Origin of the sequence: Chryseobacterium sp. 22458, assembly GCF_052044975.1 — a bacterium.
In the GTDB taxonomy this organism is placed as follows: domain Bacteria; phylum Bacteroidota; class Bacteroidia; order Flavobacteriales; family Weeksellaceae; genus Chryseobacterium.
Genome location: NZ_JBQEOA010000004.1, coordinates 85,201 through 142,871 on the forward strand (window position 1 = coordinate 85,201; position 57,671 = coordinate 142,871).

The window sequence follows — 57,671 nt, forward strand, 5'->3', positions numbered from 1 at the left end:
TGATCCGGTAGTTCAGCTGGTTAGAATGCCGCCCTGTCACGGCGGAGGTCGCGGGTTCGAGTCCCGTCCGGATCGCAAAAAGTCTTCTAGAAATAGAAGACTTTTTTTGTTTATAGCTCTTTGGAAATAAAAGCATCCAATTCCGGATCAAGCGCAAAAAGTTGTGGATGTAGTCTTAAGTTTCTAAATTTATTTGCAAGTTAACATAGAACGTTAAATTTAAAATTAAATAGAGCTGAATATTGTAAGCTCCCAACTTTTGCGTTTGATTCAAACTTGGGACTAAGCAAAAAGCTCAGTTAATAATAAAAAGGGAAAATGGCGATCGCAGATTGCACATCTTTTTACCAATGTCTGTGACTAAGAAATCTGTCATTTCCAAAAACTTAGGTACACTTCTTATGCAAATCCTTAAACTGTATCAGAAAAGAAAAAGTAAACATTTCAATTCTTGTTGGGTACCATATAATTTTTTTATATATTTGGAAAAGATAGATCCTTGCTTTTCTTTTTAAGAAATGATGATGTTTCGTCATCGATGTGAAATTGCTTAGCATACTGCACTACATACTATCTTTAATGGTGAAATTGGTACTAGTATGTACCTTTTCAGTTCATTTTCCGGGAAAATAAAGATACACACTAGTACCATTTCTGGAGTTGATAGATATAGTTCTCAGAAGATACGAAGGTATATCCAAAAACAAAGCCCTATTCAATTGTAGGGCTTTTTATTTATAAAAACACACATAACCAATGTCACAAAATCTCAGCAGACAACAGATTTACGACCGCATAAAAGCATCCTCCAAAGACAGTTATATTTTGGAGGAAATGAAAAGGCTTGGTTTTTGGCAGGAAACATCTACGCCTTCCTTACCGGAACAACTGATACAGAAAGAAGTCGTTTTACAGCAGGAGCTGCAGGAATTACTGGCGAAAGACAGAAAGTACGGTAATCAGGAAGCAATGCTTCGTGAAATGCGTAAAAAACGGATGCAGGAAGCAAAAGCCAAAAGAGAAACCACTAAACAAAAAAATGAACAGAAGCGGCAGGATAAAGCTGATCACTGGAAGAAATTGCAGGAGCAGCAAATCATTTATCTTGGAGAACACGTTTCGAAAGGACTTCATAAAACCGATTCTGACAGGGAAAAGTTACAACAGTATTCACTCCCTGCTTTTGAAAACATATCGGATTTCAGCCGAAAATCAGGCTTCAGTCTTTCGCTCATCAGATATCTTGCTTTCCACAGGAGCGTTTCAAAAAAATCTCACTATCATACTTTTGAAATTTCAAAAAAATCTGGGGGAAAAAGAAAAATTTCTGCTCCGAAGTCTCAATTGAAAAGTTTCCAGCAATGGATTCTGGAGAATATATTAAATAAAATTCCGGTAGGAGAGCCCGTTCATGGGTTCACAGCACAAAAATCAATTGTTACCAATGCAGAGCCACATCTTGGTAAAGATATCATCATCAATATAGATCTGCAGGATTTTTTCCCGTCAATCAGCTATAAAAGAGTAAAAGGGCTGTTTGTTAAGCTGGGGTATTCGGAACAGCTGGCTACTATTTTTGCGTTAGCCTGTACCCAGGCCCACACAGAAGAAGTTTTACTGGACGGGGTTAAATATTTCGTTCATAAAGGAGAACGGTTCCTGCCTCAGGGATCTCCTGCAAGCCCTGCAATAAGCAATCTTATTGTTTATAAACTGGATAAAAGATTACAGGGGCTGGCCCGGAAATTAGGATTTGTATATACACGCTATGCGGATGATCTTACTTTTTCTACCCATCAGGCCAACGATCATAACGTTAATAAGCTTTTATACTTCGTAAAACAGGTGATCAACGATGAAAACTTTACAGTACATCCTGATAAGCTTCATATCATGAGGAAAAAGCATCAGCAGAAAGTAACGGGCATTGTGGTGAATGAAAAACTGAATGTTGAGAGACAAAAGCTGAGAAAGTTCAGAGCACTTCTACATAATATTGAAGTCAATGGATGGCAGAACCAGACCTGGGGAAAAGCATTTCATCTGATCAATGCCATTGAAGGTTATATCAATTTTGTGAATATGGTAAACCCTTCCAAAGCTTTAGCCTTTAACCAAAAATTAAAAGCAATTATTGTAAAACACGGTAAACCGGTTGCAGAGACTGTAAAAATAATTCCGGTAACTGCAGAAGCAATTGAAATTCCCGAACGTAAAGAAGAAATAGCTGCACCAAAAGAAGACAAAACAGATTGGTGGAATATTTTTTAGCCTGATCCCAATACCTAATAACAACATCTTAAGCAATAAGATAGATGAAAATCATCAAACAGACCAAACTCTTTTTCCATGAGGGAAAATCGGATAAAGTTTACGAAATTGATCTTTGTGAAATTAATCCCGATGCTTTTATTGTCAATTTCCGTTACGGAAGACGGGGAGCTGCATTGAAAGAAGGCAGCAAAACCCCGGAATTTGTTTCAAGAGAAAAAGCTGAAAGCATTTTTGACCAGCTCGAAAAAGAAAAACGAAATAAAGGATATCAGTCTGAATTAGAAGTATTTGTAGAACTTCCTTCATTGGAAACTGTTAATATGAACTCCAGTGAAGGTGTTATATTGAAACGTCTGGAAGATGCCACACAGGGAATCAATTCTTTCAAAACAGAATGGAAGACTTCCCGTGTGATCTGGAAAGCGGCTCAGATGGAGCTTAAAGAATCTGTTCCTTACATTCTGAAACTGGCGACAAAAGGAGATGAAATGCAGCTGTATGCTTCCATTTTTGCTATCAGAACATTAAAAATCACTCAGGCTTCCGGACTTCTCCACAGTATTGCACACAGTACAAGACACAAACAATATATCAGGAACGTTGCTTTTGATGCACTTCTGACAATTAATGAAGCTTCGGAACAGGAAAAGACCGTTTCAGAATTACTGGAAAACTTACCTGCCGAAATAAGATATGCTATTGATAAAGGTGATTATCAAAGCTTAAAAAAGCATTACACTGAAAAATTCGATAAAAAAGAAAAAGCAGATGAGCTTGTGTACCTTTATCTTCTGTCGAAAGCTTATCCTTCCCTGGCTGAGATTATTGAAACCCTTCTCAGGCAGGTTCCGTTTGAATCGCCTTATTTCAGAAATATCCGGGCAATATATAAGCTCGCCCGCTTCAGAGATGATGCGCAGATTCTTGGATTACTTTCATTTTTATTCGAAAAGAAAAAACCGATGTTCAACAGAACTGCCAGTCTTGATAAAGAATCATGGAATCAGGAGCAGTACTTTTATCATTTCGGTGGCTATGTGAATGTAAGAAAAGAGCTCTCCAATAATGAAAGCCGACTGGCATTTTCGAATTTTACCAAACTTTATTTTCAGAAAAACGGGTTTTATTATTTAAAAGATCTTGGAAAACAGAATAAAGCAAAAGAATATTTAAGATTTGCTGTCAACGCTCTGATTCAGTATTCTGATGCAGATTATACCCCTGCAGTCAGGAGACCTTTAAGTGTATACGGAGCTTACGACTGGCAGAGCAGCAGATACCATTATACAGTCGTAGACCTTCCTGAGTGTTATCAGTCTTTACTTCTTACTACCATACTTTTCGGGAATGATAAGACCCGTAAAATGGATCCCAAACTTCAGTTTTATATTAAAAAAGAAGCATTCTGGAGTTCAGAGTATTATTATCAGGAAAGCAGAGTCACAAAAATAGAATCTGGTACTAATACTGCCCCGGATTCTTCAGCAAACACTTCTGTTAAAAAACAGCAGGAAGGAGCTTTAGATAATATCATCAGTACATTTAAAAATATTTTTGGTTCCAATAAAGAGAAACAGGTTGATTCTCAATTTAAACAGGAATCTCCATCAATTGAATTTGAATCCATTCCTTCCAGACCTGAATTGTATCCAGAATTCTGGGATGCAATGCCTGAAGCTTATGTCCAGCTTTTGATGCAGGCGAAAATGGATCGGGTTATGAAATTCGCTTACGAAAATCTTTCCGTTCATCCTGATTATAAAGTTCTGCTGCAAAAAATTGAACCGGAAATGATGATCCGTCTGCTTAACAAATCTTCGGAATACCCTCAAAGATTAGGTTTTGATACTTTGGTGAAAAGAGAAACGGAACTGAGGCAAAAGGAAAGTTTTGTAGCCCATATTTTAGTTTCCGGCAACGAAAAAGCAAGAAACTGGGCGAAAGTGAATATTGAAAATAATACCCAATATTTTCTCTCTTCTACAGATTTTATGACGATTCTGGTGATGAACTCTCGTAAAGAATCTAATGAATTTATCAATAGTTTACTGCAAAAAGCATCTTTATCGGAAGACAGGCAAAAAGCATTGCTTGGAAAGGTAATCATCCAATTGATTGCGTTGGAAAATAATGAGGAAAATAACAGAATTGCCGAAGCTGCTACAAAAAAACTCAAAATAACGGCTTCGTCTAATTTCTCTGAGATCAGTTGGGATATTATTGCCCAATTATTGACTTCCCCACTGAATAATAACAGGTTTTTAGCCAGCGAAATCCTTCTTTCAAAATCCCAAAAATATCCAGTGACGGAAATTCCCGTTTTCATCATTGAACTGCTGTTAAACAATGAAAACAAATCCATCAGAGAAAACGGGCTTAGTCTTTTAAAGCAGTATCCGAAAGAAGAAACCGCCAACAGCTGGCAGCAGATTCTTCAGTTGCTTTCTTCCGTTTATCAGGAAGTTGCAGAAGGAATCCTTTCATTGAACGATCAGTTTGAATCACAGCCTGAAATTCAAATGCAAACTACTGAAAGGCTTTTTGACGTATTAATGATCGAGCAGAAATTTGAAAATTCCCATCAGCTATTCAGAGATTATCTTGAGAAAATGGCTGCGAAATACAGTGATGCTATTCCTGTAAAATGGCTGATCAGACTGGTATTTGCCAACAGTGTAAAAAACCAGCTTTTCGGATTTGAATTGCTGAAAAAAGTAAAGGATGACAGCAGATTCAGTTTAAAACAGGTCATTGCTCTGGCCAATCATGAGTTTCTGGCAGTAAGACAATGGTCATGGAACTTTTATAAAAATAATATGGGTAGAATCAGATCTGACCGTAATCATGCCTTGGGAATTCTGGATTCAAAATGGGACGATAGCAGAGCATTTGCATTTCACTTTTTCGAAAACGAATTCACAGATGAAGACTGGGATACAGACTGTCTGGTTGGAATTGTAGATTCCGTACGTTCTGATGTGGAAAGTTTCGGAAAAAATCTTATTATGAAATTTTTCAAAAAAGAGCAGGGGCTGGAATACCTTACCAAACTGAGCCAGCATCCGAGCCAGAACATACAGCTGTTTGTGACCTCCTACCTTGAAGAATATGCAACAGACAATCCTGAAAAACTGAAAGAACTAAATTTTTATTTCCGTTCTGTACTTTCAAGGGTCAACAGGGCAAGAACTGCCAAAAACAGAATTTTTACTTTTCTTGAAAATGAAGGAAGAAAAAATACGGAATCAGCTGAGATTGTCAGCAGTATTTTAGACGATTTATCGGCAACTACAGCCATTCAGGATAAAGCAAAATGTATTAATATTATCTCTGAACTGAAAATGATCTATCCTCAACTGAATGTTCACCTTCAATTAATCTCTTAAGTCATGTTATTCGATTATAAATTTCATAAAGATACAGCCATTACAAACTCTGCCACGAGTACCCAAATGAGCTTTTCACCTGATCTGCAAAGAGATCCTACATTTTTTGTAGGTAAACTCAATAGAAAAATACCGTTCAGGGAAGCCATTTCAGCGCTGCACGATGTGGTGGTTTCCGATCTTCGGTTTAAACCTAAGGACAGAGCGGAGTACAGAGAATGGGTTGCTGAGCAGGAAAAGCTTTGGCTAAGCGATTATATGGCCGAATTCCAGATTGAAGAAGTACGGAACAGAATGGCTGAAGTAAGAGGGGAACTGGATCAGGTCTATAAAGAAAAAAACAGGGTACTGGGGCCTTTCAATACTGCAAAAAAGGCGTATTTCGATTATCTGTATCAAAAAGACAAAGACGCCTGGTTTGTTCTCGATCCTGTTATTACAGTGCATCCCGATGAGGTTTTTTTTGAGTGCTTCAGTCAGGATGAATCCACCTACGGTAAACTGAGCAGCAGTTACAATGTTTTCACAGAGATCAACGAATTCAAATGCGGAACGACAAATATTGATTACTCGGCTGCACTTTACAATGAATTCCAGAAAATAAGAGATTATAAGGACACCGAATTTAAAATTGATCCTTCAGGATTTGAAGCAAGTACTACAAACGAAGAAGTTTATAAAGAAGAAAAGATAGATTTGCCGGATTCCTGGGTCCGTGGATTTTTACAGGTAAGTTCCGCTATGACTCTACCTGCAACCACATTCGATCTTCATCCTATGGATATTTTTAGTATTTGTCAGTATCTGAGAAGATTTAAAGAAAAAAAAGGACCACGTGCACTACGTTTTATTCTTGAGCCCGGGAAACCGGTTCAGGCTGTTTTTGAGCCATGGTATGAAGTCTTAACTTTTCACCGTTCCATTTATAAAGGGGCGGAAAGTAAAACGATCAGAATATGGGGAAGAAGAAGGCTATTGATTCTGGAAAGATTAATTCCAATTGCTAAAAATTTCAGAGTGGTTTTATTAGGAAACGGACTGCCTTCATTTTATATTGCAGATCTGGGTGATATGTTCTTTACCTTAGGACTTTCAGGATGGACCACCAATGACTGGAGCAGAGCAGGGAATTTTGATCTGATGGCCCCGAGAAGTCATGTAGATCTCCTGACTCAGGAAAACGTTTTCAATGCATTAAAGGAAACGTGGTTTGGCACCACTACAGAGCTATCAAGAAAACTGAATCTGGATACAGCTACCATTTCAGCTTCGCTTACCTCATATACACAGGCGGGAAGAGTCATTTATGATCTCAATTCGGGATTGTACAGAGTGCGTGAACTGACACAGGAACCTCTGGACATGAAGCAATTGCGTTTTTCAAGCCCTTTAGAGGAAAAAGCAGATCAGCTCATTTCTGAAGGTAAGGTGAAAACAGATTACAGCATAAAAAATGATGTTCTCAATATCCGGGGAACGGTGAAGGAAAATAATTCTACGCTCAAAACTCAGGCTTTCATTGATAAAGACCAACGTCTTACTGACGGAAACTGCCAGTGCGGTTTTTATAAAGCAAACGGATTGAGGCAAGGGCCCTGTGAACATATTCTGGCAACGAGAATGATGATGAACAGAAAGAGTTCAAATGTTTTGAATCAATAAAAAAACAATCCGGCAGATAACTTCCGGAAATAAGAATTAAAAAAATCATAATGATCAACCCGATTCTAAAACAGAATCGGGCTTTTATTTATTTACATGGCATATTGACCGGGTTATTGAGGTGCGTAACCGTTTTAGCGGTATTTTACAGTTTCTGCATCCGGATCATCATAAGTCTTTTTATCAAATGATAAAATCTTGGTACTGTTTTCAAGAATTTTGCCTTGATGATTATAATTTCGTTCTTGTTTTGCAGATTAAACGGATAGTAGTACTTTAGCTATCAAACATAGATGCGATGTCTAAAAGAAAATTCATTTTACTTTCTATACTGAAAACCTGGCTTATATCCACACTGGTTACTGTTGTTCTTTTGATTGTGTTCTTAAGTGCTACAAGAGAGGTGAGGGAGCATCCCCGGAATTGTGATATGAGCGGCTTGGCCTATGCTTTTGCCATATTCTGGATATTATTTCTCAGTGTACTTTCGTTAAGCAGCCTGTTGTCTGTTTTAAGGCCGTTTCAGGGAAAAATTAAAACAGTCTTGTGCTGGTTCCTGTTGCCGGGGGTCGCTATTGGTTCTCTTTTTGCAATTCCGGACGGAAAAGTAAGTAAAGATGATATCCTCCTTTTTCTGATCATGAATATGCCCTGGCTGGTGATCTGGACTTTTTATTATTTCCGGATGAATAGCCGGTTCAATAGAATTGACCAATAATACGATTATTGATCCCCTATGAAATAAAATTAACCATAAAATACAGTTCTCCATATTGGGGAATTTGTTGTTTTTATGGGTTCTCGTTGGTTTATATTAAATAATCTCATACTGAATTTTTGATGAATAAATTAAAGCCTGAATCACAAACTGAAACAGATATGATAGGGAATTAAAACTGGTGTCAGGGTACTATCGCTTTAATAGAATTGGTTTTTGTGTTTTTTAAATGGTTTTATGTAATTTGATAGTGTATTTTACAACGAAGGGTGATTTATTTTGAATTTTATTTAAGTAAAATGAGGTCTTTTGCTATTTTTTAATAATTTTAATTTATTTTATTTTAAAATTAAATTATTGTATATCAGTGTTTTATGATTTTTTAAGTAATTTTTTTTATTATATATTTTGTCATGTCATTTTTTTTTATGTCATTTATGAGTGAAAAAATTGAACCATGGAACTTTGTCAAAATTTTATTTTGAGAATTTTAATTATTTTTTTGAGCGTATCCCTTCCTGCTCAAAAAATTTCTGTTCATGGTAAAATTGTAAACGAGCAAAATGAACCGGTTAAATATATCAATATTTCACTATTACAAAATGGCAATACCAAGATAGAACAAGCTCTTACCGATGATTCAGGAAGCTTTTCACTTTCGGTTAATAAAGGAAGTTATATACTATCAGTAGAACAGCTAGGGAAACAATTTTTCAAAAAAAATATCAACTTACAGGCTGTTACTAATGATATAGGAGTTATCCGGATTAATGAGTATACGACTATTGACGGGGTTACAATTACTGTAGAGAAGAAAATCATTGAAAGAAAGGTTGACCGTTTAGTGTACAATGTAGAAAACGCCGTATCAGCATTGGGAGGAACTGCTACAGATGTATTGAAATCAACTCCGGGTGTGAATGTTTCTGAGAGTGCTATTTCCATTATTGGAAGAAGTACGGTTAATATATTGATTGATGACAGATTGATTCAGCTATCAGGAGAAAGTCTTATTAGTTATCTAAAATCAATTCCATCAGAAAGGATACAAAAAATTGAAGTCATTACAAATCCGCCTGCAAAATATGATGCAGCAGGGAACAGTGGTTTGATCAACATACAATTAAAACCCCTTCCTAAAGAAAATTCATGGAATGCCGTATTAAATTCTGCCGGTGAGTTTGCTACATTTCCAACTTTATCACATGGAGGCAATATCTCATATAAGAAAAATAAATTCTCCTTGCTTGCAGGAATCAATTACAGATACGGTAATAAAATATATACTAACGATATTGATTATCTGTACCCGGGAAATGAGCAGTGGACTAATGATATATATAATAAGAAAAACACAAAGAATCTTGGAACTTTGCTGAATTTGAAATATGACATTTCAGAGAAAAAGACTCTGGGACTGCAGTACTCCGGAAGCTTTATCAACGCCAATACATTTGAAGATAATATTTCTAAAAACTATATTGGAGGCATGCTGGCAAAAGATTATGCTACAAACGGAAATACTGTTTCAAAAGCCAGAACAAATGCAGTTAACATGAATTATAATCAGAAACTGGATACATTGGGGAAAAAGTTCTCTGTAGATCTTGATTATTTTAATTCCGTTTCTCCAAAGGATAATGAATTTATTACCAGTCAGAAAGATATTGCAGGGAATACTTCTCAGGATATTTTTGCAAACAATAGAGGCAGACAACAGGTGCAGAATTATTCCGGAAAAATAGATTTTGATATGCCGTATTCATGGGCTTCATTATCATTCGGAGCTAAGGTAGGGTTTACAAAAACTAAAAATGAGGTAGATGCACAGTTTTTTCATAACCTTAATGGAGATCCCCCATACGATTGGCAGCGTGACAATTTTGAATATACAGAAAATATACAGGCTTTATATATATCGGCCGATAAGAATCTGGGCGATAAATGGAGTATAAAGTTAGGACTAAGAGGAGAATATACACAAGCTACATCCAATTCTATCATAACAGGTCAGGTGAATAAAAACAGGTATTTCAAACTATTTCCAACTGCTTATTTATTGTATAAAGTGAATAAAGACAATTCATTGAGTTTAGATTTCGGAAGAAGGATTGGAAGACCTGCTTTTTGGGAATTAAATCCTGCACGATGGTATATGAATACACAGTCTTATACAGAAGGAAATCCTTTTCTGCAACCGGCTTTCTCATATGATATAGAATTGAATTATACCTATAAAAGTTTACTCAATGCAGGAATATATTACAGTAAAACAGAAGATGGTTTCGGACAGGTCACTTTTCATGATACTAGTGATGGAACACAGATATTTAAAAGACTGAATTATTATAATGCTACAGATATCGGATTCTGGACTGTTTTAACTTTTAAACCTTTTAAATGGTGGGAAGCTACAATTACTGCATCAGCCTTTTATAAGGAATCTGATAATTATATTCCATTATTTAACCGGGATTTTTCGGGGTGGGGAGGATATACAAAATCTACGAATCTCATCACTCTTAATAAAAACAAAACCCTGTTTCTGAATGTAGATTATCATTACAATTACGCCGGCAAAAACAGAGAAACTTCGTATACCGGGTATTCTTATCTGGATATAGGATTTAAAGGATTATTATTTAAAAAGAAGCTGGTATTGGGCGTGAACTTTGAGGATGTGCTTAAGGAGAATATTTCAACATTTAGTTCAGTCTCCGGAGCAGTACAGCAATCATTCACCCAATATTATGATACCCGTCTGGTAAGATTTTCTTTGACTTATAATTTTGGAAACAATAAGATTTCTGTAGGGAAAAGAAATGTGGGTAACCAGGATGAAAGAAACAGAAGCAATCAATAGAAAAAAATAAAAACAACTTGCAAGTGAGACCGAGGAAGGGTTAATGTCTATAAAAGTCACCCAATACTAACACCTAATATCAAAAATCATGAAAAACAAGAAGTTATCTCAGATGCTTATTAAAATGAATGTAAGCAACTATGGTTCTCCTGAAGCAGAGTTTGAAAACCTGAATGAGTCTCTGGCTCTAAAAATCAAAGGAGGTTTAAATAACTCAGCAAGCTTAGGAGTTAATGCCTCTAAGTGTAATGAGTCAGGATGTAACAATTCCGGTTGTGGAAAACAAACCACACAGGTTCCGGTTTTAGTTTAACCTTTCAGATTTTATTGGAAGATGTTGCTTCTTTCTATTCAACAAGAAGAAGCAACTCTTCCTTAAAATAATAAGCTGTAGTTATAATTCGGCATTATCTGAAAATTTGGGTAATTGTTTAAACCTCAAGTATACCTTATGAAATATAAATTATCTTATTATACAATCAGTACTCCAGATGTTACCGAGAATCAATGCATTTTATATGCCACCCGTACCGGAACACCTGTTATTATAAGTACTGATTTACTGGAAGAAATCAAAAATGGATTATTTGAAAATATTCCGGTCCGTTTGATGGAACTTCTTATCCAATCGGAAGCGATTGTTCCATCAGAAGAAAATGAATTGGCTGAACTTGTTTTTAAAGCCAAAATTTCAATGCAGGAAGATAAATCATATCTGAACTTTACGGTGCAGACAACAGCAAATTGCCAGTTGGGATGTTTTTATTGCGGTCAACAGCATACAAAACATAATATGAAGACGGATGTTATAGAAAATACCATCAAAAGATTTGAATATAAAATTTCACGTAAAGATTATAAAGAAGTAGATATTTCCTGGTTTGGAGGTGAACCTCTGATGTCTTGGAATACTATGAAATATATGTCAAAAAAGCTGAAAAAAATTACTGAAGATCATAACTGTAGATATTCTTCTCATCTAGTTACCAATGGACTTTCATTAAAAGAACATATCTATGAAGAGCTTGCTACTGATATGAACTGTTCGTTTATTGACATTACACTGGATGGAGTGGCAGAGTATCACGATAAAAGAAGAATGACAAAATCCAATAATAATTCGTTTGACATTATTTTTGGAAATATCCTGACTATCCTTAACAGACCAGACTACCCGATAAATGGATGTAAAATCTCCATTCGCTGTAATATTGATGATACTAATGTGGAAAGTGTGTCACCGCTTATACAATTATTGGTTCAGCATAACCTTCAGGATAAAGTAGATTTTTATCTTGCTCCTGTATACAGCTGGGGGAATGATGCTCATTTGAAAACGAATAAAACAGATATAGCAGACAGAGAAATAGACTGGTTTATTGAAATGTATAAAGCAGGCTTTAAAATGACGGTTTTACCAAGACCGAAAGAACTCGTATGTTCTGCCGTAAATCCTGATTATGAACTGGTAGATCCTTGGGGAAAAGTATATAACTGTACAGAAACTCCATTGGTGCCGGTATATGGGCCAGAGCATGTTATTGGTAACGTAAATAAAAGCATTACAGAAACCGCTTCATTTGAAGACAGACCTTTTACCAACTGGTATGACAAGATACTTGATGCCAGCAATGGATATTACTGTACAACCTGCAAAATATTGCCTTTATGCGGAGGACGCTGCCCTAAATCCTGGACAGATGGTGCGCCGGCATGCCCAAGCATGAAATTTAATATGGAAGACCGCCTTGTATTATCCTATTTATATGCAAAATCAAACCTTCAAGAACTGGCGTAAATATTTAATTATGAATACAATACCTATCTCATCTATACAGGAAATTATCCTGAAAACTACTTCTGATCCCGGCCCTGCAGGTAGAGATCATGACTTTGATTCCCTGTTTATTGAAGCAGTATACAGCAAATTTGAAAGGAGTGTTATTCTGGATATGCAATATGCATGGGACCTATTCCGAAAAGGTTTTGAAGCGGCCAAAAAATCCAATTTTGATATTGCAGATTACTATTATAAAAAAGGAGAAGATGTTATAAAAAATAGTGGATTTGATGATAATGTTCTGAAGTATCTGAATATCTATGTAACGCCTAAGCTATCATATTACCATTATAAGAAAGGTAATTATGAAACTGCCAATGAACTCACATGGAAGTCTTTATTCGAAACAGAAGAAATAGAAACAGAATTTCCTAATATGCATATGGCAAAAATTCAACAGCTGCATAATATAGCACGTGTAGCTGTCAAGCAAAAAAAATATGATGAAGCTCATAAATATGAAAAGGCTATTCTTGATTATCATATGCTTCACAAAATACCGGATTTACCGGGTAAATGGAGTACTTCGCTGCTTAAAAACTGCGATGAAGAACTGGTTTCCTTAATGACTTTTCAGGTGTTTTCTGAAAAAATGGTTAATCTTATGCTGTTTCCTGATGTAGATGAAAAGCTTGCCCTGGATTATTTTGTTACACTGGATCAGTTTGTTCCGGGTTTTCCCGGAGATGAAACCTATATAGCATTCTCAAAAGCTATAAACAGTTTAAAAACATCTGATTATCAGGCATTGTTGAAGTATTCAGGAGAAGTTCTTTCTAAAGGCTATACCAGATTTAATGCTTTTAAACATTATCTTATTCTTCAGCTTTTATCAAAACTGGATACAGGAACATTACATAACGATTCTGAAAGCCTTTTTACTGAAGCTCTCCAGAATCATATCAGAGTAACACCTTTAATGCTCACCAAATATCAGACAGTTTTCCAATCAATGACAGAGAATATATCATAATGAAACTTATCCCACAACATGATCAGATGGATTGCGGCCCAGCATGTCTTGCCATGATAGCTTCACACTATGGCAAGGATATCGGGCTGCAGCATCTTCGGGATAAAAGCTTTATAACCAGAGAAGGAGTATCATTACAGGGAATAAAAGAGGCTGCTGAAAAGATAGGTTTTAAAACAATTGCCGGTAAATTGAAACCGGAAGGTTTACATAAAGACGTAGTACCTTGTATTCTGCATTGGAATCAAAATCATTTTGTAGTCCTTTATAAAATTCATAAAAGCCGGATTACAGGTAAGATAACTTACAAAATTGCTGATCCCGGGCATGGATTTATTTCTTTAACAGCGGAAAAGTTTAAAAAGGCATGGCTTTCAGATAATGAAAAAGGAATAGCACTTTTTTTAGCCCCCGAAGAAAAGTTTTATGAACAACAATTTCCGGGAGAAGAAAAGCTTTCATTACGGTATATGCTGAAATATTTGAAACCACATCGGCGACAGATGTTTTGGTTATTTATATTATTGTTTTTAGGGACATTGACTACCCTCGTATTTCCTATTTTAACACAAAAGCTTATTGATGATGGAGTCAGTAAAAAAAATCTGGGGATTATCAGCTATATTTTACTGGCACAGCTCGCTTTTTTCTTAGGGAATATTATATTCAGTGTTTTCCGTAACTGGATCTCACTTACAGTAGGTACTAAGGTCAATATTCAGATTATATCAGATTTTTTACAAAAAATGCTGAAGCTTCCAATACGGTTTTTTGACACAAAACTTATGGGAGATTTTAATCAGCGGATCAATGATCATGAACGTATTGAGACCTTTCTTACTTCTCAAAGTCTGTTAACTTTATTTTCGGTAATTAGTTTTTCCGTTTTTTTTGGCGTACTGTGGTATTATGATTTCAGAATCCTTAGTGTATATGTAATATTAACAGTGATATCTGTTATCTGGTCAGTTTACTGGATGGAAAGAAGAAAAATACTTGATTATTTTAAGTTTCAGCAGAGGAGCGAAAATCAACAGTCTATTTATGAGATCATCAACGGAGTTTCGGAGATAAAACTTAATCAGTTTGAAGATTATAAACGCAAAGAATGGGAACAGATACAGGAAAAACTTCTAAATGTTAACATCCGCATTTTAAAACTTGATCAGGTACAGCTTTTAGGATTTGATTTTATCAATCAGCTAAAAAATATTATCGTAACTTTTCTTGCAGCTTCTTTTGTAGTGAAAGGACATATGACTTTAGGAGGACTGTTAAGCGTTTCTTATATAATTGGCCAAATGAATGCGCCTATAAGCCAGTTAATTTCTTTTTTCCGTTCATTGCAGGATGCCAGGTTAAGTTTGGCCAGACTTAATGAAGTACAGACTCATCCGGATGAAGAGAATCATTCTCAGCTATTACTTTTCAGTGAAAAATATCATCAAAATGGGATAGAAAAGGGAATTTATTTCAAAAATGTATCTTTTCAATATGAGGGCCCCCGTTCTCCGTTCGTATTACAGGATATCAACCTTTTAATTCCGGAGGGAAAGGTCACTGCCATTGTGGGAGCAAGCGGAAGCGGAAAAACAACACTGATCAAAATGCTGCTGAAATTTTACGAGCCTGTATCAGGACATATTCTTTTCAATCATCTTGATCTGGCTACTATTTCTCCTTTAGATCTTCGGAAGAATTGTGGAGTAGTGATGCAGGATGGATTTATTTTTGGAGATACCATAGAACGTAACATTGCGTGTGGAGATGATCCTGTCAATTATGAAAAGTTAGAGTATGCACTGCATACCGCCAATATGGAAGATTTTATTGAATCTTTACCATTAGGACTGAATACGAAGATAGGAGCTTCCGGTAATGGTATTTCCGGTGGTCAAAAGCAAAGGATTCTTATTGCAAGAGCAGTATACAAAAATCCGCAATTTCTGTTTCTTGACGAGGCTACCTCTGCATTGGATTCAGAAAATGAAAAGATAATTCATGATAGATTGCAAAATTTTTTTAAAGGCAAAACGGTTGTAATTATTGCCCATCGGTTATCAACAGTAAAAAATGCCGATCAGATTATTGTTTTAAAAAAAGGCTGTGTGGTTGAAAGTGGTAATCATCAGGATCTTGTAGCTTTCAGAAAAGAATATTACGGCTTGGTTAGTAATCAGTTAGAACTTGGAGAGTAATTTTTTTGTTGAGCTTAATTTTGACTCTTCTTTCACAGGCAGATACTAAAAGAGTATTTCAACAAAGCTTTTGTTATCCAACAGACACCGTTTTTTTACGGTATTTTGAATAATGTCTTTTAGGATTCAATTTTAGGTCTGATATTTGTACTGGGTAGCCAAACTAAATGGCCGATTTTATTTATGAAGAACATATCTGTGAAAAAATCATTTTTATATGCATGTTTATGCGCTTTGTTCCTTGTTTCCTGCAAAAAAGAAATAGAAAAAATAAGCGATACTTTTAAAGATACCGTTTCTGCTTCTGATATGCCGGAAGCAGAAAAAGATTCTGTAAAAAAAGATTCCGTACCTGTGGTTAAAAAAGAATCCATGCCGCCTGCTATGCAAGAGAATGGTTTCTATAATGCATTCGTGCTTCCGAAAGATAAAAAAATGAGGGATTCCGTATATGCGGAATTCAGCAAGAAATATAATGTGGAGGAACGTACTGCTATTTTAGCACTGAACAGGCTGGATTCCAAGAGTAAATGGAATGCAGATACATTGGTAGTTCCTGCAAAGATAGATACTACACTGATGGCTTATTCGCCGTTCCCGATGCAGCTGGATATACTAAGCGGAGTGAAGAAATTTGTGATATTTTCATATCCTATTCAGGCCTATGGCGTATATTCAAACGGAAGCCTTGTAAAATGGGGACCGACAAGTATGGGGAAAAAATCTGCCCAGACGACAAGAGGACTTACTTTTGCCAACTGGAAAAAGAAATTATCGATCTCCACCGTCAGCAGCGAATGGAAACTTCCCTATAACTTTAACATTCATAATATAGGCGGAATAGGATGGCATGAGTATACCCTTCCCGGATATCCTGCTTCACACTCTTGTTTAAGATTGCTGAGAAAAGATGCACAGTGGCTGTATTCTTATGCTGATACCTGGATTTTAGCTCCGGGTGGTGCCACTACAAAAGCGAGAGGAACAGCCGTAATGGTATTTGGAGATTACAACTGGGGTGGTAGAAAACCGTGGAGGAAACTTCTTAATGATCCTAACGCCAATAATATATCCGTTGAAGAGCTTACCAAACTTCTGGAACCGGATGTACCGAAAATGCTGAAGGAACAAAGCAACAGGGAAAGAGTAGCTGATTCTATAAAAACAGCAAAAGCCATGGCTGCTCCCGTTCAGGAAAGGTCAGGAGATTCTCTATCTAATTGATTTTCTTTTCAAACTGTAAGGTAGACTCTTCTGCAAAACGTCTCAGCTTAAGCATTTCATCTTTTCCTTTATGTTGTCCGAATCTTGCAGCTATATAAGTAAGAAGAATAAAAAATAACATAACAAAAGAAGCGCTCAGTGCCCACGGGTATTCGGCGCTTTTTATTTGTTTTTCCACATAATACATAGTGAAGAATGTCATCCAAAGAATAGAAAAAGAAAAATACAGAAACATGAAAAAGGTCCAGACGGCAGAACTGGGACCAAATACACCCCGTATAACGGTATCTTCATCTTCTATTTCCACACGTAAGGCAAGACGGGGCTTCCAGTAATTATCATATTCTGTTTCTACCCAGATGGTGGCGACTTCTTTATTGATATTGCCGGCAAATTCGTTTTTGTGTTCGGTGAGGTATTTCTTCAGGTTCTCAGCGTACTCTTCTTTGGTAAGATGTGTAAACATTTTGAACCTGGGCCTGGTTCGTATTCTGTCTAGAGTGGTTTCTTCGGTTTTCATATACTATTCTTGATAAGGAATGGGATCTTCCAGGGTAAAACGTAAAGTGAGCTGCTCATTTTTTCTCTGAACAACCATAGTGATATTTCTTCCTTCATAGGATTTCATGAGCTCTACAATTTTTTCCAGCGTCATATCTGCAGTTCGGTCTCCGTTGATGCTGATCACTTTGTCATCTTTCTGTACTCCGGCTTCATAGGCAGGAGAATCTTTTCTTACGCCTGAAATGGAAAACATAGGTTTTAAGCTGAATTTATACTGGAAAGAGTCTTTATACACTTCATGGGTTACCCCTGTGCTTTTTTGGGTTTCAATTTTGACCCGGTCCTGTTCCCACTCCAGGCCGTCCTGTCTGAAATCCAGCCCGCTCATATTAAAGTTGAAAGGATCATTGAAATTTCTGTTCTTCTTCAGGTATAGCTTCTGATTCTGATAGTCGAAAACAACGGAAAAACGACGCATAATTTCTGCACCTATAGACCCTTTCCTGTTTTCTACCAGATTGACATGCTGTATGGAAAATTCATCCGGCATCGCTGTAAGCGGTTTTTCAAATTTAAAATCTCCCAGATAAAAATTATGAATTCTGCTCCTTTTACCATAAATATCCCCGTTGAATCCCCGTCCAAGGAAATCATCTATATTAGGTCTATTATAAACGAAATTTTTTATAAGGGTAGGAAACAGCCATATAGCATCACTATTTCCAAGGTCAATGAGCAGTTTTGAACTTTTTCTTTCATTGGTCATCTCTACATCGGCCAGAAGGTAAGGCTTACTTTGCTCAATACTGATTGGAAATTCATCAAACCTTTTGATTTTATTTTTCAGAAGATCCGAATTTTCATAGACTGTTATTTTTTTTGTCATATAATCGATGACGATAGGGTGGTCTTTGAAAAAATGATACCCTATCACACCATTTACAGGAATTCCTATATGGGATGAAATATTGAACTCTTCGTCAAGGATCACGTACAAAGACATAGAAGTGTTTACCATAGTTTCACCTATGCGGCCGGTATTACGGTCAGACTTTAAACCGTCAATGCTCAAACTTCCGCCAAGTCCTGAAAATTTTATCTTCTCCACATTTCCAAGTTTGAGCTCTTTATTCTCAAGACTGAAAAGGATAGTTTCTGAAACTCCGGTATCAACCAGAAAAGTAAGTTCAGCCCCGTTGATGTTGATCGGAATAAAGATGAGGTTGTTGATAAACTTAAAAGGGATGACTGCTTTTTTAGTATTAATCAGCTCAAAAGCATTCTGGGCACTCATAAAAATGCTTATCAATAATCCCAGTAAAAGAAACTTAAATTTCATTTACTGAATTTAGTGAATTTATTAATATTATAATAAAAAAACATTCCAAATGCAGGAATGTTTATATAAACTACAATGAAGTAGTATGAAACGTTGAATTTATTAAAAAAAACGGATCAGTCTATTTGGAGAAAAATTCCATCAGATCCATATAGTTTTTCTGATTCACGCCATGACCGCTCATATATTCCCTGAAAGTGAAATAGCAGCTCAGGTCATAAAGAAGGTCTGCAGCTTTCCTTCCCCATTCAAGAGGAATAACAGCATCATCAGTACCGTGTGAAATAAAGAATCTGAGCTTTTCAAGTTTCTTTTTGTCTTTTACAATGCCATCCAGAATTTTTTCTTCAGGATAGGCGCTCAGACAGGCAACGTAATTAAAAAGGTCAGGATATTTTAAGGCCAGAGCATAACACAATATTCCTCCCTGGCTGAAACCGCACAAATGAGTTTTGCCTTCTGTAATGCCATAATGATTGATGATCTTCAGTATACTTTCCAGAACCGCATTTAAAGATTCTTTAGCCTGAGACACATCAATGAAGTTTTCAGGATCATTGAAATTGATATCATACCATGAATATCCTTCAAACTGCGTGTCTCTTGGTGCTCTGAAGCTAACGATAAGCCAGTCGGAGGGAAGGGTTTCCCTGAAACTGAAAAGATCCTGCTCATTGCTGCCATAACCGTGAAGCATAAAAAGAACAGGCGTGCTCGGGGTAATATGTTCCGGCTCTCTTACTAGGTAATCTAAATTCATACAGCAAATATAATTAATAAATCAGATTGTTCCCCATTTTTGCCATTCGTACAAAGAACTTTCGTGTGAACATATTTTATATTCAAAAAATGATTATTTGTGCTGTATTATTGTATTTTACGAGATCTTTTTGCTTTTTGCCGATTTGATATTGTTTGCAAATCTTTATTGGAAAATTTTCATAAAAGTTATTTTTATATTAATAAAAAACCTATATTTGAAACATTAAAAAATCTATTTGGAGAAATGAAGCAATTTTACAATTCAAAAAGTTTACTAAGACTTTCTTTTTTATTCGTTTTATTATTTTCAGCGATCACCGTATTCAATTCTTGTAAAAAAGATGACGATGATGAATTTCAGGATCATGTGGTTCAGTTTGAAGCAAAAACTACTACAGGAGGAGAGCTTATCGCTGTTGTTACTCAGGTAGGTACTGTTCAGAATACTATTTTAAGTAATCCGGTAACCCCTCTGAAATCAGCATGGAATAGTGGAGAGTTTTTTGTAAACTCCAGCCAGGCACAGTTGAACCTTGATGCAAGAGCAAAATTGCCTGAAGATACTTCAGAATTGACGATCAATCTTTATGTAGATGGAGAAGTGGTCAGAACAGCAAAAGTAGTAGGAAAGGGAGAAAAGTCTGTATCTTTGGATTTCAGCTTCTTAGAGCCATAAAATATGTAAATATTAATATCAATATAAACCGCTTTTACAGCGGTTTTTTTTATTCTTCAATCATATGCTGCTGTACGGCACGGTTGATCAGCTCTGTTGAATTTTTCGCCTGAAATTTCTGCAATAAATTCTTCCGGTGTGTATCTACAGTAAGGGGACTTAAAAACAGTTCTTCAGCAATCATATTACTCGTTTTCCCCTGGGCTACCATTTGTAAGATCTGTTTTTCCCTTTTGGTAAGCCTTGGAATGGGAAGATCATTTTGTGAAGGGCGGCTGATGATCTGTTTTGTTTCATTACAGAATACGATATCTCCGGAAAGTGCCCCTTTGATGCATACTGCCAGTTCACTGATGGAGGTATTCTTTAAAAGGTATCCGCTTGCTCCGTTTTGTATAGACTGCATGATGATGCTTCTTTCCGAACGGTTACTGAACATAATTACTGAAATATCCGGTGAGATTTTTTTAATTTCCCGGCAGAGGTCCGTACCATTGGCATCCGGAAGGGTAATGTCCAGAAGGATAATATCAACCTGATGAGACTTTATGAAACGGATGATTTCCGAACCGGAAGTAAAAGTTTCTGTTACATTGAAAAAAGGCTGGCTGTTCAGCATCATTTTCAAACCTTCGATGACGATAGGGTGATCATCTACGATGACAATGTTTATTTTTTTATTCTCCATCTATATTGAGTTCTATATTAATCGTTGTGCCCTGGCTGTCTGAGCTGACTTCCATTTTCCCTTTCAGATAGTTGACCCGGTTTTTAAGATTGCGGAGGCCCATATTTTTAGTGGTATTTTCTATATCCTTATCAAATCCTTTTCCATTGTCTTCAATGGTGATCAGGAAGCTTTCTCCGGATTGGGAGCACTGAAGGAGAATATTGGTGGCTTCTGCGTGTTTTACAGCATTAGCTAAGAGTTCCTGTACGATTCTGTAAATATTTAGCTGTACAGCCAGGGCCAGATTTTTCTCAATATTCAGGGGCTCAAAGTAAATTTCAAGATCTTTTCTTCCATAAAATTCACAGAGATCGCTTAATGCCGTTTCCAGTCCGAATTTTAGCAGAGACTCGGGCATCAGGTTTCTGGCCACATGCCTGAGTTCTGTTACAGAGTTGTCAAGCTGATTCAGTATTTTATAAAAATCCTGATGCTGCTCAGGATCCAGCTGATTGGAAGACCAGGTGGAAAGATTGATTTTAACTCCTGCCAGCATACCGCCAAGACCGTCATGAAGATCTTTTGCTACACGTTCTCTTTCCCTTTCTTCCCCTTCAAGGATTGCTTTGGTAAGCGCTAGTTCCTCTTTCTGTTTGATGTCTTCTATTTTCTGCTGAAGGTTGATCTCTTTCTGTTCAGAAAGCTTTTTGTTTTTTCTGTAAATGATAAAAAGGAAAATCAGAAGACTTAAAAATAATAAAAGGATCAGGCTCAAAACCCATAAATAAGAGTTTTTTTGATTGACCTCCATTTCTTTCTGATTCTTTTCAGCATTCAGATAAGCTATTTTTTTCTCCTTTTCAGAAGCGTTGAATCGTGTTTCCAGTTTATTGATCTCCAGTTTTATATTCTCAGCATTCAGGCTGTCATTGAGTTTTGAATATTTTTTCTCCCAGATTAAAGCTTCACCGGGGTTTCCCATAATTTCATTGATGCTGGACAGATGGCTGTAGATGGTTTTCCTGTTGTTGAGATCACGGGCAAGTGTTTTTTCTGCCAGAATCTCTTCCAGCAGGCTTTTGGCTTCCTTATATCTTTTGATCTTTTTGTAGGTATCATACTTATGAAAATAGAACATCTGCATCAGCAGTCTCTGATTGTATTTCCGGGCATAAGACAATCCTTTTTCTATAGTTTGGAGAACCTGGATATGCTCTTGCTGCCCTATGAAATATAATGCCAGATTGTAGTAATAGAACGTATTGGAAGATGATTCAGGATAAGGGCGCACCATTTTTCCTGCCTTATCCAGAAACTGTTTTCCCATACTGCACTTTGCCTGGTAGCAATAGTTGCTGTTGGTATTAAGATAGGCATAAAAAAGCTCTGTAGAATGAGGTGCTTTTTTTTCGAGGATATGAATTGCTTTCTCATTATAATAACCTGCCTTTTCAAATTCCGCATTATAGGTGAGCATGAGGGCCAGTTGGGTGTACAGAAATCCCAGGATCTTGGTATCTCCGTATTTTTCAACGGTGGGAATGCTTTTTTCAAGCATGGTTTTGATCAGGAAAGGATAGCCTTCTTTATTTTTCTGCAGAATACCGTAATTGTACCAGCATAAAGAGAGGTAGGAATCAGCTTTTTGGCTTTTGAATTCAGAAAGCTTTGCAATAGCTTTACGGAATGATACCGTTGCTTTATCCTTATTCAGATCCTGATAATACAATCCTTCATAATAATAATAGACAGCCGCTGTAAAACGATCCTGTGTTCCCAGTTGTTTTCCGCTTTGCAGATATTTTTTACTTAAAATGCTATCCGTGTTTTTATAATAATCGGAAAGATGAAAATAGGCATCAGCTTTAGAAATGACATCTACATGGCTGCCGGTTCTGAATTGAAGGCTGTCAACATATTTTATTTCGTTAATGGGAAATAGCCCCTGAGCCTTTACGGTAAAGTGGATTAGAATATATAAAATACACCATAATCGCTTCATCAGTTTAATTTTCAACGTTGTCGTTCAGTTTTTTTATGAATATGTGAATATAATTAAAAAAATACGGATGAAAAATACCGGAAAATAGGTAGAAAAAAATACATTTTTTTTAGGGTTGCGCCTTACAATATTCTCTGATAGTTTTGCGGAAACAGATAATAAGCATAACTAAATTATTAAAATGAAACAGAGAATTTTTATACTGGGGATGATATCCTTGTTTGGTATTGTGAATGCACAGAGAATACAGAAAGGAGAAGCTCAGATCAATGTAGGTATAGGTATTGCTAACGGATGGGGATTGCCAGTATCGGTAGGTGTAGACTATGCCATACACAATGATATCACAGTGGGAATTCAAGGCAGCTATGCCACTGAAAAATATACCGGAGACATCAAAGGAAGCTGGCTGGGCATAGGAGCCAACGGGAATTATCATTTCAATACACTCTTGAAAATTCCTAATAAATGGGATTTTTATGCAGGTGCCACGCTGGCCTATAACTCATTTTCCTATAAGTATAACGGATTAGACTATGATTATTTTGACGGGAAATCTTCGGGAATAGGTTTTGCAGGTCAGGTAGGAGGAAGATACTTTTTTACCAATAACCTTGCCTTCCATGTAGAGCTGGGTGGTGGAACTGTAGCTTCAGGCGGAAAAGCCGGGCTTACTTATAAGTTCTAGATATGTGAACAGATTTTTAATGCTAAAAATTGATACTTTTCTCAATGAAACCGTGGAACTTATCTGCGGTTTTTTGTTTTTTAACAGATAATAAATAAACCTGTTTAAACTCTTTCTCTAAAAAGTTTAAACAGGTTTTATGTTTTAATTTGTATTGTATTTAGATTACCTTTACAATAAAATAGCTTTTCTTTCCTTTTTGAAGCAATAAGAATTTGCCGTCAATAAGATCACTTTCATTAGCTGTAAAAGTATCATTCACCTTTTGTTTGTTTACAGAAATTGAATTTCCTTTGATCTCTCTCTGGGCTTCACTTTTAGACTTTAAAAATCCTGATTTTTCAGAAAGAAGATCAATGATATTTACGCCCAGCACATCTGCTTTAGCAACCTCTTTTTGAGGAACCCCGTCAAAAACTTCAAGGAACGTTTCTTCATCAAGGCTTACCAGATCTTCGGCAGTAGAACGTCCGAAAAGAATTTCAGAAGCTTTAAGTGCCTTTTCATACTCTTCTTTACCATGTACCCAAACGGTTACCTCTTCAGCAAGTTTCTTTTGCAGCTTTCTTTCGTGAGCAGCAGTTTTATGCTCTTCTATTAATGCTTCAATCTCTTCTTTTCCTAAGAAAGTATAGAATTTGATGAATCTTTCAGCATCTTCATCCGTTGCATTCAGCCAGAACTGGTAGAATTTATAAGGTGAAGTTTTCTTTTTATCAAGCCAGTAGTTTTCTCCGCTTTCAGACTTTCCGAATTTAGATCCGTCAGCTTTTGTAATCAAAGGAACTGTAAGGGCGAATGCTTCTCCTTGGGCCTTTCTTCGGATCAGCTCAGTTCCGGTAGTGATATTTCCCCACTGGTCTGAACCTCCCATCTGTAGTTTTACATTATTGTTTTGGTACAGGTGAAGGAAATCATATCCCTGAATCAGCTGATAGGTAAATTCTGTAAAGCTCATTCCATCTGCCCCGCTTTCTCCGGAGAATCTTTTCTTTACAGAATCTTTAGCCATCATATAGTTGACCGTAATATTCTTCCCCACATTTTTAGCAAAATCAAGGAAAGAAATATTCTTCATCCAGTCGTAGTTGTTGACTAGTTCAGCCTTGTTAGGCTCATTCCCTGCAAAATCCAGAAACCTTGAAAGCTGGTTTTTCAGACAATCTACATAATGTAAAAGAGTTTCTTCATCCAGAAGATTTCTTTCTGCAGATTTACCGGATGGATCTCCGATCATTCCTGTAGCACCTCCTACTAAAGCAATTGGCTTGTGGCCATGCTGCTGGAAGTGAGCGAGAATTTTTATCTGGATAAGACTTCCGATATGTAAAGAATCGGCAGTAGGATCAAAACCAATATATGCAGTAGTTACCTCTTTATTCAGTTGTTCATCGGTTCCTGGCATCATATCGGCAAACAGACCACGCCATTTCAGTTCTTCTATAAAGGAATTCATTTGATTTTTTACTTTAAAATTTTAAAACGCAAAGATAATAAATTCAGAAGTATTGAAGAGAGCTGAGAATTATTTAAGATAAATAAATTAAGGTAAGGAAGTTGGAGGCTGGAAGAGGGGGAGTTATAGAAGTTTGAAAAATAAGTAGGATTTAATACAGTATTAATTTTGAGCCCGGCTAAAAAACTTCATTCAACAGGAACTTCCAGCTTCCTTCTTCCGGCTTCCCACCTCTCTGTTTTTGCCATTTCACAATTTGCCTTTTTGCCTCAAATACTCTATATTTGTTATTAATGAACGACGAACAGCTATTCCTGCTCATCCAGAAGGCCAAAGACAAGGATCAGAAGGCCCAGACTAAACTCATCAATGTTTTTTGGGTGGACGTTTTCTCTTTTGTCATGAAAAAAGTAAGGGACGAAAATGATGCCGATGAGATCACCGTAAATGTTTTCTCCAAAGTATTGTCGAAGCTGGATATGTTCGATCCTCATTTTCAGTTTAAAACATGGATTCTTACCATTGCCCAGAATACCGTGATTGATTTCTGGCGGAAAAAAAGCCGTGAAAATGAAGATTCCATTGAAAATCTGGATGAAGTTAAAAATCAATATGCAAAATCCCCCGAAGAACTTCTTATTTCTGAAGAAGAGCAAAAGAAGATTATCAAAACCATAGAATCTCTGGATGCCAACTATCAGGATATTATCAAACTGAGATTTTTTGAAGAAAAAAGCATCAAAGAAATTGCTGAAGAGCTGGGAATTTCTGTAGCCAATACCAAAGTTCGTGTGATGCGTGCCAAAAAAGTATTAGCCGAATTATTGAAAAATAACGAGTTTGATGACAATTGATTTTGTCGGAAAGCATAATGATTCCATCTTTCACTGATTCTGCAGACACAGATTTCTGTAAAAACTCAGCAAAACTGCCTTTTCTCTGTCTATTCTGATGCCTGTTTGAAGATTGATTTTTATTCCTTTAACGGGTTAATTATTATTGAACCTTTTGAGTTGATGCTCTTTTAGTCAAAACAAAGCGTACTGAAAATCAGAGACAGAAGACGGAATATGGGTTTCATAAAATATTTTGAGTTTTAAAATACAAAATTATCTGTTTCATCAATGCCTGTGTTTGATTGTTTCGATAAAAAAATCACTAACTTTGAACCTCAATTTGAGAAATAAATGGAAAATTTAGTTCAAGATACTACCGTTCAGAAACCAAAGTGGATTCGTGTAAAACTTCCTACAGGAAAGAACTACAGAGAACTGAGAACCTTGGTTGATAAATATAAATTAAATACAATTTGCCAGAGCGGAAGCTGCCCGAATATGGGGGAGTGCTGGGGAGAAGGTACTGCAACATTCATGATCCTTGGAAATATCTGTACAAGAAGCTGTGGATTTTGTGGTGTAAAAACAGGAAAACCACTGGATGTAAACTGGGATGAACCTGAAAAAGTAGCCCGTTCCATTAAATTAATGAAGATCAAACACGCTGTACTTACTTCCGTAGACCGTGATGATCTGAAAGATATGGGATCTATCCTTTGGGGCGAAACAGTAAATGCTGTAAGAAGGATATCTCCGGGAACCACGATGGAAACATTGATTCCGGACTTCCAGGGAATTACCAAACACCTTGATCGATTGGTAGAAGTAGCACCTGAAGTAATCTCTCACAATATGGAAACGGTAAAACGCCTTACCAGAGAAGTAAGAATTCAGGCTAAATATGAAAGAAGCCTTGAAGTATTGAGATACTTAAAAGAAGCCGGACAGAGAAGAACAAAAACAGGAGTAATGCTTGGGCTTGGAGAAACCAAAGATGAGGTTTTCCAGACTATTGAAGACATCAGAAATGCCAATGTAGATGTGATCACTCTGGGGCAATATCTTCAGCCGACTAAAAAACACCTTCCTGTAAAGAAATTCATTACTCCGGAAGAATTTGATGAGTTTGGAGATTTTGCAAGAAGCTTAGGATTCAGACACGTTGAAAGTTCACCTCTTGTAAGAAGTTCTTACCACGCAGAGAAACATATTCACTAAAATACAGACCGTTCAGTAATGAGCGGTTTTTGTTTTTTCAGGTAGCAGGGTTAGGTATCAGATTGCAGGTGGCAGGCAGTAAAAATTAGACTTATTATTGGCAAAATTGATAATGATGTACTCAAACTCCCTTCCTCCGGAGAGGTGTCAAAAATTCAAAGAACTTTTGATGGGGCGGTTTATTGCCCGACAATAAAAATGTCCCTTACTTACAATAGGAGCGGGATTTAGCCCGCTTTCTCTATAAAAAAACATTCATCCGGCTTTAGCCAAAACTTAAAACGTCAGATCCGTAGAACCTATGTGTTAACATATCATTCCATTTACTTATCACACGCAGTCTCCCTCGTAATTCCCGCAATCCGTCCGTTGACTTCAATAGGTCTGAAATGTTTCTTTTTAAATTCAGATGGCGTTTCGCCCGTATGCTGCTTGAATAACTTATTAAAGTAAGAAAGACTTTCAAAACCTACCTGAAAACAGACTTCCGTGACTGAATAATCTTTTAACAGAAATATTTTCGCCTGGTTGATTCTGTAATTGTTAACAAAATCAGTAAAGGTCATATTCGTCTGCTTCTTAAAGTAACGGCAGAATGCAGGCGTACTTAAGCCTACTGTTTGGGCTATATCATTAACATTAGGTTTTTTATCATAATTTTCATGAATATAGTCGTAGATTGTTCCCATTCTGATTTTGTCATTCAAAAACCATTTGATTCTGGTATCTTCCCTGTTGAGCTCCTTTACCTCAGTGGAATCAGCCAGGATTTTCAAAATTTCTATAAGTCCGATGAAAGATTCAAAAGTATTTTTGTCTCTGATGATCTGAAGCTTTTCAACCACTGTTTTTTTAGTTTCCCCGTAAAAAGACAGACCCAGATAAGAGCGTTCCAAAAGGTTTTTTATATTTTCAAATTCAGGAACAGGCAGAATAATGTCCTGAAGAAAATTTTCCCGCATCTGAAGTACAAGTTGTCTGCATTCCGTCTGAATACCATAATCGAAATTGAGATGAGGAACATTGGCGCCAATTAATAAAAGATCACTGTCTGTAAAGCCGGAGATATCCTTGCCTACATGCCGGATTCCATTGTTAGCCTCTACGTAAACCAGTTCTGTTTCAGGATGATAGTGCCAGAAAAAACAGTTTTTCAGAGAAGGAGAGAAAAGCTTGAACGACTTCCCCTTTTCAAACGTAATATTTTCTTTCTGAATTTTCATTGTGTTCTCTTTTGATTGTTTCTGAATATAAAATTAAATAAAAAGGTTAATACGGAGCAAATTTTTATCATTCAGAGAGAAGTGAAATTCAATCTTTCTGTCGAATTTTGCACTTTCATAATTTTGAATATGGGTAAGGCCATTTTTAAAATATAAAATTAATGTAATAAAAGAATCAGCAATAATGAAGATTGATAAACGAATAATACCGCTGGCAATAGGCGGTTTGGGAATAGGAACCACAGAATTTACCGTTATGGGACTGCTTCCGGATATTGCCAAAACATTACAGATCTCAATTCCGCAGGCAGGGCACCTTATTTCTGCCTATGCAATGGGAGTTGTGATCGGAGCTCCGATTCTGATCGGCTATTCCGTAAAGTTTCCGCCGAAAAAAGTACTGATTGCTTTTATGTTGCTGTTTACTTTATTCAACGGGCTTTCCGCCATTGCTCCTAATTACGGGACAATGCTGATCATCAGATTTATGTCAGGACTTCCTCACGGAGCATTCTTTGGAGTAGGCACTGTGGTAGCGGCTAAAATGGCAGGAAAAGGAAAAGAAGCCTTTTATATATCGATGATGTTTACAGGGCTCACCGTGGCCAATCTGGTGATGGTTCCCCTGGTAACGTATATCGGACATACCTTCCACTGGAGACTGTATTTTGCCATTGTAGCTTTGATTGGTGTCTTTGCATTATTGTTTTTAAAATTATGGCTTCCTGCTATAGAGGCCAATCAAAATACCCACTTCCTGGAAGAACTGAAATTCCTGAAAAAGAAACAATCATGGCTGGTGCTGGCGATTACGGCAATCGGGTTTGGAGGTCTTTTTACATGGTTAAGTTACATTACACCTTTAATGACTGTTATTTCGGGAGTTGCATCCAGTCAGATGGCCTATGTAATGGTGCTGGCAGGAGCCGGAATGGTTGTAGGAAACCTGGGAGGAGGCGTTATTTCAGATAAATTGGGACCGGAGAAAACCTGTGCACTTCTGATCTTTCTGATGATGATTTCCCTGATGGGAGTATTCTTACTTTCCGAACACCAGAATATTGCCTTTGTGCTTACCTTTATGTGCGGAGCTTTATCCATGTCGATTGCGGCACCTATTAATATTATGATGATGAAAGCGGCACCGGGAAGTGAAATGATGGCAGCTGCCTTTATGCAGGCAGGGTTTAATATTGCAAATGCTATGGGAGCTTTTTTTGGAGGGATACCTTTAGAATACGGATTACCTTTCAATTATCCGTCACTGGTCGGAGTGGGAATGACCTTTATTGGATTTGTGATCAGCGTAAGATATATGTACCTCTACGGTTCGGCAACTGCTGAAGAGGAAGACGTTGCAGAATGCGTTTCATGTGACAAATAAATAACACAGTTTCTTACAGAGCAGAGCTTAAAAAATGTGGAAACAAAAAAAATTAAAAGCTGTTTCAAAGTCTATTTTTGACTTGAAACAGCTTTTTAAATTGAATTATCCTTTCAGATTAAAATTTAAATACACAGCCGCAAACGCTCATTTTGCCTTCTACAACTGTAGTCCATTGTCCGTTCCATGTACCTCCATAAGACGCACAGATGGCCGGACAAATTTCTTTAGCGTCATCGTTGCTCCAGATCGGACCTGCCAAAACATCTAAAGTATATTCCGTACTGCCGGTGGGCTCAGTGTTGAGTTCTACTTCTATAACGCTCATTTGCCCTTCTACAATGGTTGTCCATTGCCCGGTAAACTTTCCTAAGTGTGCTGCGGCAATACGTCCGCCTAATTTTTGTGCTTCGTCATTGCTCCAAAGTGGTCCCGCAATGATGTTGATTTTGAATGTTGACATGGTGAAATTTTTTATGGTTTAACATGACAAATGTACTCACCATTATGGGAAATGTTTACAGTAGAATATACCAAATTTATAACTAGGTATTTTTACGTATAGTGCTGATATTGATTTCGATATAATAAAAAAGACTGCCTTTAAGACAGCCTTTCATTTTTGTAGAAGATTGATTAAGCTTCAACTTCATTACCGTTTTTACACCAGTAAAGTGCATTGTATAAATTTTCCTTTGGAAAGGATTTAAATTCTCCGGGCATCAGAACACTGAAAACATCTGTAAAGTTCTGTACCCCTTCTTTGTCTGTAACGATAGCGGTGCGATTCCATTTGGCAAGGTTTTTTAATCCCAGCAATAGATCTTCAAGCCAGGCTCCCATGGTAAAATTATCCAGATCGGTATCCAAATACAATAAGTAATTCAGCTCACCGAATTGGTCCACTTTCTCTTTTACCCGCGGAATTACCAGTTTCTCAAAATCCTCTTTCGTTACAACTCCGGTTGCATTGAAAGCTGCAACATTCTCCGGAGCTTCTGGAATAATTGTTATCATAATAAATATTTTATGGTGGTTTGATTTTTAAGACACAACAATAACTACACCGTAAATTGATAATAAATTGTTAAAATAGATTTAAATATTACTATTTTTAAGGTAAAATAGTAATATGGATCTGAAATCAAATGAACCTTTCTGGCTTTTAAAAAACGGATTAATCGCTTCCTATCCTTCTCTCAAATCTGATCAGGAATGTGATGTTCTCATCATAGGCGGTGGTATTACAGGAAGTCTCATTGCCCACCAGATGGTAGAAGACGGATATCAAACGATGCTGATTGATAAGCGGGAACTCTGTAACGGAAGCACTTCTGCTACCACTTCAATGCTGCAGTATGAAATAGATGTTCCTCTTTATGAATTGGCCGAAAAAATTGGAGTGAAAGGGGCTGTTAGCAGTTATAAAGCTTGTAGTGATGCTATTGATATCATTGAAAAACTCTCGAAAAAGATCAGATCCGATGCAGGATTCAAGCGTAAAAAATCACTGTATTTTGCTTCTAAAAAGAAAGATGTTGAACGGCTTAAAAAAGAATATGAAGCCAGGAAACGTTTTGGATTTGAAGTGAAATGGCTTTCAGGTAAGCAGGTCTTAGAACAATTCGGATTCGAAAATACCTATGGAGGAATCCTGTCAAAACAGGGAGCCAGTATTGATGCCTTCCAATTTGCACACGAGTTATGCAAACATAACATAAAGAACGGGCTGAAGATATTTGATAAAACTGAATTGGAAAAGGTGGAATATCATAAAGGTTTCAACACAGCCATCACAACCTCAGGTTTCCGGATTAGGGCTAAAAAAATAATCTACTGCATCGGTTATGAAAGCAAAAATCTATTGAAAGAAAACTTTGTTAACCTGAAAAGTACTTATGCTGTGGTATCTGAAATAGATAAGGATAAATTTAAAAATATAACAAGTACTCTGGTCTGGAATACCGACGATCCTTACCTGTATATGCGGACTACTGATGATGGCAGGCTCCTGATCGGAGGTGGGGATGAAGACTTCTATAATGCCGAAAAGCGTGATGCTCTGCTGAATAAAAAAGAAAAAGAAATTTTAAAAGGTTTAAAGAAAATCAAACCTGATTATCACTTTTATCCGGATTTTGTATGGGCAGGTACGTTTGGAGAAACAAAGGACGGCCTTCCTTATATCGGAGAACATAAAAAGTTCAGAAACTCTTATTTTGTTCTGGGATTTGGCGGCAACGGAATAACATTTTCTGTAACGGGAATGGAAATGGCTTCTTTATTTATGAAAAATAAAAAACACCTGTTGTCCCGGTATTTTAAATTCGGAAGATAGGTTTTCTAGTATAAAGTTTTCTACATCAATTAAAATTGTAGAGCGGGCCAAAGCCCGCTCTACAACTATCACAAACTGTATCCGTTTTTCTTAGCCAGTTCCTGTATAGAATTTTCAATGGCTTTTCCCAGGTCATCAGCATCAGTTCCTCTTTTTTTCATTTCACCATCAATGTAGGTCTGACGTTTTTTAGACAGTTCCTCTATTTCTTTCTGTATTTTTTCACGTTCTGCTGATTTTACAGCTACAGCTTTTTTTATTTCTTCTTTGCTTTTTCCTTTCAGCTCGGCAGGAAGCTCACTTTCTTGTACGGAAGCAATAAATCCGGCATCTTTTTCAGCCCTGTCAACAAGATCCCAGTGCTCATTTTTGTAGGCATTCTTTTTTGATTTGGAAACTGTTCTTTCCACAAGGTTGGAAACAGATTGTACCTCAGCATTTTTGTCCTGCGTAATCTGCTTCATTTTGTACTCAGAACCACGGTTTCCGTAGTAAATGTAAGTATCATTCAGCTTGGCATTGCATTCGGAAATCCTTATATCGTAAGGCGTTTCAATATAGATCACTTTTCTATCACTGTCGATATTGAAGTATTTGCCACCTCCTGTTACCGCACCGTTTTGCCAGTAATCCCTGATACCTTCCTCACGGCTTCCGCAGAAAATAGTATTGGTATAGATATTTTTATTCTTTGCTTTGGAGATAACATCTTTATAATTAATTCTTCCCTGATCGAAAGGTTCATTCCCTGCGATATAAATCAGCTTCATACTTTTCTCATTACCGTCCCAGTTCAGATTATTTGATGCATCACGAATCACGGCACCGCAATATTCACTTCCGCCATTGGTTCTTAAAGCAAATAATTTTTCAGAAACCAGATCGAGATCCTGAGTGAGAGGAGTGACCTGACGGATGTAATTCTCATCACGGATGCCATCGTTTCCATATTCATATAAGGCAATCTCAACTTGTGGCGTCTGGCCGTTATATTTTAAAGTGGTCAGAGTGTTGACAATATTCCAGAGTCTTGATTTTGCCTGGTCAATCAGCCCATCCATACTGTTGGAAGTATCAAGCAAAAGAGCTACCTGGATTTTATTATCCTTTGATATTGTATGGGCCGGAATTGCGGAAGCATTTTGTACAGATAGGCTTCTGTTTTCCGTATTACTTTTCGAGCAGCCTGTGCCGGGAACTGTTCCGGAGCTTAAAAAAGCTGCTGCAACGGCTAAAATTTTTAAAGTTGTCATATTATTATTTTTTTATAGGTTATCTGCTGTAGTATTGAAATACTGTTTCGGGTATTACTCTCTGTAATCCTTTCATCAATGATGAAGTAAAATTATCCGTATTTAAGACTGAAATTTGGGAGACTTGGTGGAATAAGGTTTTCACTTGGTGGATAATAAGATTAAAAGTAGTCTGTTCAGATGATCAGTGGTTTGAAGAGGTAAAAAACAAAAAAGCTGCCTTTGGAGCAGCCTTCTTAAATCTGTTAAAGGATTTCGTATCTTGTTTTGATACTGTATTTCAGTTTGATATTTTCAATATTGTCAAAAGAATAATCTACCGAAGCGTCTGCCGCTTCAATCTGTACATTAGCCATTCTGCCTTTGTAAGCTACAGGAAGCACCATATCGCTGGTGTAATCTTCTATTTCTACAATTTCAATAGCATTTCCGGTCTTTTTCCCCATGCTCTCTAACAGATAATCTGCTTTTTCCTTAGCTGCTTTTAAAGCATTTATTTTTACCGTTTTTCTGAAATCTGCAATTTTGGTGTTCCTTACCTCAGCAATGTTCAGGCTGCTTACCCATTTCTGATTCAGATCTTCAAAGATCTTACCGATATTGGCTTTTGCACTGGCTTTAAACTGATAATTCTTAGTGAATTTTGTCGTTTTGGAATAGATGTTCTGGTACATGGATTTGAATTTGATGTCCTCATTTTTCACTCCGGCATTCTTCAGTGTTTCAAATAATTTCTTTTCATTGTCAGCCAGATCATTTTTGTTATCTGCTTTTATTCCGATGCTGAATATGATTTCATCCGGTTCAATTTCCATTTCTGCCACTCCTGTTACTTCAATGGCATTTTTCTTTACTTCCTGAGCATTTATAAAGCTCCCTAATGTTAAAATTCCGATTAATAAAAAATGTTTCAATTTCATAATTTCCTGTTTTTAAATTTTAAATTCTGATGTAAAATTACCAGGATCTGAAGCTGGAAACGGGGAGACTTGGTGAAACAGAGCTTTCACTTGGTGAGTTGTAGAACTTATCTTTGAAATGAAGACAGATAGTCTTGCTATTTGTAATATTGATTAAAAATTGGAAAATTTTATAACGCTAAGACCGCAAAGAATAAGGAAAAAGATGATGGATATTTCCGTTCGCAAGGGCATTCTATTCAGCTAAGTAATTTAATACCTCTGATTATCGGGATTCATTGCTGAGTGTAACGCCTTTGCGAACATATATTATTCATATTTATAAAAAATCTTTGTGAGCGTTGCGTTATAATGATTGGGAAGCTCCTTACCTGAAAAATTGGAAAATTTTATAACGCTAAGACCGCAAAGAAATAGGAAAAAGATGATGGATATTTCCGTTCGCAAGGGCATTCTATTCAGCTAAGTAATTTAATACCTCTGATTAGTATCGGGATTCATTGCTGAGTGTAACGCCTTTGCGAACATATATTATTCATATTTATAAAAAATCTTTGTGAACGTTGCGTTATAATGATTGAGAAGCTCCTTACCTGAAAAATTGAAAATTTTATAACGCTAAGACCGTAAAGAATAAGGAAAAAGATGATGGATATTTCCGTTCTCAAGGGCATTCTATTCAGCTAAGTATTTAATACTGCTGATTAGTATCGGGACTTATTGCTGAGTGTTAACGCCTTTACGAACATATATTATTCATATTTATAAAAAATCTTTGTGAGCGTTGCGTTAAAATCATTTACAAGCATATTCAGCTAAATACTTTTATACAGCTTATTAGTATCAGACTCGTTGCTGAGTGTAACGCCTTTGCGAACATATATTATTCATATTTATAAAAAATCTTTGTGAGCGTTGCGTTAAAATCATTTACAAGCAAGCATATATAAATCCACACATTTAAAAAGCTTTTGTATTTAAACAATAATTTTAATAAGCACTTCAAAATCTAATTTTTCCAACTTGGTGAAATATGGCTTTCACTTGGTAAAGAATAGAAGACGATCAATAAAGTTTTACTTACTTTGCATTAAACATCTGAAATCTGTGAAATCAGTTTTTAAAATATTACTTATTATGATATTGGCATCAGGGAATTCCCTCGTTGCACAGGATACTACACGGGTTTCTAAAGTTCTGAATTCCGCTGCAAAACTGAAAAAAGCAGTTGATAAAAATGATAATAAAGGCGTTGCAGATACCTATGTGGGGATGGCCAATGATTATTACAACCAGGGAAACTATGCCAAAAGCGAAGAATATCTCATCAAAGCAAAAAATATCTATCAGAACCTGAATGATAAAAAAAATCTTGAAATTACGATCAGAAAACTGGCACAATCTCAGGAGAAACAAAATAAAATAACCCCAGCAATCAGCAATTACAGCATGGCTGCTCAGATGGGATACAGTGAAAAAAGTAAGGCTGTGAATGCCAATGATGTTGCAAGACTTTCTTCTCCTTCGCCCGAACTGCGGGCCGAAGCTATTCAGAATAATATCAGCCTGAGCAAGAAAGAGAATGAGCAGGCAGATCTGGCAGAAAGCTATAGTCAGCTTGCAGAAGTCAATATACAGCAAAAGGATGTTTCCAGAGCGGAAGAAAACCTTAATAATGCTTATAAAATCTCAAAAAGAGAAGCGCCACAGCAGGCATTGGCCATCAATCAGAAGTTGGCTGATCTTTATGTGGAAAATAAAAACTTTGATAAAGCAATTGAAGCCAAAAAGAAAGTGCTGAAAGAAGATTTTGTGAAAGAAAATTCACAGGAAAAGGTGAATCAGATCCAGGAACTGGCAGATATCTATATCAAAAAAAATGATCCTGAAGAAGCAGTCAGCCTTTTAAAAAATGCTTATGGAATTGCTTTGACTAAAGGGCATACCATGGAAGCACAGAAAAGTGTGAAAAAGCTGGACAGTCTCTATGCGATCTCCGGGAATACGGATGCTTCAGTAGCGCTGTACAGAGACTTTCTGGGAAAACTTCCGGATCTCGTATCTAAAGACAGAAGCTTGGTAGACAATAAAATACTGGAAGATACCGAACAGCGGATTTCCCAGCTTGAAAAAGAAAAAGAGCTCAAAGATGAGCTAATCCGTAAAAAAAATGTCTTTAATTACAGTTTGATTGCAGCTTTAATCCTTCTGACGGGACTGATCTTTATAATTTTCAGAACCCTGAAAAAAGTTCAGACCAAAAACAAAAAAATTGCTCTTCAGTCACTTCGGAGAGAAATGAACCCGCATTTTATCTTTAACAGCTTAAATAGTGTCAACCATTTTATTTCCACAAATAATGAACTGGAAGCCAATCAGTATCTGACAAAATTCTCCAAGCTGATGCGTGGAGTCATGGAAAACTCAACCGAAGATTTTATCCCTTTCCAACAAGAGCTTGATCTGCTTCAGAATTATCTTGCCCTGGAAAAAACTCGTTTTGCTGATAAGTTTGATTATGAAATTGAGGTTGATGAAAATCTGAATCTGCAAAGCCAGCAGGTTCCCGGCATGCTTATACAGCCTTTTCTGGAGAATGCGATCTGGCATGGCCTCCGCTACAGAACTGAAAAAGGGTTTTTAAAGCTGGGCTTTGAAAAAAATGACCAATACCTTACGATCACCATTGAAGACAACGGGATAGGAATTGAAGAAAGCAAAAAGCAGAAAACCCAACATCAAAAAACAAGAGAGGGACGGGGAATGAAAAATACGCTTGAAAGAGTTCAGTTATTGAATGACCTGTATAAAAAGGATATTACCTGCTCCGTAAAGGATAAGGAAAATAATGGAGGCGTTTTGGTGACCATCAGGATCAATCTTGCTTAAAATAAAGTCAAATGAAAAGAAATATATTACTGCTGACACTGATTATCTCTTTATGCTCAGGAATTCTGTACGCACAGGAATTTGACAGTATAAGACTGAATGAAATCCTGAAAACTTTAAACCTGGACAAGACAAAGATCAAAGAAGAGCTTTGCATAGAGAAAAAAATGCCTAATGCAGAAGATTCCTATATTGCTGTTATTCCGGTTGTCATAATGCAGGATGAAGAGAATTATATGTTTACCGTCCGGAATTATATTGTAATTACAGACCATAAAGGAACCGTAAAGAATCAGTATTTTGATCCCGCAGAACTGACCTCCGATGCGGTAATGCTAAGAAGCATGAGTATTGATACAGGATTATACAATATCAGTAACAATATCCGTGCATTTGGGGTAAAAACAGACTTTGTTGGCAGCAGCAGACCCAATCCTTATGCCTCAGGAACAATTTCGTTGTATTATCCCGAAGGAAAATCCCTTAAAAAAGTCCTTGACCAGTATGAACTGGACTCAACACACGGAGAATGGGATACCCGTTGTAATGGTGAGTTTAAGGACGATCACTCCTACATCATGATAGATCGTTCCAAAACCAATAATTTCACAGATCTTAAAATTAAAACCATTTCGGTAAAAACTATCAATAAAGAAGTTAAAGGCGAATGTAACAATACAGAAACCTCAAAAACATTCTATAGAACATTAAAATTCAAAAACGGGAAGTACCGGTAATTCTGTTGGGTTTCAATTTTTATTCTCAATGTTATTTCGGAATATCTTTTGCTTAAAGCATAGAGCTGTTCCATGAATAGGTTTTAGATTGTATGAATGGGTAAATATTCCTAATTTGCATCGTGCAGTCTATTATCTGCAACCTAACACCTGACCGAATGAAAATAAAAGCCGTAATTGTAGACGATGAAATCATAGCAAGAGAAGTTCTGAGAAGCTATCTCACCAAATATTGCCCACAGGTGGAAATTCTTGGCGAAGCTGAAAATATCAGAGAAGCAGTTCCTTTAATTACTGAAAAGCAGCCGCAACTGGTATTTCTGGATGTAGAAATGCCCTTTGGAAATGCTTTTGATGTGTTGGAGGCCACTAAAGATCAGGCATACGAAACCATTTTCATTACGGCATTTTCCCAGTATTCACTACAGGCGTTAAACAAATCGGCAAGCTATTATATCTTAAAACCTATTGATATTCAGGAACTGATTCTGGCTGTCAATAAAGTAGCTGAAAGTCTGGAGAAAAAAGAAGAGCTCAACCGGAATAAAATTTTACTGGAAAACCTGAAGCTGAAACCGGAAAAACAGCAATTGATATTACCTACTTTACAAGGCTTTGATGTGGTAAAAACAGAAGATATTGTCAGGCTGCAGGCAGACGGAAATTTCACCCAGGTTTACCTTACCGACGGCTCAAAGAAGATGGTGTGCAGATTTTTAAAACATTTTGACGATCTTTTGGAAAGTCCCTTTGTAAGAGTACACCGTTCCCATATCATCAATACAGGTTTTGTGAAATCCTATCATAAAAGCGGAACTGTAATGCTGTCTGATGATACGGAAATTGAGGTCTCAGGAAGCTTTAAAGATAATTTTCTGAAAGTTTTTTCATAGAATTTATTGTTCTTTAACAGCCTGTAGGCATTATTTTTGACGTTTTCATGAGAACCACACAAAAAAATATCTCTATGAAAACCCTTCATAAAATCATACTTCCCATATCGTTGGGTGCATTAGGACTGATTATTTTTAACTCGTGCTCCGTAAGAATTCCCAAAGGTGCTACGGCAGTAAAGAATTTTGATGCTAAAAAATATCTCGGAAGATGGTACGAAATTGCCCGTTTTGATTATCGTTTTGAGAAAAATATGGATAATGTCACCGCAGAATATACAGAAAATCCGGATGGAACCATCCAAGTGAAGAACAAAGGCTATGATTACATAAAAAAAGTCTGGAATGAATCTATAGGAGAAGCCCAATTTGTAAAAGACCCTACCGAAGCCCGGCTGAAAGTATCATTTTTCAAGCCCATCTGGGCAGGCTATAACGTGATTGATATTGATGAAGACTATCAGTATGCCCTGGTTGCAGGAAGCAGTTTAAAATATCTGTGGATCCTGTCACGTACTACCGGCATCCCGGAGAGCATCCGACAGCGTTTCCTGGCAAAAGCAAAAAATATCGGTTATGATACCAATGAGCTGATCTGGGTAAAACATAATCAATAAATAAAAAAGAAGTTAAGAAGAATGGCTGTTAATAAATAATTGACACATTGTTCTTAACTTCTTTGTATTTTACGCTTTATCCTGCAATATATTCCTTCCACTCCTCAAAACGATAATCAATGACCTGTTTCATGAGATCGTAGTTCTCGTAAGTATCTTCAATGTGGTAAAAGGTTTCATACTCATAATCATTTTCTTCTGCCTTGGTATCAAAAAGATTAACGTAGTCGTCTGCAAATGAGCTGTATCTGTTCCCGAATTCAGTATCGTCAGCATAATAGTCTTTCGCAAAACTATTTCCAAGATCATTCAGATCATATTCGGAAAACTTTCCGTCACAGCAGTCCATCACAAATTCTGCTCCGGTTATTTCTCTTCTTTTCAGCCGTTCAATTTCCTCTGCACCATCTTCTTTCAGTTCATCAGAGATCAGATCATGGTTTACACACCAGTTCAGGAACATTCCGGTATGGGTTGCTCCGTTCTTCTGAGGAAGCCCTTCCGGGAAATCACCGCCATAATGCCATGAAGCATCATCATATTTAGACATAATTTTTCTAGTAGTTTTAAATAAATTCTGTCAAAAATAGAAAAAATCAATTTATATTGCCGGGCACGGGGAATTTTCCGTCATTTGTATCAGAATTTTTTTTCGAAAACAAAACATGGATAAAGCTGTTCTGATTACCATTGGTGATGAAATCCTTTCAGGAAACACGGTAGATACCAATTCTAACTTTATTGCCTCCGAGCTTAAAAATATCGGGATAAAAGTTGTACAGATTTTCACAATCTCAGACGAAATTGAAACCATTAAAAATACATTGAATACCGCTTTTGAGCTGGGAGATCTTGTCCTCACTACCGGTGGGCTGGGACCTACCCGTGACGATAAGACCAAAAAAGCACTGGCAGAATTCTTCAATGATGAAATTGCCCTGGATGAGGTTACCTTCAATCATCTCAAAGGATATATGGAAAGAAGAGGGCGTGCAGATATTCTGGAAAGAAATAAAGAACAGGCTTTCGTTCCTACAAAATCCATTGTTTTCCAAAATCATTACGGAACAGCACCCTGCATGATGATGGAACTGAACGGAAAGCTGAGTTACAGCCTCCCTGGAGTTCCGTATGAAGTGAAACCGCTGATCAAAGATCAGATCATTCCTTATTTACAGGAAAAATTTAACCTGAATTATATTCATACAAGAATCGTTTCCGTAGTCGGAATTCCTGAAAGTATTCTTGCTGATATTATCGAAGACTGGGAGCTGGCACTTCCTGAAAATATAGCATTGTCCTATCTTCCGGTGGGTACCCGGGTAAAGCTTAGGCTGACAGCATCAGGAGATAACGAAAATGAACTGAAACAACAGACCGAAGAAGAAATTCAGAAGCTGCTTCCGGTACTTGGAGATCACGTGATTGCCGTTTCTGAAGATAAGATTGAGACCATTCTGGCTGAAATACTTACCGAAAGAAAACTGACCATTTCCACCGCAGAAAGCTGCACCGGAGGTGAACTGGCAAAAATGATCACATCAGTTTCCGGAAGTTCGAAGTATTTTCTGGGCGGGATGGTAGCTTATGCCACAGAAAAGAAAATTAATATTCTGAATGTTTCCAAAGAAACCGTAGATCAGTTCACCGTAGTCAGTGAGCAGGTTGCTCAGGAAATGGCAAAAGGATGTCAGCAATTGTTTGATACCGATATTTCTCTTTCTACTACCGGAGTTGCCGGCCCCGGAAAGGGAGAGGACGGAAAAGAAGTAGGAACCGTTTTCTACACTATAAGAATCGGTGACCAGGAAGTAACGTCCAGATTATATATGCCGCATCTGGAACGAATTGATTTTATGAATTTTGTTTCTCAGAAGGTGATTCAGGATCTGGTAGGAGTTCTTGTAAATGGCTAGAAATCCGATATTATTTTCATCCTTGCCATTTTCATACCTGCAGTTATTCTCAGGTTTGAACCTTGCTGAACTATAAATTCTTATCATACTCTGAGGTATTTGTTTAAATTTATTTTACAAAAAAGTAACAAATAATAAATAAATCATACATATTGTATAAATTGTTATCATAATGAAAAAATTAACGCTTTCTTTGTTTCTAATAGCAGGGATCTGCACTCAAAATACAATGAGCGCACAGGCTAAAGCTGTTAAAACAGCAGTAAACAACACAGACAAAGGTCTGGACATTAGCTTGATGGACACTTCTGTACGTCCACAGGATGATTTTTATAACTATGTGAGTGGAACATGGATGAAAACAGCTAAAATTCCATCCGATAAGCCTACCTGGGGAAGTTTCAACAAGCTTGGAGAAGACACGGATAACAATTCCATGACGATTCTGAACTCTCTTTTGAAAGATAAATTTGCAGAAGGCAGCGAAGGAAAAAAAATCCAGGATCTGTATGCTTCGTATATGAATATGCAGAAGAGAAATGCTGACGGAATCAAGCCGATCCAGGAGAATCTTAATAAAATTGATGCCATCAAAAATATGGCAGATCTTCAGACTTACCTTGCTTCCGTAACAAAAGAAGGTGAAAATAGCTTCTACGGATGGGGAGTATATGCTGACCTGAAAGATTCCAATATGAATGCGGTTTACTTAGGAGAAGCAGCCCTTGGTTTAGGAAGAGATTACTATCAGAAAGTAAATGATAAAAATACGGAAGCTATTGCTGAATATCAGAAATATGTAGCTTCTATGCTAAAAGAATTAGGATACCAAAATGCAGATGCAGCAGCAAAAGGTATTGTTGACTACGAAAAAAGCATTGCAAAAACCTATCTTACAAACGAGCAAAGCCGTGATAACACGCTTCAGTATAACCCTCAGACAATGGCTGAGCTTTCAACTTTGGTAAAAGGAGTAGATCTTCCTTCTTACCTTAAAAAAGTGGGAGTAAATACAGACCGTGTAATCATTGGAGAATTAGGTTATTATAAAAACTTTGATCAGCTGGTGAATGCCAAGAACCTTCCGGTAATCAAAGATTATCTGAAATTCCATATGATCAACGGAAGTGCTTCTTACCTGAGTGAAAAACTGGGTGATATGAAGTTTAACTTCTTCGCTAAATACCTGAGAGGTCAGCAGGAGCAGAGAGCATTGAACAAGAGAGGTTTTGAGCTGATCAACAGAAACCTGGGAGAAGCTTTCGGTAAATTATATGTTGAAAAATACTTCCCTGCAGAAGCGAAAGCTCAGATGGTAGAGCTGATCGATTACCTAAAGAAAAGTTTCGCCGTTCATATCAATAACCTGACATGGATGTCTTCTACAACAAAGGAGAAAGCAATGAAGAAACTGAATAAGTTTACAGTAAAAGTAGCGTATCCTGACAAATGGAAAGATTACTCTAAATTGGTCATTACTCCTGAAGCAAAAGGAGGAACATTATATTCCAACCTTCAGAGCATTGGTGAATGGCAGTACAATAAAGATTTAGCGAAAATCGGTAAACCGGTAGATAAAACAGAATGGGGAATGACTCCGCAGACTGTAAACGCTTACTACAATCCTGTATATAACGAAATCGTATTCCCTGCAGCAATTCTTCAGCCGCCGTTCTTCAACCCACAGGCTGATGCTGCCGTAAACTTTGGTGGAATCGGTGCAGTAATCGGTCACGAAATGAGCCACGGATTTGATGATTCCGGAGCTCAGTTTGACGCAGAAGGTAACCTTGTTGACTGGTGGACTCCGGAAGATAAAGCCAACTTCGAAAAAGCAACAAAAGCTCTTGCCGCTCAATATGACAAATATGAGCCTGTAAAAGGAACTTTCGTAAACGGAACCTTTACAAACGGTGAAAATATTGCAGACTTAGGAGGAGTAAACATTGCATACGATGCGCTTCAGATGTATTTAAAAGATAAAGGAAACCCTGGAAAGATCAGCGGATTCACTCAGGATCAGAGATTCTTCTTAAGCTGGGCAACCGTTTGGAGAACTTTATCCAGTGAAAAATACATGATCAATCAGGTGAAAACAGATCCGCACTCTCCTGGATATTTCAGAAGTTTCGGTCCGTTGATCAATGTTGATGCCTTCTACAAAGCATTCGATGTGAAAAAAGGAGACAAATTATACAAAGCTCCGGAAGACAGAATCAAAATCTGGTAATAATACAGCCGCTCAGAAATGGGCGGTTTTTGTTTTTTAGGTAGCAGATATCAGGGATTGTGGGATAATGATAATAGATAGCAGATATAAGATAACAGATGACAGCCGGTTTGCTCACGACCGGTAAGGAAGTACGATTATTCCCTCTGGAGGGGTGTCAAATCTCAGATTTGATGGGGTGGTCAACAGTGAAGTAATATCAATAGAAGCGGGCTTTAGCCCGCTTACTCTATAGACCAATCTCCATCTGGCTTTAGCCAAAACCTAAAATCATTTTTTTCCCACATCAATTATCACTAAAGTTCGTATATTTGATAAGTTTGTGTAAAATCAAAAATTATCTTTAATGAAAAAGCTAAATATTGGAATACTTGCCCTTGCGGGGATTGTATTTCTCAATTCGTGTGGTGCGGCAAAGACTGCAGGGACAGAGAAAAAAACTGAGGCTACGGCAGCTGTTGCAGAGCCGGTGAAAGAAGACGTGAAAGAGGAGGGAATCAATTTATCTTATATGGATACAAGTGTCCGTCCACAGGATGACTTTTTTAGCTATGTGAACGGAAATTGGGTAAAAACTACCCAGATTCCTTCTGATAAAGCCAATTGGGGATCTTTCAATGCATTGAGAGAAAATGTAGATGATGCTTCATTGGATATTTTGAATAAAATTCTTACCGAAAACTACCCGGCGGGATCAGAAGGGCAGAAGATCCAGAATCTTTATGCCTCTTTTATGGATACTGCTAAAAGAAATGCAGAAGGTTTGGCGCCTATCAAGGCTGATCTCGCAAAAGTAGATGCCATTAAAAGTCTTAATGATCTGCAGAAATATCTTCTGGAAGCAACAAGAATGGGAGATAACTCTTTCTATGGCTGGAGAGTGGGCGCAGATATGAAGAATTCTAAAATGAATGCTGTTTATCTGGGCGGTCCTGATCTTGGGTTGGGAAGAGACTATTATCAGAAGGTAAATGAGGCCAATACAAAAACTTTGGCAGAATATCAGACCTATGTAGGGAAGCTGTTCGGAGTTTTGGGCTATAAAAACACAGCTCAGGCTGCACAGAACGTTGTGGATTTTGAAAAACAGATGGCCAATTATCTGTTGACCCTTGAGCAAAACAGAGATGCCAATCTTAGATATAATCCTAAAAATGTATCCGAGTTATCCGGAATCGTTAAAAATGTTGACCTTGTAAAGTATTTAAAAGATGCAGGGGTAAATACAGATAGAGTGATCATTGGGGAAATGAAATATTACCAGAATATGGATCAGTTTATCACGCAGAAAAACCTCCCTTTATTAAAAGATTATCTGAAGTACCATATCATTAATGGTAATGCCAGTAACCTGGATGATAATCTTGAGCAGATCAGATTTGATTTCTATGCTAAATATTTACAGGGCCAGAAAGAACAGCGTCCTATGAACAAAAGAGGGCTTACTCTTGTGAATGGTGTTCTGGGAGAGGCTTTCGGGAAGCTGTATGTAGATAAATATTTTACTCCTGAAGCCAAACAGCAGATGGAAACCTATATCGATTACCTTCTAAGATCTTTCAAAACCCATATTGCCAATATAGACTGGATGTCTCCTGATACCAAAGTGAAAGCTCAGGAAAAATTATCCAAATTTACAGTGAAAATTGCTTATCCTGATAAGTGGAAAGACTATACCCAATTGAAAGTAGAATCTCCGAAACAGGGAGCTACATTATATTCAAACCTTCAGAATGTGGCAGCTTGGCAGTATCAGAGAAGTTTAGATAAAGTAGGAAAACCTGTTGACAAAACAGAATGGGGAATGTCTCCACAAACTGTTAATGCGTACTACAGCGGATCAAATAACGAAATCGTATTCCCGGCCGCAATTCTTCAGCCGCCTTTCTACAATCCTAAAGCAGATGCAGCAGTGAACTTCGGAGGAATCGGTGCCGTTATCGGTCACGAAATTTCTCACGGATTTGATGACAGCGGTTCCCGTTTTGATGGGGACGGAAACCTTAATAACTGGTGGACAGACGCTGACCGTAAGAACTTTGATGCAAAAGTAGGACAGCTTGCTGCTCAGTACAGTGCTTATGAACCGGTAAAAGGAAGTTTCGTAAACGGTAAATTTACAAGTGGTGAAAATATCGGTGACCTAGGTGGGGTAGCAGTGGCTTACGATGCCCTTCAGATATATCTTAAAGATAAAGGAAATCCGGGTAAGATCAGCGGATTTACTCAGGATCAGAGATTCTTTATGAGCTGGGCAACCGTTTGGAGAACAAAAGCTACGGATCAGTATATGATTAATCAGGTGAAAACAGATCCGCACTCTCCGGGAATGTTCAGAGCATTTGGCCCATTGGTGAATCAGGACTCATTCATCAAAGCATTTGATATCAAACCTGGAGACAAATTGTATAAAGCGCCTCAGGACAGAATAAAAATTTGGTAGTTTTACCAAAAGATTGTTAGAAAAAAGGATCCGCCTCATATTGATTTGAGACGGATTCTTTTTTTAATAGGCTTTCTTATAATTACGGATGACAAACTTGATTCCGGTTTCTAAAATATCACCCATGGTCTTACAGTATTTGAAGTTGACATCATAGGTGAGTTTCTGCAGAGCAGTCTTCAGTTCTGTAACATTGGTTTCCGGAGCTATATCTTCCTTTTTCATAATAGAAATAAGTTCGTCAAATCTGTTTTTGCTGCTGGTCACTCTTTTTACAATCTGTGACCGTACCTCTTTCCGGTATTGTTCTATAGAATTGGGCTTCAGCTTTTCCAGTACCATATTCACCATCAGGTTGTTTTCTTTAAAATACTGAGGAAGATAGACCTTCAGATTACCTTCATAACTCTGCTGGTCAAAATCTATCGGCCGGATCCTGTAGATAACCTGGTCAAAATCGTGTATAGGAATCACCACATAATTATAAGACCTCATATCCCCAAGAAGCCCGATGAGACAACGCTCATTGAATTTTACAAACTCCTTGGAAATCTGTGCTTTTTCCAGCTCTGTGCAGTTGTGCAAATGTTTCTTTATAAAAACATCTCCGGGAATTCCCAGAATATGTTCTTCTATTAAAGTGTTTTTGTATATGAGAAAATTAATACGGTTGGGAGAAAGCAGGTCTTCAAGTTCCAGCCCGTATATGCGGGAAGCGTCTGCCTGTTTTATATAAAAATTAGTATAGTTGTCGTTCAAAATATTTCTCACCCGGATCCGGAAAGGTTTAGAGTTTCCGAAAGTACAGAAATCGATTGTATCTACTTTCAGGTAAGGCAAAGTTGCTTCATCACCGTCAGAATGAAGCAACGTATAGATTTTATTTAAATTAGCCTCTATTTCTTTAAACTCATATTCAGGATATAACACCCCTAACCATAAAGTATCCTTGCCATCCTTATCCAGAATATTCACACTGTCACTGAATCTCAACAAATCTTCATACAGAAATTTAATCTTGGTCGTTCTGTTATGCTTTTCCAGATACTGTCCTAATGCTTCCGAAACGGGAAATATAGGCTTTCTAAACGCTATTTTTACATCTTTCATGACACGGTTCGCTTTGCTTAAATATAAAGAATATTTTTTGTAACATCTGAAGAATTGTAGCTTCAGCATTCGTCAGCACTTTCTATAATTCCGGGGCAGATAAAAAATAATTTAATTTTTTTGATTGATTTTATTTATTTTTCATAGCTTAGTGAGATCGTAAGATTTTGATTTTATGTTAAATAAGTATGGGTGAATTTAAATAAGTCAAGAAAAATCTTGTCAAAATTTTGTATGTTACAGTTTTTTTTTAAATTTAAACATTGGATTGGTAGTTTATTGGATTAGTCTGTAAATTACTCAAAAAACAGATCCAAAATAAAATAGTAAATCTCAAAATAATAATAATATGGCAATGTTTAATTATGGTGTTGGCGGAAACGAGGTAAAAGTAGACGCTAATGAAGCTATTCAGGAAATCCAGGAAAATAAATCACTGATAGTAAGCCAGCTTACAACAGAAGAATCTTATACCCCTGAAATTGTAACAGGATTAAAAACTGTGGAAGATGTTTTCAAACATTTCCAGCCTTCTGTATCGGTACAGCATGAAACAGAAGATGGTGGAATGGTAGAAGAAGAATTCCGTTTTCAAAATCTTGGTGACTTTACTCCTAAAAGCCTTACTCAGAAATCAGATTATCTGCAGCAGCTGAGCATGGAGCAGGAGCAGTACAATAAAATTGTACGTCAGCTGAAAACTAATAAAATTCTACGCAATATGCTGGAGAACGATCAGACAAGAGCTGCGTTCATAGAAGTATTGAAAGAAGTGGCACAAGAACTTGAAAAATAATTAAAGACTTACATTAAATCATGGATAGCAAATTACAGGCGCAGGAAAGCCAGCAGCAGGGACAACAGCAACACTCAGGGCAGCCGAAAGGCAACCCGCTTGCGGAGCTCAATAAAATGGGAGGTTTTGGCTTTGTTGAATCCGTTGTAGACGGTATCGCCAATATGAACCCTACAAGAAAAGCAAGAAAGGAAATTTTCCTTAATGACGGCAATAAATCAGAAGAAAGAAAAGAGCTTCTTCAGAAGATCAACCTTTGGGTAAGCCTTTTGGAAGGTAATGAATCTGCTGATAAAATGGCTGATACGTGCAAAAATAAAGCACAACAGGCTGATCAGAATCTAAAAACAAACTTAAAAAATACACTGGACGCCGTTCGTATGTTGGAAACCAACTACAGAACCGTAGCCCAATTCTACAAAAATACAGAACTGGATAAAGTGGATAACGTAAGCATCGTAAATGCAAGCCTTGATCAGGTTTCTGATCTTGATAATCCTTTATTCATTGATGCTATTTCCGAAGAATTTAAAAACTACTATGACCGTCTTGACCTTAGAGACAACTACTCAATTCTGGCCATTCCAGGATATTTAGGATCCAATAAGGTAATCGAGAAATGGGCAAAAATCTGTAACGAGAATAAAGTAATGATGGTTACAGACTTCGCCAACCTGGATAAACCGGATGACGTAGTAGACCTATTCCACTCTGCAAACCTTACCGGAGGTGAGCTTCACAGAAGTAACGTGATTATGACGTGTAACTGGCTCGTAGGCCGTGGAAAAGCTGAAGAAGTAGGTGAAGAAGAGAATGTAGAGCTTCCGCCTTCCACTTCATTGGCAGGAAAAATTCATAAAACACTGATGTCGCAGGTGGCAGCAGGTAAAAAACACGGTAACATCAACGAGGTAGACGCTGTAAAATTCGAATTGAAGAAAAGTGAAATCTCTCAGTTGGAAAAAATGGGTCTTGTACCAATGGTGAACGAATATGGTAAAATTATGGCTTTCTCTGCGAAAACATTATTTACAGGAGACAACATCGGTCTGCAGACGTATTCGGTAGTTCGTGTATTCGACTATGTTACTAAAGTATTACTTGATTTCCTTAACAGAAGAGCCTTCGAAAACTGGAATGCTAAAAACGAAGACGATTTGAGAAGACAGATTGTAACCTTCCTGGACAATATCAAAGGTCCGGACAAACTGATCGAGAAATTCAAGATCGTTCGTTTCGAGCAGGATAGAGTAAACAAAGACAGAGTATGGCTTGATATCCGTATGACTCCTTATTTCCCTACAAAAAGTTTCGTTATCAAACTTGACGGACACAAAGGGGATGACGGGAACGAATGGGATGCAGAATACGCACAGGAATAAAAATCCTTATTTTAAATATCAAAAACCGATGCAATTTTTACATCGGTTTTTTTCTACCAATATCTATAAAATTGAATATGAATAAAAAACAGATCATAGGGCTCACAGCTTTATGCGTGGTATTTCTGGTAAGTTGCGAAAAAAAATACCAGAGTCCCGGAACCTATGAAAATGATCTTTTTGCAGACGAACGTCAGGAAGGAAAAGCTTACATCATGAATGAAGATGAATGCTTTCAGGGCAGTGAACTTGTACTGGCAAGCTCAGGCGTGAAGCTGGCAGACAGTTCAAAAGGCCGTGGAAAATCATTCTTCCTTTATAAAGTGAGCTCCGGAAAAGTATTAAAAACTGTGAGAGATTCAGCAGTAGAAATGCCGATGATGTTTTTATCTCAATACAAATTAAAGATAAAGAATACGGATTCCATGTACGTTTATCTGAAAAAGCTTGAAGGATACCGTTTTATAGCCAAAGACAGGAACCTTAAATACCAGTGGTTAAAAGCTGCTCCGGTATACAATGTAAAGAAAAAATAAAATAAACCTATCTTTGCAGCACTGAAAATAATGTTCAGGATGAAGAGAAGATTATCTCTTCAATGATTTAAAACAAGATTGGTTTTTGGAAAAAAATAGAACAGCCTTAGAATTTCTTCATGTAGGAAACCGGCTTTTGGAATGGTACAGGAATAATGCAAGAGATCTGCCTTTCAGACAAACAAAAGATCCGTATAAAATCTGGATTTGCGAAATTGTATTTCAGCAGACGAGGATTAGCCAGGGGCTCAATCATTATAATAACTTTATAGAAAGGTTTCCGGATGTAAAAACTTTGGCAGAGGCCGAAGAGAATGAGGTTTTGCTGTATTGGAAAGGGCTAGGCTATTATTCCAGGGCAATCAATATTCATAAAGCTGCCCGGCAGATTATGGATGACTATCAGGGGATATTTCCCAGCCAATACGAAGAAATTCTAAAACTTAAAGGAGTAGGGAAGTATACTGCTGCTGCGGTTTCCAGTATCTGCTTCAATGGAAAAATGCCTGCTGTTGATGGTAATTTTTACCGGGTACTGAGCCGTCTTTTTGCTGATGATTTCGATATTTCAAACTCAAAAGCTTTTACCTATTTCTCTGAGCTGGCTGCACTGGTAATGCCTGAAAATGTTGGAGATTTCAACCAGGCGATGATGGATATCGGGTCCGAAATCTGTAAACCTAAAAATCCACTTTGCGGAGAATGCCCTGTAAATGAAGATTGTCTGGCTTTTGCAACTCAAAAAATTTCTGATTACCCTGTGAAAACAAAAAAGGTAAAAGCAGAAGATCTTGCTATGACCTATTACTTTGTTCACAGAAACGGGCAGTTCTTGATTCGCCAGAGAGGAGAAGATTTCATATGGAAGAAACTGTTTGAATTCCCGACAGTGATTCCCTCAGAGATGGAGGGCTTTATCGTTGGTTCAAAAATAATTGCCCATAAGCTGACGCACAAGAATTTAAGCATTGAAATTTTTAACGTTGAGGTAACTTCAGAAAAGATCTGGAACGATTTTATCACTGAAAATCAATACCTGACTACGGATGTGGAAGCTTCCCACGAAAAATCCTTTCCTAAGCCTCTGGAAAATTACATTCAAAACTCTCTGAAAGACTGAAATTTGTCTTCCGAAATCTGAAATCTAATTTGTACTTTTGCAAAATGATAAAAAAAGTCATTTTTATTTTTGTATCACTGGTTTTAATTTCATGTGGAAAAGACTCCGTTCCGAAACCTTTTGGCGAACTGCGTCTGGAATATCCGGCCCCGAAATACCAAAAGTTTGAAAACAATTGTGCCTATACCTTTGAATACTCGGATTTTGCTTCGATTGATCCAGCCAAGAAACCCTGCTGGTTTTATCTGAATTATCCTAAAATGAAGGCCAAAGTTTTCGTCACATATTACCCGATACAGAATGACTTTGCAGATCATATCAAGGAATCTGAAAAAATGGTATATGAGCATACCATCAAAGCCAGTTCTATAGATACAAAATCCTTTGCATACCCTGAAAAGAAGGTGTATGGAAATTTCTATGAGCTGAAAGGACAGACTGCTTCCAATCTTCAATTTTACATTACAGACAGCACAAAACATTTCGTGACTGCCTATCTATACTTTAATACGAGACCGAAACCGGACTCTCTTGCTCCCGCAGTAAACTATATCAAAAACGATATGAAACATCTGCTGGACTCTTTTGAGTGGAAAAAATAATTTACTTTTAATATACATTGAAAAATATATGAAACTTTTAGTTGTAGGAAGTGTTGCATTTGATGCAATTGAAACACCATTTGGTAAAACGGACAAAATTTTAGGAGGTGCAGCCACTTATATCGGGATCACTTCATCTATTTTAGGCGTTAAATCCGGTATTGTTTCTGTAGTAGGAGGAGACTTTCCACAGGAACACCTTGATATGTTTACCGACAGAGATATAAACATCGAAGGAATTGAAATCGTAAAAGAAGGAAAAACATTCTTCTGGGCTGGCAGATACCACAATGATCTGAATACAAGAGATACTTTAGCTACAGAAGTAAACGTATTGGAAAATTTTGATCCTAAAATCCCGGATTCAATGCAGGATGCCGAAATCCTATTACTTGGAAACCTACACCCTGGTGTTCAGCTATCCGTATTGGAAAAAATGAACAACCGCCCTAAGCTTGTGATTCTTGATACCATGAATTTCTGGATGGACAGCGCTTTGGATATTCTGATGGATATGATTGCAAAGACAGACGTGATTACCATTAATGATGAAGAAGCAAGACAGCTTTCAGGAGAGTACTCTTTAGTGAAGGCTGCCAAAAAGATCCACACTATGGGACCTGAATACGTGATCATCAAAAAAGGAGAGCACGGAGCGCTTCTTTTCCATGACAATAAAGTATTTGCTATTCCGGCACTTCCGCTGGAAGATGTTTTCGATCCTACAGGAGCCGGAGATACTTTTGCAGGAGGTTTTGCAGCTTATCTTGCTAAAAAAGGGAAATTTGATTTCGATACGATGAAGTCTGCCCTGATCGTTGGATCTGCAATGGCTTCATTTACTGTAGAGAAATTCGGGACAGAAAGAATAGAAGAAGTAAACGAAGCAGATATGTTCAGCAGATTGAGACAATTTAAAGAATTGACGACATTTGATGTTGAGCTGCAGTAAATAAGTCTTTTTAAGAAATATTTATAATAAAAAATTGAGTGAAATTCGTTAAGAATTCTAAATTTGCAACTTGTTAAAATAGTAAAATGACAAATAAACTAAAAATCACTTTTCTTCTTGGGATTTTCATGATGATGTTCTCTTCAAATATGATGAAGGCCCAGCTAAAACAAGGAGATTTGGTGGATGGTATTGCTGCTGTTATCGGGAATGAAATCGTGTTGGAGTCAGATGTAATCGAGCAGATGAATTATGGGAAGCAGCAGGGAGCTGCCAATACAGACAAATGTGAGTTCCTTGAAAACCTGATCAGCAATAAGCTTCTTGTATACGAAGCAAAAAAAGATACACTGATCGAAAACCGTTCTGCAGCGATCAAAGAACAGGCTAATGCAAAATACCGTCAGTTGCTTTCTCAATTTCCGGATGAAAAAACATTGCTGGCCGCTTATAAATTCAGAAATGCCTACGAAATGAAGAATGCTATCGAGAAAATCGATACAGATCAGTATTACGGGCAGGCAAAATATCAGAGAATTACTGAAAAAGCTGACGTAACCCCAAATGAGGTAACGGATTTCTACAATATGTATAAAATGCAGCTGCCTCAGGTAAAAGACGAGGTTACTCTTGCTCAGATTATGATCTATCCTACATTGACGGAAGCTCATAAGCAGGAACTGATCAGCAGACTGAAAAAAATCAAACAGGATATTCTTGCAGGAGAAAGTTTTGAAAGCCAGGCAAGAATTTATTCAGAAGATGAAGGATCTGCTGCCAATGGAGGTTTATATAAGAACATCAACAAAGGACAGATGGTGAAGCCATTTGAAGCTGCTGCATTAAACCTTCAGGAAAATGAAATTTCTGATCCTGTTGAATCAGAGTTCGGATTTCATATTATTCAGTTACTGAAAAGATCAGGTAAAGTATATGATGCAAGACACATCCTTTTACAGGCAAAACCTACCGATGATGAAATTAAGACTGCTAAAGCAAAATTAGACAGTATCAGAGGGCTTGTTATGGATGGAAAAATGACATTTAAAGATGCTGCTTTCAAATTCTCAGATGATAAAAGAACCAAATTCAACGGCGGAATTATTCCGGGAGCTGATGGTTCAGACAAAATTGAGAGAGAAAGTATTCCAGGTACAATCAGCTACGAATTGGCAGGTTTAAATAAAGGAGATATTACCACAGCTTTTGAAGATGAAGAAAACAAAAGAAAACTGGTGAAGATCCTTAAGCTGGAAGATGAAATTGCTGCTCACCAGATCACTCTGGAAACAGACTTCAGCAGAATCAAACAGATGGCGCTGAATAAAAAGAAAAGTGAAATGGTTGAAAAGTTTGTCAACTCTAAACTACCAAGTACTTTCATCTCTATAGACGGACGCTATGATAGCTGTAGCTTTAAGTCTAACTGGAAGAAAGAATCCATCAAAAAATAATAAAAAGAACCTTCAGAATTTCTGGAGGTTTTTTTATGCATAAAAGAAAATGTTATTTGCTTTAATGAATTTTCGGAAAATATCACAAACTTTCCAGCGTTGATTTTCCCGCTTTTTCAAACTGAATTTTTCTGCATATTTTCCCCATAAAACCTTTGTTTTTAGTATTTTTACGCATGAGCAATTTTATAGATTTCAATTCGGCAAAAAAAATTCATGATATGCAGGGTAACCAAAATAGAATTTCACAGCTTTTCAATATCAAATATCCCATTATACAGGCAGGAATGATCTGGCATTCAGGATGGAGACTGGCTTCGGCAGTGTCCAATTGTGGCGGACTGGGCCTGATTGGTGCAGGAAGCATGTATCCCGATATTTTACGGGAAAATATTCAGAAATGTAAGCAGGCAACGGATAAACCTTTTGGAGTTAATGTGCCGATGCTGTATCCTAATCTTGAAGAAATCATTCAGATCATTCTTGAAGAAGAGGTGAAAATTGTGTTTACCTCAGCAGGTAACCCGAAAACATATACAGAGACTCTTCAGAAAGAAGGGATCAAAGTTGCCCATGTGGTCTCTTCTACGAAATTTGCGGTAAAATGTGAAGATGCAGGAGTAGATGCCGTAGTAGCCGAAGGTTTTGAAGCCGGAGGTCACAACGGAAGAGATGAAACAACAACGCTTTGTCTTATTCCGAATGTAAGAAAACATATTTCTAAACCACTGATCGCAGCTGGGGGAATTGCTTTGGGATCACAGATGAAAGCAGCTATGATCTTAGGAGCAGACGGTGTACAGATCGGTTCGCGTTTTGCTGCGACTACTGAGGCCAGTGCCCATGAAAACTGGAAAAAGAAAATCACAGAACTTCAGGAAGGAGATACACATCTTACCTTAAAAGAATTGGCTCCTGTGAGAATGGTGAAAAATAAATTCTTCAGCGAACTGGAAGATATCTACCAGAACGGAAGAAATAAAGAAGCTCTGATTGCTTCGTTGGGAAGAGCAAGAGCAAAAAAGGGAATGTTTGAAGGAGATATGGAAGACGGTGAGCTGGAAATAGGACAGGTGTCTGCCCTGATTGATGATATACTTCCGGTAGAAGTAGTTTTTAATCAACTGTTAAAAGAATTTGAAGAAGTAAAAATGCCAACATTTTAAATCGTTGAATGGAAGGAAGAATCATTGATGCAAAAGGGAAAAAATTATACATAGAATACACTAATTCATTTGAAGGCAGGCCTACCATTGTCTTTTTACATGATTCATTGGGATCGGTACAGCTTTGGCGTGATTTTCCGGCGAAGCTGGCTGAGAAAACCGAATGTAACGTTCTTGCCTACGACCGTTTAGGATACGGAAAGTCTTATCCAATGCCTACCCATGAAAGACCTGTAAACTATATGGAGCTGGAAGCAGATGTACTGAATGATCTGCTCGCCGAAATGAAAATTGACAAAGCCATTCTTTTCGGGCATAGTGACGGAGGTACCATTGCATTGATTACCGCAGCAAAATATCCTGAAAGAGTAGAAGCGGTGCTGTGTGAAGCCGGGCATATTTTTGTGGAAGAAGTCACTTTAAAAGGTGTTTATGATGCCTGGGAAGCTTACAAGACCACAAACCTGCCGGAACGCCTACAGAAATATCATGGAGATAAGGTTGAAACGTTATTCAGAGCGTGGACAGAGACATGGACCCGTGATGATTACAGATCATGGAATATTGAATACCTTCTGAAAGACATCACCTGCCCGCTGCTGTTTATTCAGGGCGAAACTGATGAATATGGTACTCTGGACCAGGTTGAAAAAACCGTGACCCAGGTAAGCGGAACTGCTGAAAAATACATCATTCCGGGTGTAGGGCATACGCCACATAAGGAAATTCCGGAGCTGGTATCAGAGAAAGCAGCCGAATTTATCAATAGAAATTTCTGAGAAAAAATAATACAGGACATCTGTCAAGGTATTTTTATTTGTTTAAGAAATTTCCGGACGGCAGCGCAAGTTCTGAGAGATATAGAAATAGCAGCTAAAGAAAACGTAAAAAAAGATAATAATATCATTAAAATTGATATGCTGAAAGCAGTACAATAATAAAAAAGAGATGCCCGGCATCTCTTTTTTATTTTATTTTTTAGGCTGCAATGAAAAGTTGTCAAGGTAAACGGCCTGATGTATCCCGTTCAGCAGGACTTTGAGTCCCAGGCTTGAATCCTTTTTTAAAGAAATATTGATGGTCTTTTTATCGCTTGTTATCTTTGACGGTTTCACGATGGAAACATAAGACTTTGCATCAGAAGCATTGTTTACGGAAAAAACTTCCAGTGTTGTTTCCCCTCCGTTATCAGAAGTATCCAGGGAAAGCGTATAGTTTCCGGCTTTAATTTTAGGAGTAATCAGATACATATTTTCTCCGGGACTGCTCATCGAATAAAATACAATTCGTTTGTCACTGGCATAAAGCATGGCTTTTCCCGGCTGAGCAGACCAGCATTTGTTGATATCTTTCCATGTATCAAAATTTTCGGTAAGGGTAGATACTGTTTTACACTGTGCATTTACCGTTAGAAAACCTCCTAAGGCAGCTACTCCCGCAAATATAATTTTTCTCATATATTATTTTTATTTATAATGAGTAAAAATAACCAAAAAAATCCATTGTTTAAAGTTTATAACATTTTATCACAATGATATTTGTTAGGCATGCTTTGTACATATTGCACACCTTATCATAGAGGAAACAATTTTATAATGTACCAAAGCTATTTTTCATAATTCTAATGAACTCTTTTTTTTAAACCCAATATTCCAAAGAATGTCTTTTTATTTAAAAATTATTTACTTGCATTGAGCTTAATATTTAAATAATTCTTTCTTCATTGTTTTAAATTTCACCCTTTTACAAAGCATTTTATGCAATAAATAAGCACAAAATATACATTAATAATCATTGAGTAGTGAGATATCTAAAGTTTACATTTAGAGTGTCAATAATGACAAAATAATTAAAACCGAATGTTATGAAAAAACTAAAAAAAATTTCAAGAGAAAATCTGAAGAACTTAAAAGGTGGAGGTCCTTCTAAACCAAGCGGAAACACAGGGTGCAGCTACATGTGCTGTTCTAATGTTGAACCTGCAAAGTGTAGTACAATAACAACAGTTAGTTTAGAAGAATCAGGAACTGTAGGATGTTCAACAGGTTCACATCTTGTAGAAGTCTGAAATATTAATTTTTTATCGAATACAGCTGACATCAGTTGTATTCGATTATAATAATTTGCCGGTTATGAATAAAATGATTTTGTTTTTTTGTTTAATGTATCAGATGTTGTCTGCTCAAAATAAAAGATTTATTTATGAATATACTTTTATTCCTGACTCAACAAACAGAGCTAATGTTGTTAAAGATTTTATGTTTTTGGATATCTTCAATGGAAAGTCTTTATTTTATAGCCGTTATAAATTTACTGAAGACTCGATATCAATTGCAGAATCTAAAAAACAGAAGTTTTATATCCCAAAAGCTGATATTTTGTATAGAATAGAAAAGAAAGATGGAAAAATATTTTTTAAAA

48 protein-coding genes and 1 tRNA gene (1 of these 49 running past the window's edge) are annotated in these 57,671 nt (G+C 37.1%); 35 read left to right on the forward strand and 14 right to left on the reverse strand.

The features are described 5' to 3' along the window. Position 1 precedes the first annotated feature (1 nt). From ACTJJF_RS14750 to ACTJJF_RS14800, 11 genes are all read left to right on the forward strand, one after another. A tRNA-Asp gene (locus ACTJJF_RS14750) sits at positions 2–75 on the forward strand. Positions 76–756: 681 nt separating this feature from the next. Then, entirely contained in the window at positions 757–2,271 is a 1,515-nt protein-coding gene (locus tag ACTJJF_RS14755) for a retron St85 family RNA-directed DNA polymerase (RefSeq protein WP_440700129.1), read from the forward strand. 44 nt (positions 2,272–2,315) lie between these two features. Continuing rightward, entirely contained in the window at positions 2,316–5,660 is a 3,345-nt protein-coding gene (locus ACTJJF_RS14760) for a WGR domain-containing protein (RefSeq protein ID WP_440700130.1), read from the forward strand. 3 nt (positions 5,661–5,663) lie between these two features. Next, complete coding sequence (locus ACTJJF_RS14765) at positions 5,664–7,322, forward strand: SWIM zinc finger family protein (protein ID WP_440700131.1); 1,659 nt, start codon at positions 5,664–5,666, stop codon at positions 7,320–7,322. 298 nt (positions 7,323–7,620) lie between these two features. Continuing rightward, on the forward strand, positions 7,621–8,040 hold the full coding sequence (locus tag ACTJJF_RS14770; protein WP_440700132.1) for a hypothetical protein: 420 nt from the start codon (positions 7,621–7,623) through the stop codon (positions 8,038–8,040). A 481-nt stretch (positions 8,041–8,521) separates the two neighbouring features. Then, positions 8,522–10,903 (forward strand): TonB-dependent receptor domain-containing protein, encoded by a 2,382-nt coding sequence (locus ACTJJF_RS14775; protein WP_440700133.1) that lies wholly within the window; start codon positions 8,522–8,524, stop codon positions 10,901–10,903. An 88-nt stretch (positions 10,904–10,991) separates the two neighbouring features. Beyond that, a complete protein-coding gene (locus ACTJJF_RS14780) occupies positions 10,992–11,216 on the forward strand; it encodes a hypothetical protein (RefSeq protein WP_212650804.1) in 225 nt (74 codons plus the stop codon). A 138-nt stretch (positions 11,217–11,354) separates the two neighbouring features. Then, positions 11,355–12,701, forward strand: coding sequence for a radical SAM/SPASM domain-containing protein (locus tag ACTJJF_RS14785; protein ID WP_312298083.1), 1,347 nt, complete (start codon positions 11,355–11,357; stop codon positions 12,699–12,701). Between the two features lie 10 nt (positions 12,702–12,711). Then, on the forward strand, positions 12,712–13,716 hold the full coding sequence (locus tag ACTJJF_RS14790) for a hypothetical protein (RefSeq protein ID WP_312298081.1): 1,005 nt from the start codon (positions 12,712–12,714) through the stop codon (positions 13,714–13,716). Beyond that, a complete protein-coding gene (locus tag ACTJJF_RS14795; RefSeq protein WP_440700134.1) occupies positions 13,716–15,914 on the forward strand; it encodes a peptidase domain-containing ABC transporter in 2,199 nt (732 codons plus the stop codon). The genes ACTJJF_RS14790 and ACTJJF_RS14795 overlap by 1 nt, the downstream gene beginning before the upstream one ends. Positions 15,915–16,097: 183 nt before the next feature. After that, a complete protein-coding gene (locus tag ACTJJF_RS14800; protein WP_312298078.1) occupies positions 16,098–17,138 on the forward strand; it encodes a L,D-transpeptidase in 1,041 nt (346 codons plus the stop codon). Here the strand turns inward: ACTJJF_RS14800 and ACTJJF_RS14805 are convergent. From ACTJJF_RS14805 to ACTJJF_RS14815, 3 genes are all read right to left on the reverse strand, one after another. Next, positions 17,131–17,658, reverse strand: a complete 528-nt coding sequence (locus tag ACTJJF_RS14805; protein ID WP_312298076.1) for a hypothetical protein — start codon at positions 17,656–17,658, stop codon at positions 17,131–17,133. The two genes, ACTJJF_RS14800 and ACTJJF_RS14805, sit on opposite strands and share 8 nt — an antisense overlap. Positions 17,659–17,661: 3 nt before the next feature. Then, positions 17,662–18,981, reverse strand: coding sequence for a PDZ domain-containing protein (locus ACTJJF_RS14810; RefSeq protein ID WP_312298074.1), 1,320 nt, complete (start codon positions 18,979–18,981; stop codon positions 17,662–17,664). Between the two features lie 121 nt (positions 18,982–19,102). Next, complete coding sequence (locus tag ACTJJF_RS14815; protein ID WP_440700135.1) at positions 19,103–19,741, reverse strand: alpha/beta hydrolase; 639 nt, start codon at positions 19,739–19,741, stop codon at positions 19,103–19,105. Positions 19,742–19,987: 246 nt separating this feature from the next. On the opposite strand from ACTJJF_RS14815, the gene ACTJJF_RS14820 reads away from it, so the two are divergent. After that, entirely contained in the window at positions 19,988–20,419 is a 432-nt protein-coding gene (locus tag ACTJJF_RS14820; RefSeq protein ID WP_312298071.1) for a hypothetical protein, read from the forward strand. 49 nt (positions 20,420–20,468) lie between these two features. On the opposite strand, the gene ACTJJF_RS14825 is transcribed toward ACTJJF_RS14820, so the two are convergent. After that, complete coding sequence (locus tag ACTJJF_RS14825; protein WP_312298069.1) at positions 20,469–21,107, reverse strand: response regulator transcription factor; 639 nt, start codon at positions 21,105–21,107, stop codon at positions 20,469–20,471. Beyond that, positions 21,097–23,091, reverse strand: a complete 1,995-nt coding sequence (locus ACTJJF_RS14830; RefSeq protein ID WP_440700136.1) for a sensor histidine kinase — start codon at positions 23,089–23,091, stop codon at positions 21,097–21,099. Before ACTJJF_RS14830 ends, ACTJJF_RS14825 begins: the two co-directional genes overlap by 11 nt. Positions 23,092–23,272: 181 nt before the next feature. Between ACTJJF_RS14830 and ACTJJF_RS14835 the strand changes: the two genes are divergently transcribed. After that, the gene (locus tag ACTJJF_RS14835; RefSeq protein WP_440700137.1) at positions 23,273–23,779 is read left to right on the forward strand and encodes an outer membrane protein; all 507 of its coding nucleotides are present in this window, start codon (positions 23,273–23,275) and stop codon (positions 23,777–23,779) included. Positions 23,780–23,939: 160 nt separating this feature from the next. Here the strand turns inward: ACTJJF_RS14835 and tyrS are convergent, their stop codons facing one another. Next, a complete protein-coding gene (tyrS, locus tag ACTJJF_RS14840; RefSeq protein ID WP_065396931.1) occupies positions 23,940–25,235 on the reverse strand; it encodes a tyrosine--tRNA ligase in 1,296 nt (431 codons plus the stop codon). Between the two features lie 293 nt (positions 25,236–25,528). Here tyrS and ACTJJF_RS14845 point away from each other — a divergent pair, with 293 nt between their 5' ends. Together ACTJJF_RS14845 and lipA are read left to right on the forward strand one after the other, a co-directional pair. Then, entirely contained in the window at positions 25,529–26,089 is a 561-nt protein-coding gene (locus tag ACTJJF_RS14845) for an RNA polymerase sigma factor (RefSeq protein WP_047096423.1), read from the forward strand. A gap of 333 nt (positions 26,090–26,422) precedes the next feature. Then, complete coding sequence (lipA, locus tag ACTJJF_RS14850; RefSeq protein ID WP_160139755.1) at positions 26,423–27,289, forward strand: lipoyl synthase; 867 nt, start codon at positions 26,423–26,425, stop codon at positions 27,287–27,289. A 323-nt stretch (positions 27,290–27,612) separates the two neighbouring features. Here lipA and ACTJJF_RS14855 read toward each other — a convergent pair whose 3' ends face one another. Next, complete coding sequence (locus ACTJJF_RS14855; protein ID WP_312298061.1) at positions 27,613–28,512, reverse strand: AraC family transcriptional regulator; 900 nt, start codon at positions 28,510–28,512, stop codon at positions 27,613–27,615. A gap of 184 nt (positions 28,513–28,696) precedes the next feature. On the opposite strand from ACTJJF_RS14855, the gene ACTJJF_RS14860 reads away from it, so the two are divergent. After that, positions 28,697–29,896: an MFS transporter gene (locus ACTJJF_RS14860; protein WP_312298060.1), complete on the forward strand. Its 1,200-nt coding sequence runs from the start codon at positions 28,697–28,699 to the stop codon at positions 29,894–29,896. A 118-nt stretch (positions 29,897–30,014) separates the two neighbouring features. Here ACTJJF_RS14860 and ACTJJF_RS14865 read toward each other — a convergent pair whose 3' ends face one another. Both ACTJJF_RS14865 and ACTJJF_RS14870 read right to left on the reverse strand, forming a co-directional pair. Beyond that, positions 30,015–30,359, reverse strand: coding sequence for a mannan-binding lectin (locus ACTJJF_RS14865; RefSeq protein WP_312298058.1), 345 nt, complete (start codon positions 30,357–30,359; stop codon positions 30,015–30,017). 173 nt (positions 30,360–30,532) lie between these two features. Next, positions 30,533–30,913 (reverse strand): STAS/SEC14 domain-containing protein, encoded by a 381-nt coding sequence (locus ACTJJF_RS14870; protein WP_065396937.1) that lies wholly within the window; start codon positions 30,911–30,913, stop codon positions 30,533–30,535. A 115-nt stretch (positions 30,914–31,028) separates the two neighbouring features. Here ACTJJF_RS14870 and ACTJJF_RS14875 point away from each other — a divergent pair, with 115 nt between their 5' ends. Then, positions 31,029–32,234 (forward strand): NAD(P)/FAD-dependent oxidoreductase, encoded by a 1,206-nt coding sequence (locus tag ACTJJF_RS14875; protein ID WP_440700138.1) that lies wholly within the window; start codon positions 31,029–31,031, stop codon positions 32,232–32,234. Between the two features lie 68 nt (positions 32,235–32,302). Here ACTJJF_RS14875 and ACTJJF_RS14880 read toward each other — a convergent pair whose 3' ends face one another. Beyond that, a complete protein-coding gene (locus ACTJJF_RS14880) occupies positions 32,303–33,487 on the reverse strand; it encodes a VWA domain-containing protein (RefSeq protein ID WP_440700139.1) in 1,185 nt (394 codons plus the stop codon). 245 nt (positions 33,488–33,732) lie between these two features. After that, entirely contained in the window at positions 33,733–34,407 is a 675-nt protein-coding gene (locus ACTJJF_RS14885; RefSeq protein ID WP_440700140.1) for an SIMPL domain-containing protein, read from the reverse strand. Between the two features lie 1,137 nt (positions 34,408–35,544). Here ACTJJF_RS14885 and ACTJJF_RS14890 point away from each other — a divergent pair. The 4 genes from ACTJJF_RS14890 (at position 35,545) to ACTJJF_RS14905 (ending at position 39,543) form a co-directional block, all read left to right on the forward strand. Continuing rightward, positions 35,545–37,296 (forward strand): histidine kinase, encoded by a 1,752-nt coding sequence (locus ACTJJF_RS14890; protein ID WP_440700141.1) that lies wholly within the window; start codon positions 35,545–35,547, stop codon positions 37,294–37,296. A gap of 11 nt (positions 37,297–37,307) precedes the next feature. Further along, positions 37,308–38,033: a hypothetical protein gene (locus tag ACTJJF_RS14895; protein WP_440700142.1), complete on the forward strand. Its 726-nt coding sequence runs from the start codon at positions 37,308–37,310 to the stop codon at positions 38,031–38,033. 158 nt (positions 38,034–38,191) lie between these two features. After that, positions 38,192–38,926, forward strand: a complete 735-nt coding sequence (locus tag ACTJJF_RS14900) for a LytR/AlgR family response regulator transcription factor (protein ID WP_440700143.1) — start codon at positions 38,192–38,194, stop codon at positions 38,924–38,926. 74 nt (positions 38,927–39,000) lie between these two features. Then, positions 39,001–39,543, forward strand: coding sequence for a lipocalin family protein (locus ACTJJF_RS14905; protein WP_312298044.1), 543 nt, complete (start codon positions 39,001–39,003; stop codon positions 39,541–39,543). A 76-nt stretch (positions 39,544–39,619) separates the two neighbouring features. Here ACTJJF_RS14905 and ACTJJF_RS14910 read toward each other — a convergent pair whose 3' ends face one another. After that, a complete protein-coding gene (locus ACTJJF_RS14910; protein WP_440700144.1) occupies positions 39,620–40,093 on the reverse strand; it encodes a DUF7832 domain-containing protein in 474 nt (157 codons plus the stop codon). A 115-nt stretch (positions 40,094–40,208) separates the two neighbouring features. Here ACTJJF_RS14910 and ACTJJF_RS14915 point away from each other — a divergent pair, with 115 nt between their 5' ends. From ACTJJF_RS14915 to ACTJJF_RS14925, 3 genes are all read left to right on the forward strand, one after another. Next, positions 40,209–41,459, forward strand: coding sequence for a CinA family nicotinamide mononucleotide deamidase-related protein (locus tag ACTJJF_RS14915; protein ID WP_440700145.1), 1,251 nt, complete (start codon positions 40,209–40,211; stop codon positions 41,457–41,459). A 172-nt stretch (positions 41,460–41,631) separates the two neighbouring features. Continuing rightward, positions 41,632–43,689 (forward strand): M13 family metallopeptidase, encoded by a 2,058-nt coding sequence (locus ACTJJF_RS14920; protein ID WP_440700146.1) that lies wholly within the window; start codon positions 41,632–41,634, stop codon positions 43,687–43,689. Between the two features lie 346 nt (positions 43,690–44,035). Next, complete coding sequence (locus tag ACTJJF_RS14925; RefSeq protein ID WP_440700147.1) at positions 44,036–46,132, forward strand: M13 family metallopeptidase; 2,097 nt, start codon at positions 44,036–44,038, stop codon at positions 46,130–46,132. 63 nt (positions 46,133–46,195) lie between these two features. Here ACTJJF_RS14925 and ACTJJF_RS14930 read toward each other — a convergent pair whose 3' ends face one another. Further along, the gene (locus ACTJJF_RS14930; RefSeq protein ID WP_440700464.1) at positions 46,196–47,242 is read right to left on the reverse strand and encodes a hypothetical protein; all 1,047 of its coding nucleotides are present in this window, start codon (positions 47,240–47,242) and stop codon (positions 46,196–46,198) included. Between the two features lie 349 nt (positions 47,243–47,591). Between ACTJJF_RS14930 and ACTJJF_RS14935 the strand changes: the two genes are divergently transcribed. The 9 genes from ACTJJF_RS14935 (at position 47,592) to ACTJJF_RS14975 (ending at position 56,029) form a co-directional block, all read left to right on the forward strand. After that, positions 47,592–48,038: a type VI secretion system contractile sheath small subunit gene (locus ACTJJF_RS14935; protein ID WP_312298036.1), complete on the forward strand. Its 447-nt coding sequence runs from the start codon at positions 47,592–47,594 to the stop codon at positions 48,036–48,038. A gap of 20 nt (positions 48,039–48,058) precedes the next feature. Beyond that, on the forward strand, positions 48,059–49,420 hold the full coding sequence (locus ACTJJF_RS14940) for a DUF5458 family protein (RefSeq protein ID WP_312298034.1): 1,362 nt from the start codon (positions 48,059–48,061) through the stop codon (positions 49,418–49,420). 77 nt (positions 49,421–49,497) lie between these two features. Further along, the gene (locus ACTJJF_RS14945) at positions 49,498–49,956 is read left to right on the forward strand and encodes a hypothetical protein (RefSeq protein WP_440700148.1); all 459 of its coding nucleotides are present in this window, start codon (positions 49,498–49,500) and stop codon (positions 49,954–49,956) included. Positions 49,957–50,041: 85 nt separating this feature from the next. Next, positions 50,042–51,076, forward strand: a complete 1,035-nt coding sequence (mutY, locus tag ACTJJF_RS14950) for an A/G-specific adenine glycosylase (protein WP_440700149.1) — start codon at positions 50,042–50,044, stop codon at positions 51,074–51,076. A gap of 44 nt (positions 51,077–51,120) precedes the next feature. After that, entirely contained in the window at positions 51,121–51,678 is a 558-nt protein-coding gene (gene gldD, locus ACTJJF_RS14955; protein WP_440700150.1) for a gliding motility lipoprotein GldD, read from the forward strand. Positions 51,679–51,706: 28 nt separating this feature from the next. After that, entirely contained in the window at positions 51,707–52,630 is a 924-nt protein-coding gene (locus ACTJJF_RS14960) for a PfkB family carbohydrate kinase (RefSeq protein WP_312298027.1), read from the forward strand. 86 nt (positions 52,631–52,716) lie between these two features. Next, the gene (locus ACTJJF_RS14965; protein ID WP_312298025.1) at positions 52,717–54,084 is read left to right on the forward strand and encodes a peptidylprolyl isomerase; all 1,368 of its coding nucleotides are present in this window, start codon (positions 52,717–52,719) and stop codon (positions 54,082–54,084) included. A 221-nt stretch (positions 54,085–54,305) separates the two neighbouring features. Beyond that, complete coding sequence (locus ACTJJF_RS14970; RefSeq protein ID WP_312298024.1) at positions 54,306–55,250, forward strand: NAD(P)H-dependent flavin oxidoreductase; 945 nt, start codon at positions 54,306–54,308, stop codon at positions 55,248–55,250. 8 nt (positions 55,251–55,258) lie between these two features. Beyond that, entirely contained in the window at positions 55,259–56,029 is a 771-nt protein-coding gene (locus ACTJJF_RS14975; RefSeq protein ID WP_440700151.1) for an alpha/beta fold hydrolase, read from the forward strand. 192 nt (positions 56,030–56,221) lie between these two features. Here the strand turns inward: ACTJJF_RS14975 and ACTJJF_RS14980 are convergent, their stop codons facing one another. After that, entirely contained in the window at positions 56,222–56,707 is a 486-nt protein-coding gene (locus ACTJJF_RS14980; RefSeq protein WP_440700152.1) for a hypothetical protein, read from the reverse strand. Positions 56,708–57,114: 407 nt separating this feature from the next. Between ACTJJF_RS14980 and ACTJJF_RS14985 the strand changes: the two genes are divergently transcribed. Beyond that, entirely contained in the window at positions 57,115–57,318 is a 204-nt protein-coding gene (locus ACTJJF_RS14985; RefSeq protein WP_440700153.1) for a bacteriocin-like protein, read from the forward strand. 73 nt (positions 57,319–57,391) lie between these two features. After that, positions 57,392–57,671, forward strand: partial view of a GLPGLI family protein gene (locus tag ACTJJF_RS14990; RefSeq protein ID WP_440700465.1) — the 5' end (the start) only. 545 nt of this gene lie beyond the right edge of the window; only the first 280 of its 825 coding nucleotides appear in the window; the start codon lies at positions 57,392–57,394; the stop codon falls past the right edge of the window.

Excerpts from the sequence above, each read along its gene's own strand:
- ACTJJF_RS14920 (WP_440700146.1), top strand. The coding sequence starts at position 41,632 with ATGAAAAAATTAACGCTTTCTTTGTTTCTAATAGCAGGGATCTGCACT.
- ACTJJF_RS14930 (WP_440700464.1), bottom strand. The coding sequence starts at position 47,242 with ATGAAAGATGTAAAAATAGCGTTTAGAAAGCCTATATTTCCCGTTTCG.
- ACTJJF_RS14895 (WP_440700142.1), top strand. The coding sequence starts at position 37,308 with ATGAAAAGAAATATATTACTGCTGACACTGATTATCTCTTTATGCTCA.
- ACTJJF_RS14885 (WP_440700140.1), bottom strand. The coding sequence starts at position 34,407 with ATGAAATTGAAACATTTTTTATTAATCGGAATTTTAACATTAGGGAGC.
- ACTJJF_RS14820 (WP_312298071.1), top strand. The coding sequence starts at position 19,988 with ATGAAGCAATTTTACAATTCAAAAAGTTTACTAAGACTTTCTTTTTTA.
- ACTJJF_RS14900 (WP_440700143.1), top strand. The coding sequence starts at position 38,192 with ATGAAAATAAAAGCCGTAATTGTAGACGATGAAATCATAGCAAGAGAA.
- ACTJJF_RS14815 (WP_440700135.1), bottom strand. The coding sequence starts at position 19,741 with ATGAATTTAGATTACCTAGTAAGAGAGCCGGAACATATTACCCCGAGC.
- ACTJJF_RS14925 (WP_440700147.1), top strand. The coding sequence starts at position 44,036 with ATGAAAAAGCTAAATATTGGAATACTTGCCCTTGCGGGGATTGTATTT.
- ACTJJF_RS14865 (WP_312298058.1), bottom strand. The coding sequence starts at position 30,359 with ATGTCAACATTCAAAATCAACATCATTGCGGGACCACTTTGGAGCAAT.
- gldD (WP_440700150.1), top strand. The coding sequence starts at position 51,121 with ATGATAAAAAAAGTCATTTTTATTTTTGTATCACTGGTTTTAATTTCA.
- ACTJJF_RS14830 (WP_440700136.1), bottom strand. The coding sequence starts at position 23,091 with ATGAAGCGATTATGGTGTATTTTATATATTCTAATCCACTTTACCGTA.
- ACTJJF_RS14805 (WP_312298076.1), bottom strand. The coding sequence starts at position 17,658 with ATGAAAACCGAAGAAACCACTCTAGACAGAATACGAACCAGGCCCAGG.
- ACTJJF_RS14855 (WP_312298061.1), bottom strand. The coding sequence starts at position 28,512 with ATGAAAATTCAGAAAGAAAATATTACGTTTGAAAAGGGGAAGTCGTTC.
- ACTJJF_RS14755 (WP_440700129.1), top strand. The coding sequence starts at position 757 with ATGTCACAAAATCTCAGCAGACAACAGATTTACGACCGCATAAAAGCA.
- ACTJJF_RS14985 (WP_440700153.1), top strand. The coding sequence starts at position 57,115 with ATGAAAAAACTAAAAAAAATTTCAAGAGAAAATCTGAAGAACTTAAAA.
- ACTJJF_RS14880 (WP_440700139.1), bottom strand. The coding sequence starts at position 33,487 with ATGACAACTTTAAAAATTTTAGCCGTTGCAGCAGCTTTTTTAAGCTCC.
- ACTJJF_RS14975 (WP_440700151.1), top strand. The coding sequence starts at position 55,259 with ATGGAAGGAAGAATCATTGATGCAAAAGGGAAAAAATTATACATAGAA.
- ACTJJF_RS14875 (WP_440700138.1), top strand. The coding sequence starts at position 31,029 with ATGGATCTGAAATCAAATGAACCTTTCTGGCTTTTAAAAAACGGATTA.
- ACTJJF_RS14905 (WP_312298044.1), top strand. The coding sequence starts at position 39,001 with ATGAAAACCCTTCATAAAATCATACTTCCCATATCGTTGGGTGCATTA.
- lipA (WP_160139755.1), top strand. The coding sequence starts at position 26,423 with ATGGAAAATTTAGTTCAAGATACTACCGTTCAGAAACCAAAGTGGATT.
- ACTJJF_RS14780 (WP_212650804.1), top strand. The coding sequence starts at position 10,992 with ATGAAAAACAAGAAGTTATCTCAGATGCTTATTAAAATGAATGTAAGC.
- ACTJJF_RS14785 (WP_312298083.1), top strand. The coding sequence starts at position 11,355 with ATGAAATATAAATTATCTTATTATACAATCAGTACTCCAGATGTTACC.
- ACTJJF_RS14965 (WP_312298025.1), top strand. The coding sequence starts at position 52,717 with ATGACAAATAAACTAAAAATCACTTTTCTTCTTGGGATTTTCATGATG.
- ACTJJF_RS14845 (WP_047096423.1), top strand. The coding sequence starts at position 25,529 with ATGAACGACGAACAGCTATTCCTGCTCATCCAGAAGGCCAAAGACAAG.
- tyrS (WP_065396931.1), bottom strand. The coding sequence starts at position 25,235 with ATGAATTCCTTTATAGAAGAACTGAAATGGCGTGGTCTGTTTGCCGAT.
- ACTJJF_RS14945 (WP_440700148.1), top strand. The coding sequence starts at position 49,498 with ATGAATAAAAAACAGATCATAGGGCTCACAGCTTTATGCGTGGTATTT.
- ACTJJF_RS14835 (WP_440700137.1), top strand. The coding sequence starts at position 23,273 with ATGAAACAGAGAATTTTTATACTGGGGATGATATCCTTGTTTGGTATT.
- ACTJJF_RS14870 (WP_065396937.1), bottom strand. The coding sequence starts at position 30,913 with ATGATAACAATTATTCCAGAAGCTCCGGAGAATGTTGCAGCTTTCAAT.
- ACTJJF_RS14860 (WP_312298060.1), top strand. The coding sequence starts at position 28,697 with ATGAAGATTGATAAACGAATAATACCGCTGGCAATAGGCGGTTTGGGA.
- ACTJJF_RS14760 (WP_440700130.1), top strand. The coding sequence starts at position 2,316 with ATGAAAATCATCAAACAGACCAAACTCTTTTTCCATGAGGGAAAATCG.
- ACTJJF_RS14910 (WP_440700144.1), bottom strand. The coding sequence starts at position 40,093 with ATGTCTAAATATGATGATGCTTCATGGCATTATGGCGGTGATTTCCCG.
- ACTJJF_RS14940 (WP_312298034.1), top strand. The coding sequence starts at position 48,059 with ATGGATAGCAAATTACAGGCGCAGGAAAGCCAGCAGCAGGGACAACAG.
- ACTJJF_RS14795 (WP_440700134.1), top strand. The coding sequence starts at position 13,716 with ATGAAACTTATCCCACAACATGATCAGATGGATTGCGGCCCAGCATGT.
- ACTJJF_RS14810 (WP_312298074.1), bottom strand. The coding sequence starts at position 18,981 with ATGAAATTTAAGTTTCTTTTACTGGGATTATTGATAAGCATTTTTATG.
- ACTJJF_RS14765 (WP_440700131.1), top strand. The coding sequence starts at position 5,664 with ATGTTATTCGATTATAAATTTCATAAAGATACAGCCATTACAAACTCT.
- ACTJJF_RS14915 (WP_440700145.1), top strand. The coding sequence starts at position 40,209 with ATGGATAAAGCTGTTCTGATTACCATTGGTGATGAAATCCTTTCAGGA.
- ACTJJF_RS14800 (WP_312298078.1), top strand. The coding sequence starts at position 16,098 with ATGAAGAACATATCTGTGAAAAAATCATTTTTATATGCATGTTTATGC.
- ACTJJF_RS14825 (WP_312298069.1), bottom strand. The coding sequence starts at position 21,107 with ATGGAGAATAAAAAAATAAACATTGTCATCGTAGATGATCACCCTATC.
- ACTJJF_RS14935 (WP_312298036.1), top strand. The coding sequence starts at position 47,592 with ATGGCAATGTTTAATTATGGTGTTGGCGGAAACGAGGTAAAAGTAGAC.
- ACTJJF_RS14770 (WP_440700132.1), top strand. The coding sequence starts at position 7,621 with ATGTCTAAAAGAAAATTCATTTTACTTTCTATACTGAAAACCTGGCTT.
- ACTJJF_RS14790 (WP_312298081.1), top strand. The coding sequence starts at position 12,712 with ATGAATACAATACCTATCTCATCTATACAGGAAATTATCCTGAAAACT.
- ACTJJF_RS14980 (WP_440700152.1), bottom strand. The coding sequence starts at position 56,707 with ATGAGAAAAATTATATTTGCGGGAGTAGCTGCCTTAGGAGGTTTTCTA.
- ACTJJF_RS14970 (WP_312298024.1), top strand. The coding sequence starts at position 54,306 with ATGCAGGGTAACCAAAATAGAATTTCACAGCTTTTCAATATCAAATAT.
- ACTJJF_RS14890 (WP_440700141.1), top strand. The coding sequence starts at position 35,545 with ATGATATTGGCATCAGGGAATTCCCTCGTTGCACAGGATACTACACGG.
- ACTJJF_RS14960 (WP_312298027.1), top strand. The coding sequence starts at position 51,707 with ATGAAACTTTTAGTTGTAGGAAGTGTTGCATTTGATGCAATTGAAACA.